The sequence below is a fragment of the Pseudoalteromonas simplex genome (assembly GCF_015278155.1).
Lineage (GTDB): Bacteria > Pseudomonadota > Gammaproteobacteria > Enterobacterales > Alteromonadaceae > Pseudoalteromonas > Pseudoalteromonas simplex.
This window is the reverse complement of sequence record NZ_JADILN010000007.1, coordinates 57,672-115,342: the sequence shown is the minus strand read 5'-3', so window position 1 is coordinate 115,342 and position 57,671 is coordinate 57,672. Positions and strand designations below refer to the sequence as shown.

Sequence of the window (57,671 nt, the reverse complement as noted above, 5' to 3'; positions counted from 1 at the left end):
ATCGCGCTGCCACGAAAACTGTGCAGCTGTTAGTGGCCATGGGGTTTTATAGAAATCACTCATTGCTTTAAGCAGTGCTGTCGTGCGCTGGTTAAAGCCAGATGCTAAAAAGCTCAACACTTGCTGGTGAACTCTCGCTTGAAAATCGAATCGGCAGGTTTGCTCGCCATTTAAATTATCAACCGATACATTAAAATCGAAACCTGCTGCAGTACTGAGCGCCCATTCAATAGCTTGGGGCTTTACTTCAACTGCTTCAAATTCAGCTTGCTGGTGCTTATCACGACCATCTGGGCAATACCAATAGCCATAATCTTCTTTTAACCGACGTGCCTCTCCAGCCACTAGCCAATGGGCAATTTCGTGTAAGGCGCTGGCATAAAAACCGTGGGCAAACACAATTTGGTGACAAGGCGTTTGCTCATCAGCAGGCAGGTAAATAGGTTCATCATCACCCTTTATCAAACGCGTGTTATGGCTTTGATAAAAGGTGCTTTCAAAAATAGCGATTAAGTCAGCAATCTGATGCATACGGCTTGAATTCATCTCGTTAAAAGCGTCACTAAAAACGAGGCGAATTGTACGGACTTTTCACTCCAAAGTAAAAGCAACCGCCCTCAGTTACAGGTATTTTGCGATATCAACATCATCGATTTGCTCTGGGTTTAAATAGCGTTTTGCATACTTTAGGTAAATACCAGAAGTTAAAAATAGCTCAAATACATCATGGTCAATGTGATCGTCAGCAACCATTTTCGCTAAAATATCAATGGCAACACTGAGTGGTTTGGCTTTTTTGTAAGGTCTATCTGCCGCGGTTAATGCTTCGAAGATATCAGCAAGTACTAACACACGTTCGGGTATTGATAACTGCTCAGCGGTTAATTTTCGCGGATAGCCTGTCCCTTTTAAAGTTTCGTGATGAGTAGAAGCATAGCGCGGAACTTTCGCTAATTCTTTCGGGAATGGCACACTACCTAGCATACGAATTGTGCTGATCACATGCTCATTGATCTTAAATCGGTCTTCCGCTGTTAACGTGCCTCGTGCCACAGATAAGTTATACACTTCACCAAGGTTATATTTATACTCAGGAATTGCCATGTTAATGCCTAAACTTTCTGGGTACTCAACGGCTTTTTCGTGTGGAATTAAATCACTTGGCTTATCGCTCAGGAGTGACTCTTCAACAGGTAAATGCTGATTTTTCAAATCAGCCATACGCATTTCTTCAAGGGGCGATAGACCTAAACTTGCGTCAAAATGACGCTGCCACTTGATACTAGCAACCTCATGTAAACGAGACAACTGCGCTTCATCCATAAACTCACCACCAACATTACAAGCGGCAATGAAGCTAAAGTCTGCGTGTAACTTCTCTGTTTGTTGCTCAAGCTTTTGTTTAAGCACAGATTGCTGCTCTGGATGCGCTAATAGTTGCTCATAGTAGGTAATTTTTGCATCACGTAGTAGCACTTCAAATCGGGTGCGTACCTCATGAATACGGTTATAAATGGTTTCGAGCTTAGTGCCTTTATCAACAATATGCTCTGGTGTAGTGATTTTGCCGCAGTCATGTAGCCACGCCGCTAAGCGGAATTCTCGTCGCTCATCCGGGGTTTTAAAACTGAACTCAGAAAACGCCTCATCTGTTGAACCTGATGCTGCATCAGCAAGCCAAATACCCAACTCAGGCACACGCTCACAATGCCCTGCCGTATATGGCGATTTATCATCAATGGCTTGCGCTATAAGCTCTACAAACGACTCCATCAACGCTTTTTGTGAGTTTTCATGTTGCTCAATCGAGCGACTCATATCAACCATTGAACTAGCTAAATAATGAATTTCTAAAATATGACTCGAAAGCGTTGAAACCTCATTGTAGTCACGCTGTTGAATTTTTTTATTCTCACCCACTAGTTTAAGTATTGGGTTAACGATTGAAGAGGCAAAAAACCAAGAGACGGGCAGAAGCAAGAGCAAACATAACCCTGTAACTAATATTGAGATCTGAATCTTTTCTTTAATAATTGCTAGTACATCGTTTTTAGCCACGAGAACCGCAAAATAATCAATTTCATCAGATTGCATTTCACTACTGAGTGGCAGTTGCAATACAAACATATATTTCTCAACACCATCCTCACTCACACTTAGCATTTTGCCAAGTTGATGTTGTCCGTTAGCGAGCCCTGTAGTTTGCTCATTTGTTTTGATTATCTTGGATAAGTCATCAAACGAGTGAAGATGACCTTGTGTTTTACTTTTAGCGATTATTTCTCCATCTCCACGATAAACGTACATTTCGGAAGAAACTAGAAATTGCATTTTTTGCTGTTGTTTAATTAAAAACGCACTCAAGCTAGAACTTGCAACATCAATAGCAAGCACTCCCCCCGTTTGTTCAGATTTTATTGTGTACGTATAACCAGGTATCTTTAGTAGATTAAAAATATACTGTTGAGTTTTGGTTACTGTGCCAACTTTTGCATCGTTAAACCATAACCGCTTTCGAGGGTCGTAATCTGGAGTTTGTTTGTATTTCCTATTTAATGATAGGTTTTCATCTAAATAATATGTAGTTTGATGACGAGACTCACCCTGCCCTAACACCTTAAAAATAAGCCATCTATCTTCTGCTCTAAGATCGTTAGGTTTTGGTAGTTGAGCATGCCCACGTAAATTCACAACCTCAATGAAGTCACCATTAGCATAACCTAACAACAATGAATGAAAGTCTGGGTGTTTGTTTAATACTTCTATAAGAATATTTCGCAAAGAATCATTTTCATCAAAGTTCCCTGAAAACAGTCTGTTATCGTGGATCATAACACTTAATGTATTATCTACCCGCTGATTAATTCGAGTGATGTGGTCAGCTATTTGTTGGCTGGTTGATTTGAATTGTTCGGTTTTGGTTTGAAGGACTAATTTTTCACTGAAATAATAGTGCAGACTGATCGCCACGATTCCAGTTAGCAAGCTCGCTAGTGCAAATATTAATAACACACTTACGCGTATTGAAATTTTAAATCTTCTTTCATTCTGTGAAAACAATGTGCGACTCCCTGCTAGCTCTAAATAATTATCCAGATATAAATAAATCTAATACATTTTGCTAAACTTACACATAAACCAAATAATCTAGACTCGTTAAATTTTTACTACTAACTGATTTCTACCACTACCTTTTGCTTCGTAGAGTGCAGCATCAGCTCTAGCTATCACTGATTTTTGCTGCTCCTCTCGCATTACTGTTAAACCAAAGCTAGCTCTAATTAATAATGAAAGCTCTCCAACTTCAAATGGTTCAGTATTAAGCTTGGTGATCATATTCTCGATTATTTTTGCAGCATCAGACACCGAACAAAGCGGTAAAACAATAACAAATTCTTCACCACCAAAACGATAAACATCATCGGAAGTGCGTAATGACTGAGTTAAGAAAGTAGAAAAAAGCTCAAGTATGCCATCGCCAACTTCATGACCATGGTTATCATTGACCTGTTTAAAATAATCTATATCAGCCAAAATAACGCACACTTGCTTCATTTTTTGCTGCTGTTGCTTAGTTATCCGTTGATAGTCTTCATAACTATTATCAAAGGCTCTTCTATTCGGTAATTGAGTCAGTGCATCTTTAAATGCTTGGCTCTGCATTTCTTGCGCTAATTGACCTAGTTGCGTATTTCGAACAAAAAGTTCGCGGCGCATTAGGTGCTGATGGGCTGACATAATCATACCCGTTAAGTTCGCTGCAACATGTGCCAAAATAACCATATACGAGGTATGGCTATTAATTTCTTTTGTAAAAAAGATCACAGATAAAGCTATTAAGCTGTAAGCCCACCCAAAAAATGCCGACAATTTGAAAGGCAGTAACGCCGAAAAGTAAAACGTAATAAGAATAATGACGTCAAAAAACAGATGTAAAACATAGGCGCGGTCAAAAGTATAAGCCATTGATTGCATGCTGATTGATAAAAAAACCATAAACAAAGAAATTGCAAGCTTAAACTGCCTTAGAGTTTGAATGTAAGCAAGAACAACAGCACTAAAGATACAAACTGAGACAATAATGCTACGACCAGTCAAAGCAATATTTGGCCAAAAAAATGATTGGATGATCATTTTATCAAAAAAGGTTATAAAAATAGTGAGAAGCGCGATGGTGCAACACAAGAATTGGGCAATTTTTTTATCCTGTTTAAATTTGCTTTGTAAAAATATTTGCTCGACCTGCAATGAATTAAACTGGCAAGCAAAGCGCTTTATTGTCAGATCTTTGTTTAATAACTTTGCAGCAAATGCGCCCATAAATACGTGCCTAATGAAATGAGTAACAGAGGAATGTTCAAATAAAGAGCTATTCCCCTATTATAGAATGATAGTTCATTAATTAAACTAGTCATTTTGTATAGAAATACCTCAAATTAGCCATTAAAAAGCAGGAATTGGTTACAAAGTATTAATAAAATACTCTTTATTTTTTTTACCAAGCATTCTCGCCGGCCTCATCAGACTTGACTATATCGGTTTCTTTTAACGCTTCTCGAATCCAGGTTTGCATGACTGGACACGCAAATACATGCTGACAATAAGCTTGTGCAGCACGCGAAAGCGTAACCTGATACGTTTTAAAGCGCAGTACCACAGGTGCAAACATCGCATCAACAATAGAGAACTCACCAAATAACCACGCATTAGGATACCTTTGCTGCTGAGTAGAAAATATCTCATCGATACGGGCAATATCTTTTTTAGCTTGTTCTGATAATTCAACATGCCTTTTAGCGCGAATATTCATTGGCATTTCATTACGAAGTGCAGCAAAACCAGAGTGCATCTCGGCAGCTAAACTGCGTGCTTTTGCTCTTTGGGCTATTTCACTAGGCCAAGCAGCACCATTTAGATAAGCATCATTGATGTATTCACAAATAGCGAGTGAATCCCACACGATTAACTCAGCATCAATAAGGGCCGGCACTTTTTGCACGGGAAACTTACTTTTTAATGCTTCATAAAACTCAGGCGTATCTAGAACTAATTGTTGTTCTGTAAAAGAAACATTGAATTTACTCAGTAAATACCACGCTCGTAATGACCAAGTTGAGTAGTTTTTATTGCCAATAAATAATTGCATTGTACTTCCTTTAACGTTTAGATTGGACTCACTATAAAACAGCAATTGGGCAATTACTCGCCAATTGTTTTTATGTTAACTATAAGAAATGCTGATACATTATGGATATTGATGCCCTTAGGACTTTTTGCGCCTTTGTTGATACAGGCAGTTTCACCCGCGCTGCAGCACAAATTTGCAGAACCCAATCTGCAGTAAGTATGCAAATGAAAAAGCTGGAACAAGACCTCGCAAGTCCGCTATTTGAAAAGCAAGGCCGTCAACTGGTGCTAACCCATCAAGGCCACCAGCTAGCAAGCTATGCAAAGCAATTGATAGCGCTTCATGATGAAGCCTTTAAGCAATTAAAAGCAGGCACTGGCAATTTACGTGTGCGCATTGGTTGTCCTGATGACTATGCCCACTCTTTACTACCAGAGCTTGTTGATGCTTTACACCAACAGTTTAATGCACTGGATTTACAAATAAGCTGCGCCCCAAGTACTGAGCTTAGAGCCAAACTAGACCAAGGTATGCTCGATTTGGTGATTGCCACTCGCTCGCCAGACAGTGAAGAAGGCTACTTATTGCAATCAAGCCAAGGCGTGTGGGTGAAAAGCCCTGCTTTTGAGATTAACGATTCAACCCCACTTCCTATCGCCTTGTTTCAACGAGACTGTAAGTTTCACCAAGCCAGTATTGAGGGTCTATTAAAAGCCGAGCGTCGTTTTAATATTATTGCCTGTTGTGGCTCAGCGGGAGCGTTACATGGCTTGATTAAACAAGGACTGGCAATTGGCAGTATGGCGCGAATAAGCATGCAATCGGGTCTGGAAGAGATCAGCGATAACTCACTTCCGGTATTGCCTGTCATTGATATCGCCCTGCTATACGGTAATCATGCCCACAACCCTCTCAGTCATGAACAGCTTAAGCAGCTTGTTGAAATAATTAAGGCATAAAAAAGCGCGATGATAATCATCGCGCTCATTAACTGCGTTTACTTTATTTAAGACTGCGCTTAAATTGAACCTTTTATTGGTCCATGTTCGTGGCTTACATGTGGGTTTTGACCACGTTGGCGCAATAAGTGATCCATTAAAGTAATCGCCATCATCGCCTCAGCAATAGGAATTGCACGAATACCTACACATGGATCATGACGTCCTTTAGTGATCATCTCTACCGCTTCGTTGCTGGTATTAATGCTGTTACCCGGTATGGTAATGCTTGAGGTTGGCTTAAGTGCGATAGAGGCAATGATGTCTTGCCCTGTCGAGATACCTGCAAGTACACCACCCGCATGATTTGATGTAAAACCATCAGGAGTTAACTCATCACGGTGTTCAGAGCCCTTTTGCTCTACCACATCAAAGCCATCACCAATCTCAACGCCTTTTACTGCATTAATGCTCATTAATGAGTGTGCAAGCTCTGCATCTAGGCGATCAAATACTGGCTCACCAAGACCAACAGGTACATTTTTAGCAACCACTTTAACTTTAGCGCCTACCGAATCACCTTGTTTTTTTAGGTCGCGCATGTACTCATCAAGCGCTTCTAGCTTGCTGGTGTCTGGAAAGAAAAATGCATTGTTTTCCACTTCATCCCAGTTGTAATCTTCAGCTTTAATTGGCCCAAGCTGGCTCAAACAAGCACGCACTTCAATATCGTGAAATTGTTTTAGGTATTTTTTTGCAATTGCACCCGCCGCTACACGAATCGCCGTTTCACGGGCAGAAGAGCGACCACCACCTCGGTAATCACGGATACCGTACTTATGCCAATAGGTATAATCACCATGACCTGGGCGAAATACATCGGCAATTTTGCCGTAATCTTTTGAACGTTGATCGGTGTTTTCAATCAGTAAACCAATGCTAGTACCAGTGGTTTTACCTTCGAACACACCTGAAAGAATTTTTACTTCGTCACTTTCGCGGCGCTGTGTTGTATATCGACTTTGCCCCGGCTTGCGACGGTCTAAATCAATTTGTAAATCGGCCTCGCTAATTTCAAGACCTGCTGGTGTGCCATCAACAACGCCGCCTAATGCAACGCCGTGGCTCTCACCAAAGGTGGACACTTTAAATAGTTGCCCGATGCTATTACCTGCCATTAATTTTCCTCATTCCTAATGACTACTGAGACCGAGCCCTCAGGCTCGGCTTTTAAAATCTGCTGTTAATCTGCGAAATAGTTAACAAGTTGCTGTTTGCTGATCACAAACACGCCAAGACCACCTTGTTCAAATTCAACCCACTCAAATGGTGCGCCCGGGTACAGCTCTTCCATATGTACCATAGAGTTACCAACTTCGACAAATAACAAACCGTTATCAGTTAGATGCTCTGCAGCTTCAGCTAGGATGGTACGAGTAACATCAAGACCATCATGACCCGATGCTAAACCAAGCTCAGGCTCGTGATGGAATTCACGTGGTAAATCAGCCATATCTTCAGCATCAACATACGGTGGATTAGCTACGATCAGGTCATATTTTTGACCCGGGACACCGCTAAACACGTCTGACTGAATTGGCAGTACACGGTCATTTAGCATGTAATCGCTAATATTAATATCAGCAACTTCGAGCGCTTCATATGAAATATCAACCGCATCAACCTGTGCATCTTCAAATGCTTGCGCAAGTGCAATAGCAATACATGCAGAGCCGGTGCATAAATCAAGAATGCGCGTTACTGAGCTTGGCTCTTCTAACCAAGGTGCAAAGCGATTGTTAATTAGCTCAGCAAATGGCGAACGTGGAATTAACACGCGCTCATCAACATAAAACGGCATACCTGCAAACCACGCAGTGTTGGTCAGGTACGGTACTGGCGTACAATCATTAATACGCTCTGCAATTAGTTCAGCTAAGCGGTTTTTCTCGGTGCTGGTTAAACGCGCATGCATAAGCTCTTTTGGCGCATCGATTGGCAAGCTTAGTGCTGGTAATAGTAAGCTAACTGCTTCATCCCACGCATTATCTGTGCCGTGCCCAAAGAAAATACCACTGCTGGCAAATTGACTGGTTGTCCAACGTAACCAATCATGCAACGTTGAAAGTTCTGCAATTGCCTCGTCTAAAATTGCGTCTTCTATCTGGAAATGGTTCATGTATGTTCCTTAACTTTCAAAGTCTGTTCTGACGCGTATTGTACCGTCTTTTCAGTTGGTTTTTACTCGATTTTTAGCGTTTTTTTGTTTAGACTGCCGCCATGAAAAAAGATCCCCACGCCAACAACCACATTAGCACTGACGATATTGACTTATTTCGTCAGAGTATCAGTGGTGCCAAAGCATTTAAACAAGACACTATTCGATTCACCAATAAGCCTAAAGTGTCACAAGCGAAGCAATTTTCCCAGCAAAAAAAGCAACATCAGGCAGAATTTTTCTTTTCTGATGAATATGTACCAGACATCGACACTCATGGCACCGTAAGTTATGTCAAACCAGGTCACGATAGCTTTTTAGCAAAGCAACTTCGCCGTGGAGATTACCCACCTGAGTTAACCCTTGATTTACATGGCTTAAATAAAGAATTAGCCAAAGATGAGTTGGCGGGTTTAATTCATGAGTGTAAAAAACAGCATTACTATTGCGCTTGTGTTGTGCATGGCATTGGTGAGCGCATACTTAAACACAAGGTACCGCAATATTTAGTTCAACACCCTGATGTGATTGCTATGCACCAAGCGCCTCTTGAATTTGGTGGTAAAGGTGCTGTACTTATTTTAATTAATCTTCCACAAAGTGATGAGTTCAGACGCTAACGTCTTCTTGTCATAAGGCCTAAAGTGCATATTTTTTCGATTATCTTTCCACTGATTTTTATCGTGTTAAGTGGTTACATCAGCTCGCGAAGCACGTTTTTATCGAAAGAGCATATTGCAGGGTTAAGTAAGTTTACTTTTTACATTAGCGTGCCTGCTTTTCTATTTTTAAATATGGCCCAAGCCGATTTACAAAATAGTGTATCTATTGCAGGCTTTTTGAGTTTTTACATCCCGGTATTGGCCATTTACGCTCTCGGCTATGTGATTGACCGCTACCTCATTAGCAAGCAATCTGCGCCGTCACGTCATGCTGTATTTGCCCTTGGCAGTAGTTACTCAAATACGGTACTGGTAGGTTTGCCTATTATTATTGCAGCACTTGGGCAACAGATGGTCGGTATTGTATTTATGATCATCACTTTTCATAGCGCACTTTTGTTTACCCTCACCTTTTTGCTCAGCGCTAAATCGCAGCAAACATTCTCTTGGCGAGCATTTGCTAAAAACATGCTGCTCAATCCAGTCGTGTTAAGCATCAGTAGCGGCTTGGCTGTTAACCTGCTTGGCTTTACACTTTTTGATGATTTTGCAAATGGCCTGAGTCTACTTGCGAAACCTGCCATTGCCTGTGCGTTATTTGTATTAGGGGCAAACCTTGCATTTTATAAAGTGGCCGACAACTTACAAGCATCACTCATTGCAACCATCATCAAGCTTTTAGTGTTACCGTGCGGAGTCTACTTTTTTGCAGGCAGCGTATTCAACCTAGAGCAATCATTACTGAACGTGTTAGTACTTTTAAGCGCCTCTCCTTTAGGGATCAACGCTTATCTAATCGCCAATCAAATTAAGCAACACCAAGCGACACTGGCAAGTAGCGTCGTGCTTTCAACAGTATTGAGTGTAGTGAGCTTTAGTGCTTGGTTAAACGTATTACTCTAGCTAGAAGTCATTACTAAAAATATTGAAAAAGCAGTATTTAATATATTCGCTATAATGAACTTGACTTATAATTGCACAACATCGTCTTTTAACTAATCACAAATTTATAAGCACCACTTTAGAAAGGCTTTCAGTGAAAACGATTTTACGGCATCAACGAAACTTATATAGCATTTTAATTTGCATCATTTTCGTCATTGGTTACGCATCTTATCTCACTATAAGTAATATAGTGGCTGAACAAAGTCGCTTACAACAACAGTCTATTGCCCCTGTTTTTTCATTGGTTGTCGAAGAACTCTACAAGCCTGTTCATACTGCTCAAGCCTTAGCGAGCACAGGAAGCTTAAGTAACTTACTTACTGATAGTGAACTAGACCAAGCCGCCATTCTAAACCACTTAGAACAGCTTCAGGAAAATTTAAATATGCTCGTTTTTGTAGCAAGTGAGCAACAGCAAATGCAATTTAATTCTGATGGCACAACGATTGATTTACAAAAAGAGAATATCGAGTGGTATCCAAAAGTAAAAGCAATGCAAGGCGATACCGTTGCTATCTTAGGAAACCGCGAGAACGTACATTTATACGTAGATATCAAAGTTTATTCTGAGCAAGGCGACTTTTTAGGCTTTATAGGTGTAGGTAAAAGTCTTCAGTCATTTTGGGAAGCTTTTCAACAATATAAAGCTACACATGGCTACGACTTACTTTTTGTCAATAACGTTGACGAGGTGGTGCTTTCTTCTCATCGAGACTTTCAAGCACAGTTTACTGATATTGTTAACTTAAATGAACTTAGTTGGTTCAAAAATGCGGCACAAGAGCTGGCCAACATGGAGAATTTGAGCAGTATCATTATCCAAATAGAACAGGATGATCATGTTGTTACGCAATTCAACTTGCCCCAGCTAGATTGGCGAGTTTTTTTAATATCGCCTATGGCTAAAAGGCAAGCAGAAATTAACTATGCATTTTTCAGTCACAGCGCTCAATTGGCTGCAATTTTGTTTTTCTTATTATTGTTTATTTATGCTGCATTTGCTTATCAACGTAAAAGTATTGAGGCAAGAATAAACATAGATCCACTCACAAAACTAGCGAATAGAGACAAAATAAACCACTGGTTTGAAGAACATACCGAAAAAGAGAATAGCCTCGCTTTAATCATGGTTGATATTGATCATTTTAAGAACATTAATGATCTGTATGGCCATAATACCGGAGATAAGGTTATTAAAGAGGTAGCAAAAATACTCAGAAGCAACTTAGGAGAGCAAGATGTTGCTAGCCGTTGGGGAGGTGAAGAATTTATTATTTTCATGCCTAACACAAGTCTATCGGTTGCGAGCCAGTTAGCTGAAAAAATTAGAAAAGACATTGAGTTAAATTTATTTACCGTAAATAGTCAATCATTAAAGGTGACGGCAAGTTTCGGAGTTACTCAAGCACAAAGAGCTGAAAAACTTGAGAGCATTGTAGCTGATGCTGATAGAGCGTTGTATGAAGCAAAGCAGCAAGGCCGCAATCGTGTGCGTAAAGCTTTTTAACTTAAAGCCCACCCGATACATCGATAAAACTGCCTGTTGTGAATGAGGCTTGCTCACTTGCCAAAAAGTAAATCGCTGAGGCGACCTCTTCTGCTTCACCACCACGCCCTAGCGGCAACTTAGATTTTAACCTATCAACTCGGTTTGCTTCACCGCCATCGCGGTGCATATCGGTATAAATAAGGCCTGGCCTTACCCCATTAACCCGAATACCTTTACTCGCGACTTCTTTAGCAAGGCCTATCGTGAAGGTATCAAGCGCTCCTTTTGATGCGGCATAATCTAAATATTCATTTGGTGAACCTGTGCGTGAAGCACCCGATGAAACATTCACAATACTGCCTTTGTCCATACGCTTTATTGCTTCGCGCGCACACAGAAAGGCGCCAGTAACATTACAACTTAAAATAGCGTTGATACGCTTAGCATCCATCTCTAATAACGGCATTTGCGGCATCATCATCGCTGCGTTATTAACTAACACATCTAACCGCGAAACCTGAACATCTAATTTAGCGAACATAGCGAGAACTTGTTGCTCATCGGCGATATCGGCTTGCAACAAATAGGCATTCACGCCAAGCGCTTTTATCTCATCAGCGACCTGCGCTGCACTTGCGTGATCTGACTTATAGTTAATACACACATCATAGCCATGTCTCGCAAACAGTTTTGCTGTCGCTGCCCCTATACCGCGGCCGCCTCCGGTAATAAGAACCACTGGATTCGTATTCATTCTGACTCCTTGAAAACTAACCTAAACTGCTCACACACCAATGGCATCTCAGGGTGACATTGATAGCCTGTACCTGCGAGCTCTCGCTGGTAATAATCCCAATGTACCTGCTGCCAGTACTCAAGGCTTTTGTCGCCCTCGCCTTCTAATGCGGCGTAATCGGCGCTTATTTGATTAAATGCGGTAATGGTAACTGAGACGGTTTCAATAATGCCGAGGGGCTGTCCCTGCCAATTGGTAAAAATAGCTAAACCACCAACTTCAGGAAGGGTTTCATTATTGGCTTTAAACCAATAAAGTGAAGGAGTTGTGGCTTGTTTTACGCCATTTAAAACCAGTAATGCGCAGTCATTAGCATCTTGCTCATTGTCACAAAAATGCCAACTTGGTAGTTCAGTCACTGCGCGGCCTGATTGCTCATTAAAGCGAGCAATCAGCTGCGCGATACGCTGCTCGTTACTTAACTGCTGCAACGACAGAAATCTCTACAAGTAGTGCGTCACGCGCCATTTTTGCCTCAACACAAGCGCGAGCAGGCGCATGGCCTTGTGGTACCCAAGCATCCCAAACTGCATTCATCTGTGCAAAGTATTCCATGCTTTTCAAGTAGATTGTGGCGTTTAGCATGTGCTCTTTGCTACTACCTGCTTCAATAAGTAGCGCTTCGACCTTATCCAGCATGGTTTGAGTTTGTTCGGTGATATCTTTTTCGGCATCGGCACAAACTTGGCCGCATAAGTAAACTGTGCCGTTATGCTTAACGATGCGGCTCATTCGGGCACCGGTTTGTAAACGTTCGATTGTCATAGTAAGAACTTAAAAAATTAACAGTGGCGCTAATTTAGCAAATCCACTATTAGATTTCGACGTTATTTGGCGAGTGAATACTAAGGTAGTGACTGCGCTGTTTGTGTTCATCATATTCGATAACAGCAATCGCCCCGGTATTGAAAATAGGCATATGACCTGGACTTAACTGATCAACTAAATAGCTAACAATAGGCATATGAGCAACGACCAACCAGGTATTGCAGTCTGGATGCATAGCAATCAAGGTTTCGAGGTAATCAGCGGCAACTTGCGGCACACCATCAGGGGTAATGTCGTTACAGGTTTCATTAAATTGTAACGAAATATGTTGCGTAGCATCGGCAGCTGTTTGTTGAGCACGAATGTAAGGACTTACCAACAGAGCATCCGGTGTATGATGTGTTGCTAACCATTGCCCCATTCGACTAGCTTCTTGGTGACCGGTCTCGGTCAGTTGTCTTGCTGCATCATCTGCTTGCATTGGCGTAGCTTCGCCATGGCGCATGATTAAGATTGTTTTCATAAAAAATCAACCGATTAAAGAATATAAAACAGTAGCCAGTTTGCTTGATTGTTCGCTATATTAGAATATCATCACTAGATACATTAAACATCCGCTTATGATATTCAGGTAGATTTTCGTAGCTCTGTCTTTTTTAGCTTTCCTGAAAATATCATCTGTTGTTAGGACATTAACGCACTCTTTCAGGAGCATCTTTTGAATATCAGCCGCAATGATAACAGAACATATCAACCCCTAACACTGGACAATGGTCTAAAAGTACTTTTAGTGCAAGACTTAGAGTCAACAAAATCAGCGGCTTCTATGGCGATTAACGCAGGCCATTTCGACGATCCTCTTGACAGACAAGGCCTAGCGCACTTTTTAGAGCACATGCTTTTTTTAGGCACTGACTTGTACCCAGAATCGGGCGGTTTTTCTAATTTTGTATCACAATCTGGTGGTAACACCAACGCCTGGACTGGCACTGAGCACACTTGCTACTTCTTTGATATAAACAGCCAGCAGTTTGCTGAAGCACTAGCACAGTTCAGTCGTTTTTTTATCGCACCACTACTAAATCCTAAAGAGACAACAAAAGAACGCAATGCCATAGACGCAGAATTCAAACTAAAAATAAAAGATGATGGCCGACGAATTTATCAGGCTCACAAAGAAACGGTGAACCCAGCACACCCTTTTGCAAAGTTTTCGGTTGGTAACCAGCAAACCCTCGCGGATCGTGAGGGCTGCATCAGTGATGAGCTACGTGCTTTCTTCGATAGTCATTATCAGGCTCAGTGGATGACACTGGTGGTCTGCAGCAATGAAGATATTGCGACCATGACCACTTGGGTAAAACAGTTATTTAGCGAAATAAAAGGTCAGCCAAAAAGTAAAGAGATTATAGAGCAGCCACTTTACCGTAAACAAGACTTAGGTAAGGTGTTACACATTGAGCCACATAAACATATGCAAAAGCTCATTATTAGCTTTGCGATGCCAAATATAGATGACTTTTATCGTCACAAAACCGTTAGTTTTATCGCTCACTTACTTGGCTACGAAGGCAAAGGATCGCTGTACTCTATTCTAAAAGAGCAAGGCTGGATCAATGCCCTCTCAGCAGGTGGTGGCATTAATGGCAGTAACTTCAAAGATTTTAATATCAGTATGGCGTTGACTGATGAAGGTATTGAATACTATGAAGATATCGTCGAAATGGTGTTTGAGTATATCTGCTTAATTAACCAAAACTGCGATAAATTGCCGCGTCTTTATCAAGACAAAAAGAACCTCTTGCAAATTGCCTTTGATAACCAAGAAAAAGCACGTTTAATTGATTGGGTGAGTAACTTAAGCATTAATATGCAGCATTACGATGAAGCCAATTATGTGCAAGGCGATTATTTAATGGAAGGCTTTAACCGCTGCGCTCATGAAATTGCCATGCAATGGCTAACACCTGATAACATGCGCTTGGTACTCATTCATCCAGGTGTTGAGCCTGAGCACACTACAGCTTGGTACAACACCCCTTATAAAGTAGAGGACATTTCAACAAGTTGGTTAGAAGCGCTAAGCGAAATAAACACGCCATTACCACAGATGTGCTTACCAAGTGCTAACCCATACCTCACCAAAGAGGTTGAGTTATTGCCTTTAGAAAAGCCAACTAAATCACCAGAGCTTTTAGTCAAAAGAGAGGGCTTTGATTTTTGGTTTAAACAGGATGCGACTTTCAGAGTGGCAAAAGGGCATTTTTACTTAGCGATGGACTCAACCTTTGCGATTAAAGATGTTAAGCACATGGCCCTTACCCGCTTATTTGCAGACTTGTTTATGGACAGTGTGGCTGAGCAGTTTTATCCGGCTGAGCTTGCTGGCCTTAGTTATCACTTAACCTCTCACCAAGGCGGGTTAACTCTACACACTGCCGGTCTTTCATCGAGTCAGTTGGAGCTAGTTAATGAGTTACTTGAAGCACTCTTTAATGTTGAGATCTGCGCAAAACGTTTTGCTGAGTACAAAAAGCAGCTAGTTAGACATTGGCGAAACAGCAATCAAAACAAACCTGTTAGCGAGCTATTTAGTATTTTGGGTGCGCAAATTATGCCATGGAACCCAGAGCCGAATGCCTTAGCGCAGGCTTTAAAGGATACGAGTTTCCATCAGTTTAATTGCTTTAGAAATGAGTTTTTTAAAGCCTTGCACGTTGAGTCTTTTTTACATGGTAACTGGCAACGCTCTGATGCGCTTAAGTTCCAAAAACAAGTGACTGAGCACTTAGCTGGCAGCACCACAATTATTGATTTAACGCGACCACTAAACGATATAACCGAAGTAGGTCAACAGCGCTTCATGTTAAATTGCAGCGATCATGCAATGGTACTGTACTATCAAGCACAAACGGATGACACCAGCGAAAAAGTGCAAATGATGGTACTTAACCATTTAATAAATCAAGATTACTTTAATGAGCTAAGAACAAAGCAACAACTCGGCTATTTAGTTGGTGCAGGCTATGCTCCGTTTAATACCCGGGCGGGTATCGCATTTTATGTGCAGTCACCTAAGCACAGTGCTGATGAGATACTTCAGCGTCACCAGCAATTTATTAATAATTATGTATCACAAGTAAACAGCATTTCTGAGCAGCAATGGTTAGATACCAAAGCGGGTCTTGTCACACATATTGCTGAAAAAGATAAAAATTTACGCTTACGCTCGCAACGTTTATGGTTGGCAATCGGTAATCGCGATACTGAATTTAATATGCAACGGCAGCTTTTAGAGGCACTTGATAAGTTAAGCCTTGCTCAAATGCAGCAGTATATTACCGAAACCTTTAGTGAAAACAGGCCAAGAATAGAACTTTTAAGTGAGCCAAAGGCCAAAAAACAGTCAAAAACAACCCTTTCTTCGCATTCTCTTTGACTCGAACGCGAGCTTAGATTAGATTGATTGTTGCGAATTAAAGTAATGCATTAATGACAAAAATAATAAAAATGATTTCTGCTTTTTTAACAATAAGTATGGCTGGGGTTTTTTCTGCATCCGCCAGCCCCATAGAGCTTGAACAGAGCACATTGTTGCTTATTCCAAGTGCTATCATGATGCTGTTATTGCCATACTTATTATTCATAATTTTTAAACTAAAACGCTCTCGACAGCAACTTCGTATCTCAGAACATCGTTTAAAAAGTACCGTAGAAGGTAGTGGTGACACCCTCTGGGACTGGAATATTAAAACCGGCGAGGTGCTACGAATTAATGATAAATACACTTCAGATACAAATAGTAGCAGCGGCTTTCCCCCTAATCGCGAATTAATTCACCCACACGACTTACAACACGTCGAAACAGCTCTTAAAAAACACTTCGCCGAGCATACCGCTTTTTTTGAAGCGAGTTACCGCATTAAAGACAGCTTTGGTCGTTGGCACTGGGTACTAGATCGCGGCAAGATCATCGAAAAAGACGCAAACCTCAACCCTTTGCGTATGACTGGCACTGTAAGAGATATTTCTCAGCTGAAATCAACAGAAGCACGTTTAAACCTATTCGCTAAATGCGTTGAGTCGCTAACTGACGCCATCGCTATTTACGATAAAAACTTCAAATTGGTTGACTTAAACCCAAGTTTTTTAACACTATTTGGTGGTACACGAGAGCAATACTTAAAGAAAGATTTTACCTTAAATGGCTATGACCAAAGCTATGTAGATGAAATTAAAGCCACTGTAAAAGCGACAGAACACTGGCAGCAAGAGGTAAAACTTCGCAATGCGAAAAGACAGCTGTTACCAATTGAAATTTCAATTGATGAAATCAAAAATGAGCACAACCAAATATGTAACTACGTCGTTGTTTTTTCAGATGAAACTGAGCGTAAAAAAGCAGAGTCACAATTACATAACTTATCAAACCGTGACCGTACAACGGGCTTACCTAACCGAAACTTGTTTTTCACCAACCTGAAAAAGCTCGCTAAGCAAGATAATCATCACGCTTTGTTAGTGTTTGACCTAGATAACTTTAAGAAGATTAACGACTCTCTGGGTCACCAACTTGGTGATAGCTTATTGTCTAAGCTTGCGATGCGCTTGAATAAGTTAACCCGCGAAAAAGATGTGTTTTATCGTCTTGGCGGGGATGAGTTTGCGCTCGTAATGTCGGGCACCAACGATATTCATACTATCACTCGCATGGCTAAACTCTTTTTAGCCGCAATTGCTACACCTTTTAATATGGCAGGCCATGAACTGGTGATCACCTCAAGTGTCGGTATTGTGCTGTTTCCTGAAGATGGTAATACCCCCGAGTTATTACTTAAAAATGCGGATACAGCCATGTATCACGCTAAGAAAAAAGGTAATAGCTATCTGTTTTTCAACGACACAATGAACCGTGAAGCGGTTAAACGCTTACAAATCGAAAATTTAATGCGTTACGGTCTAAAAGAAGACCACTTTGAAGTGTACTACCAGCCAAAAATGAATATTCGTACAGGTAAACTAGATGGTATGGAAGCCTTGGTACGCTTCATTACCCCGAAAAAAGGTGTAATTAGTCCAGGTGTGTTTATTCCTATTGCTGAAGAAACTGGGCAAATTATCGAAATTGGTGAAGTTGTTTTAAACAAAGCATGCCGCGATGTAAAGGCGTGGATTGACCAAGGGTTATTCAACGGTCGTGTTGCAGTGAACTTATCCGCTAAACAGTTCAGCTTGCCCGATTTAACCACCCGTATTGATGTGATTTTGCAAAAGAATGAACTGCCCTCTTACTTCCTTGAACTTGAGATCACCGAAGGTACGGTTATGGACGACCCAAACGAAGCTATTTCTGTCATGCGCTCACTCAGTGCCCGAGGTATTCACCTTGCAATGGATGACTTTGGTACGGGCTACTCATCGTTAGCTTATCTAAAACAGTTCCCGCTTAATACTTTGAAAGTTGATAAAGCCTTTATTGACGACATGCAAACAGAACGTGGCCGGAATATGGTCGACTCGATTGTAACCATTGCTCATAACCTTGATTTACATGTGGTTGCAGAAGGCGTTGAACAAGCCGAACAAGTCATGATGTTAGAGCAGTTAAAATGTCAGACGGTACAAGGTTACTATTACTCAAAGCCACTATCACAGCCAGAATTTACCGCCTTCTTACAAAAGCAACTCGATAAATCTGCGCCGAGCCTACTAAAAACAGCAAAAGCTTAAGGTCGCCAGCCACACGATTGATGACCAACGTGACGCACAAATGCGCGGCGGTAGTGCATGTTAAATAAACACCAAGCAACAGGCCCAAGCACACCGCCTAACAGCATCCAGCGCTTTACCGGCATTCCTTTAGACAAAGACTCTAAATACATCACCAAAATAAATACACAACTCAAAAAGATAAATAACACACAGCACCTCATAAAAATCAGCGGCAGTGTACATAATTTCAGCAAGCTTTAAAACTTCACTCATGCTATAACCTCTATAAGGCTTATTTATACTGGCCTTTATGTTACAAAGCTTTACTTTCTAGGCTGTTGAAATGATGTACAAAAAGCAACCTCACTGTTATTATCGATGCGTGCTATCAGCACAAAGGAATATAAAAAATAATTATGAGGAATCGTTATGTCTGAAGAATCAGCTAACATCTATGAAGCACCAGAAGCTGAGCTTACTCAGCAAAACAACGGTGGTAATAAACCTATTTTAAACTTTGACCGCTTCTCTGCTTGGGGCGTGTTCTTTTTATGCCTTTTCACATTTGGTATCTATAGTGTTTATTGGTTAGTGAGCCGAACTAATAAAGCTAATGCATTAGCAGATAACCAGATAAGCCAAGGCTTAGTTTATGGCTATGTTGCTTTGTACATTGTGAATATTGTGTTGTCTTTTGCAGGAGTTTCACCTGAAATTGGTGGTATTGTGTCACTGATTTCGTTTGTTGTTGCCATTGTATTAATTTTCTCTCTTCGTACATCGATTAAAGAGTTAATTAATGAAGGTAGCAATGAACCAGTTCATTTAGGTGGTATTTTAACGTTTTTCTTTAACGTTATTTATTTCCAATACAAAATTAACGAAGCTATTGATAATCAAAAATAATCGTTTCGTTATTTAATAAAAAAGGCATTGAATTCAATGCCTTTTTATTGCCAGTTGCTATTAGGGTTTTACAATGCCCCGGAGTGCTTCACATTTAAATAGGTGTTAAGCACATGCGGTAGTAGCTGCTCAGGGTTACAGTCTATGGCTATTACACCTTGTTTTTTCAGCTTCGCCATATTGGCTTTATGTGAATTTAGTAGTGCTAATGCTGCACAGTAACTGGTTGCATCTTCGTACTTTTCAATAGGCTCATCGAGCACTTCATTTACAGCACGGTTATTAATATTAATAAGTGCCACTAAGTGGTGTTTTTGTAATAGCTTAATTGCAGGCATTAACTCATCAATGCTTTGCTCATCAAGGGTGGTAACTAATAACACTAAAGAACGTTTACTGCGTTTAGCAATTAATTGGTTCACAGCCACTAAATAGTCACTGCTGCTCTTATCTGGGTATAGATCATAAAAGTGATTCATTACCCGTGATACATTCTGTGCGCCTTTAACATCGGGTAACCAGCGCAGGCTTTGGTTAAAGCTTTGCATGCTAAACCAGTCACCTTGCTTTAAAACTGTATGCGACAGCAGTAACAATGCATTTAAAGCATGATCAAAGTGGCTGCCTTCATTAGCTTCAATGGCCATTTTTTTAGAAGCGTCTAGCATCACTATGACATGTTGATTTTGCTCTTCTTGATACTCACGAGAAATGAGTTTTCGGCGCTTACTGGTCGCTTGCCAGTCTATCTGCCTAACACTATCACCTTGGCGATATTCGCGTAATTGCTGAAATTCGATACCATCACCGCGCTTTTTAGTGAGCTTTAAGCCTGAAATAGGCTTATTCACTACGCCATTTAAATGCTGCTTTGAAGTCACACGGCTAAAATCGGGATACACTTTTAGTTGAATCGCTTGCGCAGCTAGCCAGTTTGTTTGCCAAAGGCCAAATGGCGACCCAACTCTAAGTTCAATGGCACTGATCTGCGCATCGCCTCGCTTGTGAGCGCGTAATGTAAAGCTCTGCTTTGCTTGTTGCATTGCATCAATAAACACCGTTTGCTGTGGCTTTTGCAGCTCAATTGCATTGCTCAAATGAACACTGACATCTAGCATGGTCGCATGCTTCGCTTTGTTTTTAATCACTATCTGCAAGGGTTGGCGTCGATACAAAGCCATGTTGAGGTTCGTTTGTGCGCTTACTTCAAGTAAAGGCTCTGACTTTGCCGCCATATAATCGAAAAATGCGACCAATAAAGGCACTAGGAGCAAGGCCGTTAACACTAAGCTGTCAACCGATGCAATGGCACAGACAAACAACAATAACAGCAACAAAGCTGTTAATTGTACTAAGCGTTTTGCAGGTCTATGCTTGATGCGATTCATGAGCGCGGCGCTTCAACACTGGCTAAAATGGCATTGATCACTTCATCAAATGACACCCCTTCCAGCTCCAAATCAGCCGATAAAATTAATCGGTGCCTTAAAATATTCACTGACACTGACTTCACGTCATCTGGGGTTACAAAGTCACGACCATTCATTAATGCCATTACTTTTGCGGCTTTAATAATATTAATTGAGGCACGTAACCCTGCACCGTGCAACACGCCCTGCCAAGTTCGTGAACTACGCACGATATCAACGGCATAATTAAGTATTTGTTCGTCGACTAAGATATCTGCACAAAGCTGTTTAATTTCCGCAATACGCTTAGCATCTAATACTGCTGGCAGCTGCTCTACTTTGGTTTCATTAGACACAATTTGTGTATTCAGTTTTAAAAGCTCAACTTCCGATTCATGAGAAGGAAAACCAAGCTCAACTTTCATCATAAAGCGGTCTAATTCAGCCTCTGGCAGTGGATACGTCCCCTCTTGATCTAATGGGTTTTGAGTCGCTAATACCATAAACGGTGAATCAATAGATAATGACTCCCCATCAATGGTGATTTGTTGCTCTTGCATCACCTCAAGAAGGGCTGATTGCGTTTTTGCGGGTGCACGGTTGATTTCATCAGCCAGTAAAATATTAGTAAATGCTGGGCCTTTTTTGATATTAAATTCACCTGATTTCATATCATACAAACTATGGCCAACAACATCTGAAGGCATTAAATCCGGTGTAAACTGCACTCGCGAAAAATCTACATTTAAGCTTTTTGCTAATGCTCTAACCAGTAGCGTTTTGCCAAGCCCTGGAACCCCTTCAAGTAACACATGACCACCCGCAAAGAGTACCGTAAGCACATCTTCAACAATGGCATCTTGACCGACTAACACACGCGAAATGTTATGCTTTACTTGTTTTACTGCATCAGCTGCCTCAACTAAGCTCATGCGATTAGTGTCTAATTCCGTGCTCATAAGGCATTCCTTAATTGTTTAAATCGTTTTATATATTCTGTTCGTTGTTCTTTTGACTCAGGCAACTTGCTCGCAAGCAACTCTGCCACCTGTTGTTTTTCAAAATGAGTTAAATTAGCGATGATCTGCGCCTGCTTTTCAGCACTAAGCATCTTAAAGTTAGGCACTCGCGACTCTACTTTGGCGTAAAAATCTTTTTCTAGAGCAGTAAATAACACGGCTTCGTGACCATGCTCAGAATAAAAGTTTGCTACTGCTCGAATATGCTGATTAAAGCTGGTTTTTACATCGAAGTCAGGAGCATAAGAGCGGCCGATGCGACTACTGATATGCCATACTGCAAGCACAATTAATAACAGCAACGTCACCACACATTGCCAGCTCCAGTGCCATAATTTGGCAAACCAATTTGGGTAAGTCAGGTAAGGGACATAGGTTACTTTTTTAGCCCCTTTACTTAACCAAAGTAATAAGCTGCCATGATCAAGGTGGCGAAGTCGGTAATTAGTAAAAGGTAACAGCGATGGCATCACAATGACCCGACCTTGACCAAACGCAAAGTCACACATCAAGGTGTCGCCGTTATCATTATTGGTATTCACACCGGGGCAGTTTTCAATAAAAAAGGCACGGCTTAGCTCAAGGTCAAGCTCAGTGTTTTCATCAATTGAGAGCGTACTATTTTTATGCCCCTCTTTGAGCATTGCAAAATCATATTCAAACACATCTTCTTGGCTTTCTACATTAATACTAAGCTGACTAAAAAATACGGTGCTATCAATTGCCAGCTCATCACGTTGCCTGTTTAATACATAAATCAAGCGTCCGCCTTCAGCGACCCAATCAGCCAGCTGTACATCTAACAGGTAAGAATCAGCAAGCACTGCCTCATCTAAAATTAAGATACTTTGTGGGTCTATGTTTAACTCATCACTTTGAGCTTGCTCTGCCAAGCGCTTGTTTTTATTCCAATCGATACCATTGGCTTTAAGTAGCCGTTGAGCCATCGTAAAGTTATCTTTTGCGACATCACTATGAAAGCCAATCTCTATTTCTTTTTTCTGCCAATCTAAAGAGGCAATACCCGCAATAACAAATAAGCTAAACAATACGAGCGCCGCAATAAGCACAACCTTAAGCTTCATGGGCTTGCTCCTTAGTCTCTGCTGTCATAGCTGTAATTTGCTCAATCAGCTCGATAAAGTCGATATCAGGGGTTTTATGGCCCCAAGCGACCGTGACCCACGCAGAAAATAAGCGAGCAAAAATTGCTTGCCCTTGATTTGGCACCCTAGCATCAATTGCACGTTTACATTCGCGCTCAGTCATCGAGCGGTGTAAGCGCACTTCATGTCGTTGCTGTGCCCAACTCAGCGCATGATGAAGCAAATACGCCAGCGCCAAGCGGTGCTGCCCTTGCTCAAAACACTGCTTTGCAGCAGCAATTAAATCAGTAGGTAAATCCTTACTTTTAATTTCTGCAAATAAGGTTGGGATCACTGGCTGTTCATTCACTTTACTGCGCTCAGGCAAGCTTAAGTTGGCAAAAAAGCCACGTTTTTGCATCAGGTAATACACTAGCCAAATAACTAATAAGCCGACCAATACCCAAACTAACACGCCAAACACTTCACCAATGGCAGTAAATACATCGATAAGCCAAGACCAATCACTATCTGATGAACTCGCTTTGGCTTCGATATTTGGCACCCACGTAGTCTCAGTTTCGATGACATTAGGCTCATTATAAAGAGCAGTAACTTGCTCTTTTACAGCTTGCTTATCGATTTGCTCTGCATAGCTTGTTGATGGTTGCAGCGTAAATGTTGTCAGCAGAAGAAGTGCTACAGCACTGACTACGCCTGCAAGACGGGTGCGAATATTTTTAAATGCCAGCTCGATATCCCAGCCCTCTAGTTCAACTCGGCGGTGTAAATAAGCAAGGAAACCGCCAGTAACAAAAAGCGGCGCCACTAATGAAATACTGAAGATATAAATAAAGTTAAACGCTATCTCAACCCAGATTGGCGCTTCAAAAATTTGGTACATGGCTTCTTGTGCAGAGAATGAATGGGGCACAAGTGCAATTGTCAGTGCCGATATTCCCATCAATAAGATAAACTCAAAATGTACACAAAACAGCACCCACAATGTCTGCTTAGGCTTAGTTGAAGCAAACAACACCTGCTTACGTTTGGTTTTGCGTTCACCTGATAGTCGTTCAAGTTGCTCTACGGGGGCTAAAAATGCTCTATTAGGGCTGAGCCTAAAAACGGTTAAATGCGCAAGCATATCAGTCATTTTTAACTGCTTGAGTAACTTTAAGCTACTCATTATGCTGGCTGGCTGATTGAAAACCGCTTTTGACATGTAATCAAGTAATGGTCGCTCAAATACAGGTTTAAGCCACCAAACAACAAAGCCGCCTATGCCCCAGTTTACTAGAAAGCCAACAATTAAAAATACGGGCACGGCCATCATCAAATACAAAGAGACCAATGCGACAGCATGCTGCTTAACTAGCAACACTGTTAAATCAAAGGTTTCGTAAGCACTGCGCTTGCGAGGATTGAAGCTAAGACGATTAAGCTCCATAGCGCATTCCCCTGTACAAGCGAAAAATGACATAAGCCCAACAACCGCTGCCAACTAAATATTTAATTTCGTTAGCAATATCACGGGGTGACCAAAATGCTTCGATAAAAGCGGCAATGACTAACATTAAAAATGCGCCAACAATCAGTGGAAGTGCTTTTTGTGCAGCCTGTTTCATCGCATATGCGCGAGTATACTGCCCAGGATTTAACAAGCCGTAACCTATTTGACACCCGGCCGCTGAGGCAATGATGATAGCGGTTAACTCAAATGAGCCATGGGTTATTACAAATGAAAAAAACGGCCCTTCAAACCCAACATTCACAATGTGAGCTGCAACGGCACCAAAATAAAAACTATTGAACAACAGGAAAAAAGCTGCGCCAACGCAGAACAGTACGCCACCTGCAAACATCTGAAATGCAATGCCAATGTTATTGTAGATATAGACCCCGAACATCATCAGATCTTGTGATGCACCACGCTCAGCCGATTGAACGCTACCACTAGGGTTATACATTTGTTCGATATTAAGCACTGTCCCTTGCCCTAAAAATGTATAAGCGGCATCAGGGTCAATTGTCACCCAAATAAAAGCAACTAAGGCCAATCCCCAAAATGCCAATAAATTAATGCCAAGCATTAAACGATTTTCATACAGTGCACGTGGAAATGCCGTGCGGGCCACATGCCATATTTCAGAAAATTGATTGCTTCGAGATAAATAAAGGCGCTTTTGTCCTAATTGCACCAGCCTGTTTATTTGCTCAATCAACACTGGGCTGTATTGACGACTTTGCGCAATGGCTAAATCATTACAGACTTTGCGATACAAGTTAGGGAAATTAACAGGTAAAGACTTTGCACTATTTTGCTCGCAAAGCGCTTCAAACTCATCCCAACTGACACTATTTGATTTTACAAATTGAGTTTGCTTCATTGCTTACCCTCCTGCTGCGGGTAATCGTTATCGTGTTGAACTTGACCTGCAAAGTGGCGTGCGTAACTAACAAGCTGCGCCTCAATCTCATTCTCTGCGGCAGAAAAAGGAGTAGCTAAAATAGCTGCCAACTCACGGCGCCTTGCATCAGATAGTTCATCATGACGCTCTGCAAAAGCAAGCACCGCTAATTGCTCTTCGGTGGTTAAGCTAATGGTAGGAATATGCACTTCTCCTTGTGATAATTCAGGTCGCGTTGCTAACTCATCATCATAAATGACCATAGTGCCTGCAGCCCAATCACCAATGCGTTTAAAACGGTTGTTAAACAACATAACCACAAGGCCTAAGAAATAGCCTATAGGTAGCATATCGGCTGGACGTAGTAAGTTACGCACTACAATTTGCGAAAAGCTCGCTGGTAAGCCATTGTCTTGCACAACACGGATTTTAAGGCGTTTTTTACCCGGCGTTTGGCCATTTTCCATTTCAAACAGGATGTTATATCCCCATGAAATTAAAAAGTAAGCAATTAAGATAAGCCCCTGCCCTGCATCACCAAAGAAGGCCAATACAGTACCAACAGCAAGTAGAACCAAACTACGGATAATAAAATCGATAATGTAGGCATAGCTTCTGGCAACAACGCCAGCGGGAGTAATGGCGATATCAACGCCTTCAGGGAGTTTGATGTATTCTCTGTTTTCCAATCCGTGGTTCAACATTAATCTACTACTGATAATTATTATTGTTTTCGTAAGCCAATAATAATGCGCGTTTTTCGTTCCTTTTTCAATGAATTTTGTAATGAGCGAGTTACTAATAAAGCAAAAAACCGGCAAAAAGCCGGTTCTCTAATGGACCACAGAGTTATTTTTCTGCGCGTCCCATAAATTTTTGTTCAACGGTGTTGATACGAATACGGTCACCTGTTGAAATATGCTCAGGAACTTGAATCGTTAAACCCGTTGTTAAACGTGCTGGCTTTGAACGTGCACTTGCTGAAGCGCCTTTGATTGAAGGGTCTGTTTCTTCAACAACAAGCTCAACACTTGATGGTAAATCTAAGCCAACTGGTGAGCCATCAATCACAATCACGTGAAGGCCTTGAGTTTCTTCATTAACGAATAAAATCTCTTCGCTGATCGCTTCTTTATTAAGGTTATATGGCGTGTAGTCTTCATTATCCATGAAAACATACTCTTCACCATCAATGTAAGAGAACATTGCTTCGCGACGAATGAGATCAGCAAGCTTTAACATATCGCTGTCTTTAAATGTTTCATCAACTTTACCGCCTGTTACCACATCGTATAAACGCATGCGGTATAAACTGCCACCAGCACGACCTTGTGGTACAGAACGTTGAATATCTTTAACTACTAAAACACGGCCGTTATGCTCGATAGCGGCGCCTTTTTTAACTTCACTTGCCTTAGGCATGGGTGTATTCCTATCGTTTTTTGATGACAGAAATTTACCACGTAATAGCTTTTGTTCAATAAAAATTTACAGTTTAATCTCAGAGCCTTTATTTATATTATTTTTCAGCAAATTATAACGATAGTTGTCTCCAAACTACGAAAAAGCTGCTATGTTTATAACTACGAAAAATGACTTCAAGGATTGGATCATGAATCAACACACAGTACACGAGTATTTAATGAAAAAGCCATTGGTGATGATCACCCAACCATTTGGCCAAGATGTCGACGTTTACAAGGTGAATCATAAAATGTTTGCTACCCTTGCCGAGGGCAAAGAAGGTCAAACTGACGATGAGGGAAACCTTGTATGGTGGCTAAATCTGAAATGCGATCCAGATGAAGCCCAAGCACTGCGTGATATTTTCCCGTCGGTGATCCCGGGTTATCACATGAACAAACGTTTATGGAATACGGTTATTTTAGATGGCACCGTACCACAGGGAGAGATTGAACGAATGATTGATAATTCGTTTGATTTAGTGGTTGCGAATATGCCAGAAAAAGACAGAAAAGCAATTGAGCTTCATCTGTAAAATTGCGCACTGATCACGCTCTGTGATCAGTGCAACTTAAATGAAAATGATGATCGGTATACAAAACACCGCCAATAGCATACGCATCTAGTTGCTTATCGACTAACTGAAAACCACATTTCTCAAGTACTTTTTCTGAACCGATATTACCCTCGGTGACAACCGCTTTAAATTCACGCACAGCATGCTCTGATTTGGCGTAATCAAGCACCGCTTGCAAAGACTCTGTGGCATAGCCACGACCATGAAAGTTAGGCAGTAGCAAATAACCAACTTCTTGACTATCTGGCACTGTTGATGAAGTAAACCCCGTCACACCCACCTCTTTACCCGTACTGGTTTCAACAATAACTAAACAAAGTGGTGAATTCGAATTTGGCTGCCAAGGCTTTAAACGCTCATTAAACTTTGCTCGTAGTTGCGCCTCTGAGGGCTTATCGAAGCACTTCTCTATCACTTGAGCATCATTATGCAAAGTATAAAACAGCGGCCAGTCATCGGCATTTAACAGCCTTAATGTTAATCGCGCAGTGGTGAGAGTCATGGTGATTAATCGCTTTGTAAATAAACCTAGTTATAACAAACTGATTTCGTGAGTTAAATACCACTTATGGCCAATATAGAAGAAAAGCCCACATTTTTTAGACTTAACTTAGTTATACTTCAAAGCCAAAATGACTCCCGTCCGGGAGCTCAACATCAAGTCTTAAGGTACCCCCAGCAGCTTCAACATAGCGCTTTAATGATGATAATCTAACGTCACGACCTGGTTTCTCCATGTCAGATATCGTTGGCTGCTTGACGCCAAGCTCTTTCGCCATCTCACCTTGTGTTAGTTTCATATGTTCACGAAGCTCTGCTAAATGAATATTAAGAAGCATATCTGACGCCGCTTTCTTAGCTTTGGCTACCACTTCTGGTTTTTCATTCGCCAATAACTTTTCCAGTGTTCTAGCCATTATATTTACCTCTTTTCTAACTTATCTAGGTGAGCCGAATATTCACTATCAGCTATCGGGATCATTTGCTCATAAAACCTTTTTTCATTTGAGTTTTTATTACCCGCACAGAGAACAATCGCTTTTCGGTTTGGATCAAAAGCAAAAAAAGCACGTATCGGAATCCCTTTACTTTGAATCCTTAACTCCTTCATATTACTAAAACAAGAACCATACACTGTATCTGCATAAGGTCTTGCTAGCATAGGACCTCGCTCCTGAAGAACCAATAAACACGCAAGTACATTAGTTCGGTCTGTGTCATCTAAGGCGTCAAACCAATTATCGAATCTGTCGGTTGTTTCAACTAACCACATATGAGTCCTCCTTGACCATAGATTTAAATCTATATAGATAATAACCTATAGTCAAGATTTAATCCGCTCAACTTCTAACCAAGTTCGAACCAATAAAAAAGCCCCGCTCAATGAGCAGGGCTTTTAAAATTAACTAATTTAAAGAATTAGCTTTTAGTCGTTTCTTTATCAGCTTCTTCTGACGCTTGCTCGTCTTCAACCACTTCTTTGGTTACTTCAACCGGATCGACAGGCTTAGCTTCAGCTACAGCCGGCTCTTCGCTTTCTGCTTGGTAAAAACGACCACCCTTTTCAGCCATTGCTTTTAACGTATCGCAAGGTGTGAAAATTGGGTTGTAGTTAGCAAAAGTCGCCATTTCTGAGCTCACTTGTGCTGCACCCAGTTTATCCATATAGCTAAATGGACCGCCTAAGAATGGTGGGAAACCAATACCAAAAATAGCACCAATATCACCATCACGCGGGCTTGCAATAATGCCATCATCTAAACAGCGCACCGCTTCGTTAAGCATTTGCGCAACACAACGTTTAGCAATTTCGCTCTTGTTTAAACGAGGTGATGGCGTAACACCAAGTAGCTCGTAAACTGACTCATCCACTTTTTTATCTTTCTTGTCGTAAAGATAAAAACCACGGCCAGTCTTACGACCTAAACGCTTAGAATCGATTAAGCGATTAAAGGCGTCAGGTGCTTTAAAGCGCTCGCCCAATTCTTTTTCAAGGATTGGCGCAATTTTAGAACCGATATCAATCCCTACTTCATCAAGAAGCGCTAAAGGCCCTACCGGGAATCCAAACTCAACCAATGCTTGGTCAATCTTTTCAATTGGCTCACCTGCAAGCAGTAAATTAGCCGCTTCATTTACATAAGGCGCTAAGATACGGTTTACATAGAAACCAGCCATATCTTTAACCACAATCGGTGTTTTACCTTGCTTACGGGCAAAGTTAACAACGCGTGCGATAGTCTCTTCAGACGTACCTTCATGTGGAATGATCTCAACAAGTGGCATCTTCTCAACAGGTGAGAAGTAATGCAGACCAATTACATTTTCTGGGCGTGCTGCATCAGCAGCAATTTGTGCAATCGGTAATGACGAGGTATTACTTGCAAAAATCGTGTTGTCTTGGCACTCACGTTCTACATCAGCCACCATACCTTGCTTTAAAGCAAGATCTTCAAACACTGCTTCGATAACGATATCAATGTGTTTAAAGCCGCTGTAATCGGTGGTACCTGTAATGCGGTTCATGGTTTGTTGTAGATCAGCTTTAGATAAAATACGACGCTTTTGCTTTTTATCTAAAATCTTGTAGCTGTAGTTCATTGCATTGCTGATGCCCTTTTCAGCCACATCTTTAATGCGCACTGGAACACCCGCTTTTACAGCACTAACATGAGCAATACCCGCGCCCATGAGGCCGCCACCTAATACAGCCGCTTTAGCGATTGCTGGGGCATCATCATTACGCCACTCTTTTTTCATTTCAGTGGTTGCAAAGAAAATACCACGTAATGCTTTTGACTCATCACTCATTACCAGCGTGGCAAAGCCTTCAGCTTCAGTTTTGTATGCTTTTAACTGATCAAGTTCAACACTTGCACGAACCGCTTTAATAATGGCTAAAGGTGCTGGGTAGTGACCGCCTGTTTTCTTCAGCACGTTTTCTTGTGCTTTTTTGAAAATAATATTGCGACCAAATGGGTTTGACTCAAGTAATTGGCTTAAGCGGTCTAGCTTAGGTTTAGTAACTTTAGCCTTACCTTTAAGAGCAAACTCTTTAGCAACGTCAAGTAATACACTGTGTGGTACACAGTCATTTACTAAGCCTGTTTTCTTCGCTTGCTTAGCACGCACTTGCTTACCTGTAAGCATCCACTCAAGTGCTTTTTGCAAGCCAACTAATTTAGGTAAACGTTGAGTACCGCCACCACCAGGTAATAAGCCTAACTGTACTTCTGGCAAACCAAGCTTAGTGATATCGCTGTCTGAACACACGCGATAATCACAAGCTAAAGCAAACTCTAAACCGCCGCCCAATGCAGCACCATGAATAGCACTTACTGTTGGGAAAGGCAGCTTTTTCATATCGAAAAATGCTTGCTGACACATTTCGCTTAACGCTAATGCATCTTCACGGCTATTGGCGCTATCAAGCATTTTAATATCAGCACCGGCGATAAAGTTATCGCTTTTACCACTGATAAATACCATGCCTTTTACTGCTTGCGCTTGTGCGTCTTTGAGTAAGGTTTTTAAATCTTCTGCAAAACTGCTGCGCAGGGTGTTCATTTTCTCACCCGGCACATCAATGGTTACAACGGCTACGCCGTCATCAGCCACTGATAAACTAAATACTGAATCTGTCATTACGCACTCTCCAATACAAAGGCTGCGCCTAAGCCACCCGCTGCACACGCAGTCGTAAGCGCTAAGCCGCCACCGCGACGATTAAGTTCATGTAAGCTTTGCGTGATCAGGCGCGCACCTGTTGCCGCAAATGGGTGACCGTATGCAAGTGAGCCACCTAATACATTGAACTTGTCCATGTTTATTTCGCCGATCGCTTTGCTGCGACCTAGCTTTTCTTGTGCAAATTTATCTGACGCAAACATCTTCATATTAGCCAGTGTTTGCGCTGCAAATGCTTCATGCATTTCGATTAAATCTAAATCAGCTAATGTGATACCAGCTCTATCTAGGGCAATTGGCGTTGAGTGCGCCGGGCCCATTAGCATATCTTCATGTACACCAATTGCTGAGAAAGCAAAGCTACGTACATAACCTAGAATGTCGTAACCCAATGCTTTAGCTTTACTCTCACTCATCATTAATACCGCAGCCGCCCCATCAGTTAATGGCGTTGCGTTAGCTGCAGTCACTGATCCGTGCTGACGGTCAAATACTGGTTTTAATTTCGCGTAGCCTTCAACGGTTGAGTTATGACGAATGTTATTGTCTTGCTCAATAAAGCTCTTATAAGGTGCAACATGGGCAGTCATTACTTCATCTTTAAGTTTACCATCAGCCCACGCCTGACTTGCAAGGGTGTGCGAACGATGTGCTAAGGCATCTTGATCTTCACGGCTGATGCTATGTGTTTTCGCCATTTGCTCTGCTGTTTGACCCATAGATAAACCAGTAGAGTACTCAGCGACCGCAGGCGGAACAGGAAGTAAATCTTTTAAACGTAATTTAGAGAAAATCTTTAATCGCTGACCAAGCGTACGTGCTTTGTTTAAATCAACAAGGCTGCCCGCTAATTTTTTACTAACACCAATAGGTAATACAGACGATGAGTCAGCACCACCAGCGATACCTACTTGCACTGAGCCTGCCATAATTGACTCGGCTACGTTAGCAATGGCTTGGAAACTTGTTGCACACGCACGCGAAACAGAATAAGCATCAACAGAAACAGGCATACCCGTACCTAATACAATTTCACGGGCAATATTTGGCGCTTCTGGCATTTGCACTACTTGTCCAAATACAAGTTGGTCAATTTCAGATTTATCAAAGTTAAGTCGCTCAAGCATTTCGTTGACAACTAACTTACCCATATCAAGGGCTGGTACGTGATGGAATGCTGTGGCTTGCTTTGCGAATGGCGTTCGCAGGCCGCTAACGATAGCGATACGATCGCCTTTTGCTGTTTTAAGTATATTTTGCTCAGACATTTATGCTCTCCCGCTGACAGGTCTGACCTGTTTGTTTTTCCTGATTCTAAAACAACCCGTGTACGAATGCCAATAGTAAGTTTTCAACCATAGGCTTTTTTCAGCCTATTTACAAAAAAACACCGTATTTATATGGTAGGCTAAAAATCCTTAAAAAATAACGAACTATTTGAGGATTTTGTGTCTAACACTTGTGTTATAACTTTTGAATCCTTATAACTTGTTAATGGCGCCCCATCACGGTACCGCGAAAAGAATTTATCGGCACTGAATGTAACGTATCGGCGCATAACAAAAACAATTTTTGACTCACGCTTTTAGGACAGTCTTTTTATTATGGCAGTTAACGCATTTTCACAATTAAAATCATACCTAGACACGCAAATTATCGGCCAACCACAATTAACTCAAGCACTGTTAATCGCGATTTTGGCAGACGGCCATTTATTAGTAGAAGGCCCTCCGGGTCTTGCTAAGACACGTGCAGTGAATGCTTTAGCAAAAGGCGTTGAAGGCAGTTTCCAACGTGTACAATTTACCCCAGACTTATTACCTGCAGATGTAACTGGTACCGATATTTATCGCCAGCAAACCAGTGAGTTCGCATTTGAAAAAGGCCCATTATTTCATAACCTAATTTTGGCAGATGAAATAAACCGTGCTCCTGCTAAAGTGCAATCAGCCCTACTAGAAGCCATGGCTGAACGCCAAGTAACGGTCGGTAAAAACACCTATCCACTGTCTGATCTATTTATGGTTATGGCAACCCAAAACCCGCTAGAACAAGAAGGCACTTACCCACTCCCAGAAGCTCAGCTTGACCGCTTCTTATTGCATTTGAGCATTGATTACCCGGGTGCTGAACACGAATTAGATATCCTACGCCTAACCCGTGGCGAGGCTATTTCTGACAAGCAAGCAACGACACAACAAATTAGTCAAAGTGAGTTATTTGCTGCCCGTAAAGCCATATTAGGTTTGTATTTAGCCGAGCCGCTTGAGAAATACCTAGTACAGTTAATTGTTGCCACTCGTGAAGCAGCTGAGCTTGATGAGCAACTTGGTCGCTGGATTGAATATGGCGCAAGCCCGCGTGCAACCATTGCCCTTGATAAGTGTGCCCGCGCGCATGCTTGGCTAGAAGGTCGTGACTTTGTTGCCCCAGATGATATTCAAGCTGTGCTGCATAATGTATTGCGTCACCGTATTATCTTAAGTTACGAAGCACAGGCCGATGGCATCAGTAAAGATGATGTGATCAGCCGCATTTTAGAATTGGTGGCAGTGCCATAAGCTATGTCGAGCCAATTTGATACAGCGGCGTGGTTAGCAGCGAGTCATAGTCAAGGCGTCAATTTATCACTCAAAGAATTGATGTATTACAAAGCCAAAGCTCGTTTGCTAGAACTTGCGCCCAAAGTAAAAATCAAAAACAGCTTAGCTGGGCAATACCTTGCGCCCCATAAAGGCCGCGGTATGGAGTTTGCCGAGGTGCGCCATTACCAAGCCGGTGATGACATACGCTCTATCGACTGGCGTGTTACTGCACGGACTGGCGAAACCCACACTAAGCTGTTTCAAGAAGAAAAAGAACGCCCTGTTTTCGTATTTACCGACTTTTCTAACTCGATGCTGTTTGGCTCAAAGTTACTGTTGAAGTCAGTGCAAGCAGCGCACATCAGCGCACTGGTTGCTTGGTCGGCGTGTCAACGAGGTGATCGCATTGGTGGCTTGGTGTTTAATCAGCAAGGTCATCACGAATTAAAACCGACCTCACGTGAAAAAGCCGTGTTAAAGCTTTGTCACAACTTATGTGATATTCACAGCCAAGCTCTGACTAATATCGATCAAACAGCCACCAGCTTATTTAGCGAAAACCTTAAACGCCTTAATCATTTAGCAAAACCAGGGAGCTTGGTTTATATCGTCTCTGATTTTAGTGCCCTTGATGAAGCAAGTTTCAAACAACTTGAAATGCTGAGCAGGCACTGTGAATTGATTGGCTGCCATATTAGCGATCCGTTCGAGCACCAGCTACCTGCTTTTAAACAAACGGTGACTGTATCAGCAAATGGCCAAGAGCTTGCTTTACCTCTAATGGATAAGCAATTTCGCGAGCGCTTTGCTAAGTCTGCCGAAGAGTCGTTTTCTAACAGATTAAAACGCTTACAAAAATCTGGGCTTAGTTTAATTTCATTCAGTGCAGCCACGCCTCTTGAGCTGCAATTAGTGAGAAAGTAACAATGCAAAAAAATCCGCTAGATGGCTTACATGATGTCATTGCACCGACCGAGGTTGCATGGTGGCCACTTGCTCCAATTTGGTGGCTAATCATCGCCTTAGTTGGTTCGTTATTAATTATCGGCTTAGTGCTTTTATATAAAAACCAGCAATTTAAAAAAGCCAAAAAACAAGCCATTAAGATAAGTAAAACCCTTAGTGATGATGACGCGCAAGAGCTACACATTATTTTAAAACGCTTAACTCGTCATTATTACAGCAATCAGCTTGCTTCTCAGCCTTTGGCTAAGTGGTCAGAAAGTTTATCGAAACTGAGTGGCGATAAATTTAGTTACGACGAATTGATGCCGCTTTATCAACAACAAAGTAATAATGCTGAACTTGCAGCTAAATTACGCAATGCTATTAGCAACTTTAAACTCAAGGAGCCAATTAATGTTTGAGTTTAGTTGGCCATGGTGTTTTGTGCTTTTACCTCTGCCTTGGTTATTAAGCCGCTTTATGCCGTTAAAGCAGCAAGGGCAGTTACGTTTACGTATTCCTGGCTTTGCTAAGCTTGGCTTAAATAATCAAGCAGTACAGCAACACAGCCGCAAAGTTTCATTGCTTGAATGGGCTGTTTGGATCTCTTTAGTTGTCGCTATTGCAAACCCAACTTGGCTTGATGAACCTATTACACTGCCTAATGAAGGCCGCGATATTATGCTGGCGGTGGACTTATCTGGCTCTATGACAGAGCAAGATATGGAGTATCGAAATAATCAATATGTAGATAGGCTCACTATGGTAAAAGCTGTACTCAGTGATTTTATCGAGCAGCGTCAAGGTGACCGCCTTGGTCTTATCTTATTTGGGGATACCGCATTTTTACAAACCCCCCTTACCCGTGATGTTAAAACGGTGAGCCAAATGCTCAGCGAAGCGCAAATTGGCCTAGTAGGTAGAGCAACAGCCATCGGTGATGCGTTAGGTTTATCCGTAAAACGTTTTGCTAATAAAGATGAAAGTAACCGTATCGTAGTGCTATTAACCGATGGTCAAAACACTGCCGGTAACCTTGATCCTGAAGATGCGCTACTGTTAGCCCGCGAAGAAGGCATTAAAGTGTATACCATAGGTGTTGGCTCAGATAGTAAACGTAGCTTTAGCCTGTTTAATATGGGTGGTATGAGTGGTGGTAACTTGGATGAAACTTTACTAAAACGCATTGCTGAGCAAACTGGCGGCTTATACTTTAGAGCAAAAGATGTGGCTGGTTTACAGCAAATTTACCAAGAGCTCGATAAACTTGAGCCTATCAGTAACGATGAGCAAACGTTCCGCCCACAAATTTCATTGTTTTATATTCCACTGCTTGTGGCGCTGGGCTTAATAAGCATAGCAATGCTCGTCAGTTTTATTCGCCAATTTAAGCAGGAGAGCTAGTATGGATTTTGAATTTATTCGCCCTGCCCTACTTTGGTTATTAATTCCCGCGCTGATTATTTTTAGTGTGCTGTTGGTACGCAACAAAAAAAGCGCCCCTGCTGATTTAATTGCGCCCCATTTGGCGCAGTTTGTAATGAGCGACAATCATAAAAAACAAAGCCAACCGCTTTGGCTAGTTGCTGTATTTACTCTTTTAGCCATCGTTTTTGCAGCAGGCCCAAGCTTTGAAAAGAAACAAGTCCCGGTGTTTCAAGCAAAGAATGCGCGGGTCATTGTGATGGATATGTCGTACTCCATGTTCAGTACCGACATCGCACCAAGCCGATTAGTGCAGGCTAGATTTAAAGCACTTGATATGATTGAGCTTTTCAAAGAAGGTGATACGGCATTAGTGGCTTATGCAGGCTCTGCATTTACTATTTCACCGCTAACTAATGACGCTAGCACGTTGGCTAACCTTATCCCAAGCCTAAGCCCTGATATCATGCCTAGCAAAGGTTCGAATGTTATTGAAGGCCTAGAAAAAGCAGACGATTTACTTAAACAAGCTGGCTATTTAGATGGTGATATTATTTTAGTCACCGATGGGGTTGATAGCCTAGATCAAGAAGATATTAGCCGCTTTACCGCTCAGTCTAATTATCGTTTAAATGTCTACGGAGTTGGCACAGAGCAAGGTGCGCCGATTAAGTTACCAGAAGGTGGTTTTTTAAAAGATATGCAAGGACAGATTGTGATTCCGACGCTTAATGTTAGCCGTTTAAGCTCGCTTGCGCGCAACAGCGGTGGCAAATTTGCACTGTATCAAACCAGTAATCAAGATATCCAAACATTTGCCCCCACCGCCAATGCAGAAATACTCAAAGATGAGAAACAAAGCCAAGCATTATGGCGAGTTGATGCAGGTATTTACGGCCTGATTATTTTATTGCCGTTAGCGCTCTTTTTAATTCGCCGTAGCAGCTTAGTGTTTGGCTTTTTGTTTGTTATGCTTCTACCTCAGCAACAGGTTTACGCTGCTGAGTTACCAGATGTATTTAAAAACCAAGACCAACGTGCTCTTGATGCCTATCAGCAAAATCAATTTGAACAAGCCGCCCAAGCACAAAACACACAACTTAAAGGCGCAGCTCTTTATCAGCAAGGTAATTACCAGGCGGCCATGGATGTGTTTAGTGAAGATAAATCTGCGACGGGTTTTTACAACTACGGAAATGCCCTTGCTAAGGCGGGAGAGCTAGAACAAGCCATAGAAGCTTATAAGCAAGCCCAACAGCTTAAAAATGACTTCACTGAGGCAAAAGAAAACCAAGCCCTCGTAGAACAGTTATTGCAGCAGCAAGAGCAACAACAGCAGCAACAAGATCAACAGCAAAACAATGATCAACAAAACTCTGATGGCCAGCAAGATAACCAGCAAAAGCAACAGGGTGAAAATTCACAGCAAGGTGAAAACTCTGAGCAGAGTGAGCAGCAAGATGGCCAACAACCTTCAGAGCAAGGTGAGCAATCAGATCAAAAAGGTGAGCAAAGCGAGTCTAATAGTGACCAGCAAAACAAACCTGAAATGGAATCACAAGCAGACAAGTCGTCACAATCTGGAGAACAACAGCCAGAGCAAGCTCCTGAGCAACAAGAGGCCCAGCCACAGCCATCGCAAAGCGATGAACAAGCTAAACAGCAAGCAGAGCAACAGGCTATGCAAGCACAAGCTGCTGAACTGACCAATGAAGAGAAAGAAAAAGCCCAGCAACTTAACCAGCTGCTGCGTAAAGTTCCCGATGATCCAGCGATCTTATTAAGAAATAAAATGCAATTAGAAGCACAAAAACGAAACTACCAACGTCGTCCACGAGGAGCCGAAAAATCATGGTAATGCGATTATTATGTTGTTTATTGCTAATCGCGGCAGCGCCGCTTTGGGCTGCCACCCAGCTACAGGCAAGTGTTGATAAAAACCCTGTCCTTGCTGGTGAGTTTTTTGTTTTAACCATCTCAGCAGACGACTCTATTAACAGCGAACAACCAGACACTTCGGTGCTATTAAAAGACTTTGTTGTTGGGCCAACCAGTGTTAGCTCGCGCACTAATATTATTAATGGTGAAATCAGTAAGCAAACTAACTGGTCTGTAAAGCTGATGACCCGCAAAGAAGGCACTTATACCATCCCTGCCTTTACTGTTGCCGGTGTCAGTTCAAAACCGATTGAGCTAACGGTAGCTAAGCGCAGTCAAACCTCAGAACAAAATAAAGAAGCCTTCATTAAAACAAGCATCAAGCCAACTAGCTTATACGTGCAAGAAGCCGGTGTTTATACGGTTAAATTGTATTTAGACAACAACAAAGAATTGCTGGATGGCAACTTAACTACGCCAGAAATGGAAAACGCTGAGCTAACCCCAATTAACAAACAATCTGAAGACTATGAGTTAATTGATGGCAAACGCTATTTAGTGATCACCCGTGAGTACTTAGTGCAGCCACAAAAAAGTGGCGTAAATACTATTACGGCACCTGTGTTCAATGGCCGTATTCGTCAAAACTATCGCCAAATGGCTGTCTCAGCGATGGGCGAAGATGTTGATGTTGAAATCAAGCCAATCCCAGATAACTACACAGGTGCATGGCTACCAAGCGAACTGGTTAACCTTGATGAGCAATGGCAACCAAAAGACGACACCGTTGAAGTTGGCACCCCTATCACTCGCACCATTACTTTAACTGCATTGGGGGTTACTAAAGAGCAACTTCCTGATATCGATATGCCACAGGTGCAAGGCTTTAGAAGCTACCCTGATGAAAAAGAGAGTAACCATCTGGTACGTGATGGCCGTGTTATTTCTCAGCAAACAGCTTCTTATGCTTTATTACCGCAAACACCGGGCACTTACACATTGCCTGAAATAAAGCTGCCTTGGTTTAATACTAAAATCAATCGTATTAGCTATGCGACCATACCTGCTCGTACATTAACAGTTGTGCCAAGTACAAACCCACTCACACCAACAGCTCCTGCTATCGCAGAGCCGCAAACCGCAAGCTCTAATGAGCTGGGTGATACGCCAACTAATATGCAAACGGTCACAAAAGTAACGACCCCTATGTGGCTTATTATCGTGGCAGTGGTCGGCTATGGACTTTGGCTAATCACCTTAGTGCTTTACTTTAAAAAGCGTCCTCAGCAACCGACAGCTGAGCCATTACCTACCAGTGGTTCATCAGCATCGTTAAATGAGCTTAAGCAGTTTGCAAAACAAAACAATAACTCTGGGTTTTATAACGCATTAAACCACTACGCAAAACAACAGACTGGTAAAAATGCTGCGGCCATCGAATGTTTACTAGCATCACTCAAAAACACACAACTTAATGATGAAATTGCTAAATTACGCACTAAACTTTATAGTTCAGCAGATGAACAGGTTGATTTAAGTTTAATCGTCAGCTTGCTAAGCCAAGCCGCAAAGCAAACTAAATCAACATGTAATGACACTGAATTAAAGAATCTTTATGATTAACTATTAACATAAATAGTTGAAAATAAACGGCTAATCTTGAGTTAGCCGTTTTTTTAAGAAAAAAATAATAATCTCAGAAAGTTTTTTTCTGATAGGCAGGTCTTAGTTACTATGACAGAAAAACAAAAGCGATATGAAGCGCTGGTTCATGTCTACCACAGTGAGCTTTTTCGCTTTGCGTATTGGTTGTGTCGTGATCAGAACATTGCTGAAGACTTAGTGCAGGAAACCTTCCTGAGGGCTTGGCGTGCCTTGGATTCACTGCAAGACCAACAAGCAGTTAAACCTTGGCTGTTGACTATTTTGCGCCGCGAGAATGCACGCCGTTTTGAACGTAAACAATTTGATTACGCCGATGTTGAAAACGACACCCTTGTAGATGAACAAAGTTCAACCCTTGATGCTGAAATGGAACAAACAGTGATTCAACGACAAATAGGAAAGTTATCACAAGAATATCGAGAACCATTGCTGCTGCAAGTGGTAATGGGTTGCTCTGGCGATGAAATCGCCGAGATCCTCGATTTAAATAAAAATACTGTCATGACACGACTTTTTCGTGCCAGAAACCAGCTTAAAGAGGCTTTAAGCAGTGATGATGACCAACTTAGAGGAGCATCAAATTAATGGATGAACTCGAGTTTCGCCGCCGCATCCTCGCCGAGCCAAGCACTATTGATAAGGAACTTGAAGCGTTTGCCGAGCAGGACACAGATAAACAGGCGTTTATTGATGATGTACGTGCCTTTGACGATGAACTAAGCAAAGCACTTAACATCCCCGTGCCTGAAAATTTAGCACAGCGAATTATTGATAATACATATAGTTCTGAAGCAGAAAGCGCTGAGCAACCGCTAGACACCATTGTTGAGGCTAAGTCACGCTTTGCCTTTAATCGACTGTATTTAGCCGCTGCAGCGTCATTTTTAGTGGCAATTAGTGTGTTCTTTGTCAGTAACAAACAACATACGTTATACAGTGTGGGTGAGCATGCCTTTGCGCATCTTTACCATGAAATTGGCTCGCTAGATAAACATGAAACAATAGATCTTGCTTCGGTAAACGAAAAGTTTGCCACCATTGGCGGTCACTTAGATGAGCTACCAGGTAAAGTAACCTATTTAATGTTTTGTGATTTTCAGGGTAAAAAAGGCCTACACTTGGTATTTGAGTCAGATTTTGGCCCAATGACGGTATTCATTGTGCCTTCTGACGAGCAACCATTTGGCACCGGCTCTGATGATTTCAATGATGAGCGTTTCGCAGGCCACATCAACCGAGGCGATCGGGCTGATACCATCTTAATCGCGAGTATTGGTGCGCCACTTGATAGCTACAATAACATGATCAATGACGCCATTCGCTGGCTGCACTAATACCTACTCGTAGTAACACATATTACAGGCATAAAAAAACCGCAGTCACTGCGGTTTTTTTTTTTCGCTATAAAGCAAGTTACTTACAAACGTCTGCTACTGCATTTGCAAAGTAATCAATGTTTGCATCACTGATACCAGCAACGTTTACACGGCTAGAACCAACAATGTAGATTGAGTACTCTTTTTGTAAGCGCTCGATTTGCTCTTTATTAATACCTAGAAATGAGAACATACCATTTTGACGGTCAATAAATGAGAAGTCTTGCTCAATGCCTTTCGCAGCTAAGCTTTCTTTGATTAATGTACGCAAACCATTAATGCGATTACGCATTTCATCAAGCTCGTCATGCCACATTTGCGTCAGCTCAGTGCTACCTAAAATCGTGCTAACAATATCAGCACCATGCGCAGGCGGCATTGAATAGATGCTACGTACAACACTTAATAATACAGAGTTAGAGATATCAGCAGTCGCTGCATCTTTAGCAATAATTGAACATGCACCGATACGCTCGCGGTATAAACCGAAGTTTTTCGAACAAGAAGAACAGATGATTAGCTCATCTACCGCTGCTGCTAATTTACGAAGACCCGCTGCGTCTTCTTCAAGGCTTGAACCAAAACCTTGGTAAGCAATATCAACCAGTGGCGTGAAACCAACTTCAACAGCAAGATCAGCAACTGTGCTCCATTGCTCAGCATTTAAATCCATACCGCTTGGGTTGTGACAACATGCGTGGAATAACACCACATCACCTTTAGGCACTTGCTTAAGGGTATTAATCATGTCATCAAATAAAAGGTCTTTATTTTCGTAATCGTAGTAAGGGTATTCTTTTACTGTTAAGCCCGCCGCTTCAAATAAGCTGATGTGGTTTGCCCACGTTGGCGTAGTTACCCATACTGTCGCATCTTTGTTGCAACGTTTGATAAATTCTGCTGCAACACGTAATGCACCTGTACCACCTGGTGCTTGTGCCGTGCGAACACGATTAGCTAAAAGTGCTGGATGCTCACCCAGTAATAAGTTTTCCATTTTTTGGCAGTAATCTAGGTTACCTGCCAAGCCAATGTACGATTTACTGGTTTCGTTTTCTAAACGAAACGCTTCCGCTTTTTTAACCGCTTTTAATACCGGCGTATTGCCTTGCTCATCCTTATAAACACCTACACCCAAATCGATTTTCTTTGGGTTTGTATCTTGTTTAAAGGCCGCCATTAGGCCAAGAATAGGATCTGTTGGTAATGGTTTTAATTCTGAGAACATTGACTATCTCTTTTTATAGGGGTTAGCGTTGCCACTAGCTTAACATAAAAACCCAGCCTGATTACTAGTTAAATTAGACCAAGAGTTGAGGAATTTTAATACAACAAGCCACAAGTAATGCAAGGGTTTGCTGATCAAAGAAATCATTATTAAATGCTTCCGCATCTATAATACCTAAGCATTCATTTTTGTCTGATAACAGCGGTAGACAGGTCTCTGCTTTCACTTTAGGGTCGCAAGTATAATACTCTCCACCTTGGGCAAGATAATCAGCAACGTTATTGATCACACGACCTTGCTTAGAAAGTGCCACTTGAACATTATTACTACCTTTAGCAAATGCTTCAGTAAGTGGGAATAATGGACGACTCGGTGCTCCGTGATATACCAATTTTAATAACTGAGAGCCTTCGTCAGTATTGGTTGCTTGGTAAATACCAAACCAATCAACGTGAGTCTGGGCAACGACAAAATCGATGATTTGCTGAAGCTTGGCCAGCTTTTCAGTATTGGTAGCATCCTCTGCAACATAGTCGTTTAATTTGAATGGTTCATCTTGTAAGTAACCAAATAAACTACACGCACCACCCTCGCCTAGCTCAGGAATTTGGTATTCCCAGCGCACTGCAGGTAAAGCTGACTGTGCAAGGTAATGTTCAAGGTTTGATAATTGATCAACAACCAAGCTTTCTGGTAAATCAAGTTGAGCAGTCGATAAGTAGTTAGAAATCATTTAGCCATCCAAACATCTATAATGCCGAGATGATAACATGCGATTTTACTGTGAGCTAGTACTGCTTGCTGTTAATTGATAATAAATTTCGACCTGATTGCCTGCACTATTGAATGTGACGCCAGTCGCAATTTCGCTCAGCAAACATAAACCTCTGCCATGCTCTCGCACTAAGTTTTGTTGCTCAGAATCTTGTTTGTTAAATCCATGTCCCGAGTCACAAATTGTAAAATACAAAGCATACTCTTCAGGGCTATAGCGGATATCAATGATAATTAATGCATCGGTTAAATTAGCTAATGCTTTTTCTCGTTGTTGATAATAAATTAAAAAACCATCGTCATGATTTTTCACATCAGAGTCGAGTCCTAAAACACCATGATCAAGCGCATTATTATAAGCCTCAGATAAGATAAGAAAAATATTGGCTCGGTGAGCGTTTAAACCTGGTACCCGACTGATTACATTAACAACCTCTAAAACAGGATCAGTGCTTTTAATCTGCTTTGAATTTAAGCTTAAAGAGAAGTTAAATGGCAATTCAGAATAAGGTTCTACCATTTGTTCAGGTTCAGGCACCGGCAAACAATTTAACAACACTAAACTTAAATCGTCTTGCTGCTCGTTACCTTGTGCAAAACGCTTAACTCTTTCGAGCACTTGATGACAGGAAATGTTATCTCTAGAGGCAAGCACATCTTTAAACCGTTTTTCTCCAAAATAAACTTCTCTTGGATTAATCGTTTCAATAATTCCGTCAGTCGCCATAACGATTCGTGATGTAGTTTCAACCTCTGTATGGATCAAAGCGCGTTCAAATTCATCATCCTCTAAAATTCCCAACGCCATATGTTGAGATTCTAATGTACGAATTATATTTCCCTGCTGATCGATGATATAGGTGTCTGGCAGGCCACCTAACCATGCAGAAACACTTTTACCTGTATTGCTAAGCTCTAGAATAGTTGCCGCACAAAACATATGCCCAGGTAATAACTTCGCCAATACTGAGTTAATCTCAGCTGCAATGTCACTTACCGACATGCCCTTACTTACCATCGTATAAAAGACTCTAGATGCCGGTAATGCACCAACAGCAGCAGCTAAGCCATGACCAGTAAAGTCTCCTAGCATACAATACAAGCTGCCAATTGGACTTTGCCCAACCAAAAACATGTCGCCATTAAACATAGCGGCAGGCGATAAATGAAAATCTAAATGGGTAGGGAATGACTGTTGGTTTTCAAGCGCGTTATTAAAAATGTGCTCGACAATTTCATGCTCACGTTCAACTTGATTTTGATGGTACTCAAGTTGTAAATTCTGCTCTCTTGCTTTTTGACTTAGGTTGCGAATGCGGCTGTGTGCTTTAATTTTCGCATTTAAGATTACCTCTTGGAATGGCTTGTGTAAAAAGTCATCCCCACCGACCGCTAAGCAGCGTTCAAAACTTGCTTCGTCTTCTAAAGAGGTTATAAAAATAATAGGTAAGTAAACTTGGCTGTAGCGCTCTTTTATAATTGCAGCTGTTTCAAAGCCGTCCATTACTGGCATAATGACATCAAGCAGTACGATGTCTATCTTTTGTTCGTCAAGAAGACTTAAAGCAACAAGTCCATTTTCGGCAGTGAAAACTCGGTAGCCTTGTTGCTCTAACATCACAGTTAATAAACGACGATTTAGCTCTAAATCATCGACTACCAATATATTAAGCATCAATCGATATCAAATTTTTTATCAAAACGAGATATTTGTAAGATTTTCTTTAATTGAGGCTGACAGTTACTTATTTGTATTGTATCAACTTTGCCCGTTAGGTTTTTTTTCATATTGAGCAACATACCTAATGCTGAACTGTCCATATAATCAGTTTCTCTAAGGTCAATAACGACTTTATTGATATTGCTGTTTAAGTCGGCGTATGCCTGACGAAAAGATTGCACCAAATTAAAATCAAACTTTCCTTTTATCTGTACGGTTAAAATAGCGCCATCAGCAGATGTACTGCGCGTCAAACTCATAATAAACTCCTATTTAACAAATCTTTCCGAAGACTTATCTAAATATAACTGCTTAGAACAAATAAGCCAAAAAATAAAACACTTAGGATTAAATTTGTTATCATTTATCTAAGCTTCTACAACGAGATCCACTATGAGCGAAAATAATCTAGTTTACTCAACTTCTACAGGGCGCATTGAACAACCCAAAGAAAGTAAACCTGCACAAAGTAAAATGTTTAAAGATGGTTTTTTACGAATCGAACGCCAAACAAAAGGACGCAAAGGTAAAGGTGTGATGTTAGTGGTTGGTATTGATAGCCAACAACATGACTTAAAAAAATTAGCCAAAACCATTAAAAGTAAGATGGGTCAAGGCGGTGCAGTAAAAGAGGGTATCATCGAAGTTCAAGGTGATGACAGAGATAAGCTAAAAGCGATTCTCGAAGCGCTGAAATTCAAAGTAAAAATAGCAGGGGGTTAACTTCCCCCCTACTTTATTAATCATTCTTGATTAAATCTAGTGACTGTAAATGCTCATATAACTTAGGTAATTCAGCCTCACTCACAGGCGGACTGAAGTAATACCCTTGCACAACAAAGCAGTTATTATTTTGTAAAAACTCAATTTGCTCTTTAGTTTCGACCCCTTCAGCAACAACGTTAAGCTTAAGTTTTTGTGCCATTGCGATAATCGCAGCAGTGATCTCCATATCATTACTGTCTTCAGGGATATCTTTCACAAAAGAGCGGTCAACTTTTAAAATATCGACTGGGAAGCGTTTCAAATAACTCAGTGACGAGTATCCGGTACCAAAATCATCAATTGAAATTGAAACGCCAAGTGCTTTTAGTTGATGCAGTTGTAAGATCGCCGCCTCAACATGTCCCATTAACATACTTTCAGTCAATTCTAAGTGAATGCGTTTTGGTTCAACACCTGTTTGCTTGATGATTTTATCAAGCGTCGACACCAAATTAGCATCTTTAAATTGACGTGCTGATAAGTTGATTGAAATATTATTTTTTAAGTCTTGGCTTGCTAAACGTGCAGCAAACTCACACGCTTCTTGCAATATCCACGCTCCAAGCTCAACAATCAAACCTGTAGCTTCAGCAATAGGAATGAATTTAGTTGGCGGTATCATGCCTTCATTTGGATGGAACCACCGTATGAGTGCTTCATAGCCAACAACTTGATTCTTGCGACAATCTACTTGTGGCTGATAGTAAACCTGGAACTGCCCCTCACGAATACCTGTACGTAACTCATTTTCAATAAACAAGCGTTCATTGGCAGCAGCATTAAGCTCTTGGCTATAAAAGTGGTAAGTATTACGCCCTTTCGCTTTTGCTTCATACATAGCAAGGTCAGCATGCTTCAGTAGCTGATCTTCCTCTTGGCTATCAAATGGTGCCATCGTGATACCAATACTGGCACTAATTATCACTTCATTGTTACCTAGTTTGATAGGCTCATTAAGAGTACGTTGAATGGTATTCGCCACTTCCATGGCGTGAGTTTGATGCTCAATACCACTTAACAGGACTGCGAACTCATCACCACCTAAACGTGCAATGGTATCTTCGGTGCGTAAACGCTTTTTCAAACGATTAGCAACTTCAACCAATAACTGATCGCCCGCATCGTGACCTAGCGTATCGTTGATACGTTTAAATTCATCTAAGTCAAAGTAAAATAAAGCAAATGCATAATGACCACGTTCAGCAAGTGCCATAGACTTGCGTAGCTGCATTCTAAAGAAAGTACGGTTTGCAAGCCCTGTTAATGTATCAAAATAGGCAAGCTGTTCCATTTTTCGCTGACTTTCTTTCACAAACGAAATATCTTGAGCTGAAGCCACGTAACTGGTGATTTCCCCCCCTTCTTCGCGGATTGGAGAAATACTCAATGAAACCCATACAGATTGACGCTCATTACCCTGTAATAAAGTATCTCCTCGCCAATAGTTACGGCTACGTAGGTCGATATCAATATCGTCAACTAAAATCGCCATTTCTTGAGAGATAATATTCATCAATGGTGAGCCAATAAAGTGGCGTTCCTCGAAACCCGTCATCTCAACCATTTTCGGGTTCACGTATTTGATTTCAAAGTCTTGATTAGTGATCACAACGCCAGTGCCTGAGAAGGCAACCGCTTTGGATAATCGGTTCGCTGCTTTTTCAGCTATTTCTTTTTCGCTGATGCGCTGATTTAAACCATCGATTAATTTACGAATTTCTATTGCCATGTCTCTAAAAGAGCCATTAAGCGTGCCTATTTCGTCTTTGTTCACTTTAGGAAATTCAGTTTGAAATTGCCCTTTGCCAAAACTAACAACCGCATTTACCAAAGAGTGAATACGACGCAGTACTAATTGATAAAGTGCTTGATGCAATAACAAGGCAACTAAAATAGCGTACAGGATAAACAAGCCAAAGAACTTTACTTTTAGCTCTTCAAGCGCAGAAAGTGCCGACGAGCGCTTTTTATAAATACCAATATACCAATTAAGGTTCTCGACTTTGCGGATATTGATAATATGGGTTTCACCATCTTGTACAAATGAATTTGCAGACTCTGGTAATTTTAAGCGAATGGTTTCAGACACTAATTTTTGTAGATCAGGATTAACAAAATCTTCAGTCAGTAACTTTTTACCTTCACGGCCATATTGCTCAAGCGTTGTTTTATCTAAATCAGGATGAGCTAAAAGCTGACCTTTCGCATCAAACACTAATAAATGTTGCTCACGATCGCCAATAGGCAGCTGTGCCAATAAGGTTTCAAGAGCAATATCACTACCAGTGACACCAAAAAATTCGTTATCAAGATAGATTGGCACAAGCACGCTTACTACCCACTTATGCCAAATAGTATCGTAATACACCTTTGACCATACAGCTTCTCGGCTCGGGTTTGTTGCAGCTTGTGCGTAATTAAATGTCTCGCCTTTGGTAAAGTCAAAATCGCCCGGTACATTGAGCGCCCAATTAGGTGGAGCAATACGTATAAAGTTATCTTTAGTGATTAAATAAAAATTAAAAAAGTCTTGGATAAGCGTTGGTGAGACAATTTTCCATAGCGATTCAGAATCGTTAATCAGCTGCTTATAAAAATTAGAGTACTGGTCTTGTGGAATAAATGAAGCTGATAAACCATCCTCAGAAGTGCTGCGAATACTGCCATCAACTGCAAACTTTATATCTGCGCTGCGGTTATTTTGTAGATGTGACTCATTATGCAGTAGCTGACTACTAACGACATTGTTAGCTTGCTCTGCAATATTTATTTTGGTGTTAATTAAGCGATTGAATTGACGACTCAAGCGTTCACTCGAATGCTTTAAAAGTTCGTGCTCTTCAAAAACAAGCTGTTTTTCTTCTGATTTAAGCATTAAAGCTGCAGCGCAAATACCTGCAATTAAACAAATAGCAGAGATTAACAGCGACAATTTCATACTTAATGAATTCACCCCAAACCGGGATGGCGGTCGTCGATACACCACAGGACTACCTTATTAATAATTGTTATTATTTATTATGCAAAAACAAATATACCAGATTCATTTTTAGATTTATAAATTTTTTATGAAGATTAATGAAATTTCTGAGGAATCTTTCGCTTTGTCCAAAATAGCATGTTTATGCAGTTGACTTTACATAGAAGTATTTTTACATTAGTCCAATGAAACAAATTATCTCTCGCACTTATTTTTCTTTTTTTAGCTTCTTTAGATAGAGGAGGCTTAACTGTTTGCGAGATAATTTCACCGAATAGCTAAAGCCTCCCTCTTGGGAGGCTTTTTTGTTTGTGCACTGTTTTGGAATGAGGAAACCAACATGAGCATTGATACATTAAATGCGTTACGACACGATATAAATGAAATCGACTCCGACTTACTTGTGTTACTGGCTAAAAGACGCCGTATAAGCCACAGCGTAGTCGAATATAAAATTGCCAATAACAAACCAATTCGTGATGAAGCTCGCGAACAAGCACTTCTGGAAAAACTAATCAGTTATGGTAAGTCATTAGGTCTTGACGCTTACTACATTAATAATGTGTTTCAAACTATTCTTGAAGATTCTGTTTTAAACCAGCAAGCCATGCTGCAAAAGAACCTCAACCCAGAAGCTATGAGCGAAAGCCATCGTGTTGCGTATTTGGGTGGGCAAGGCTCATATAGCCAACTAGCCTGCCATAAATATTTTAGCCGCCGCCCTGGCAAAGTGATTGAAATGGGTTGCTCTAGCTTTGAACAGATCACTGGTAAAGTTGAAAGTGGACAGGCTGATTTTGGCTTACTGCCAATTGAAAACACCAGCTCAGGAAGTATCAATGAAGTATTCGACTTATTACAACACGCACAAGTATCAATTGTAGGTGAAGTAACCCATAGCGTTGAGCACTGTTTATTAGCAATGCCAGGTACTGAGCTATCTCATATCAATAAAATTTTTGCTCATCCACAACCTTTTGCTCAATGTAGCCGTTTCATTCAAGGGCTAGGTGACATTCAACATGAAACCTGTGATTCAACCTTCCACGCATTGCAATCTGCGGTTGAAACAGCAAATAGCGCCGCTATCGGCTCAGCTCAAGCTGGCAAAAATGTTGGTTTAGAAGTAATTAAGTCAGGCCTTGCAAACCAAAGCGAAAACCACAGCCGCTTTATTGTTGTCGCCCGTAAGCCGCTACAAGTATCGAAACAAATTCCGACCAAAACCAGTTTAATCATGGCGACTAAACAACAAGCAGGTTCATTGGCTGATGCTTTAATGATTTTTAAACATCACCAAATTAACCTAGTAAAACTAGAATCTCGCCCCGTACCAGGAAATCCGTGGGAAGAAGTGTTTTATGTTGACCTCGAAGCAAACCTTGATGACTTACATGTTAAGCAAGCGCTTGAAGAGCTGAAAGAACACACTCAGTACACACGTGTATTAGGCTGTTACCAAAGTGAGTCTTTGCAGGCTGTTAGTGTGTAATAGCCTGCCTAGATATGACTAATGAAAAGGAGTCTGTCGACTCCTTTTTCGTATAATTTCATCTTAGATACTTGCACCCATAGCCCTGTCTAAGCATAATCTTGAAAACAATTTGAAATTGGATCTTTCATGAATTGGTTAGCAGAATTAGCAACTAAAAGAACACCTTGGTTATTACTAGCGTTTATTTCACTCGCATTTGAAGTCACAGCATTGTTTTTTCAATACAACATGGGACTTGAGCCATGCATCATGTGTATTTATCAGCGCACCGCTGTTTTAGGCTTACTTGCAGCAGGTGTGATTGGTGCGATTAACCCAAAAAGTATGGTTGTTCGCTTAGTCGCATTTGCCACTTGGGGTATCTCAGCAATTTGGGGTTACTTTATTGCTAAAGAACACATTGCAATGCAAAACAATACCGACCCGTTTGCATTTAGCTGTGCATTTGAACCTAACTTCCCAAGTTTTATGCCTTTGCATGAATGGATCCCTAGCTTCTTTGCTGCCACAGGTGATTGTGGCAATATCGATTGGCAGTTTGCTTCAATGAGCATGCCGGCATGGATGGAAGTGATTTTTGCAGCATTTTCAGTGGTATTTGTGGCTGTTTTAGTTAGCCGATTAGTGAGCAAAAAGTCGCTATAATGATTTATTTTTTTACTAGCCAAATCCCTACTTTAAAAAACTTTAAAGTAAGGCAACGCCAGCAGATTATTGCTCTTGCTTTAGCTCATTTAAGCCCGAGCAAAAAGATCATTTTATCGGTATGTAAGCTTGCCTTTTTAGCGCCATTATTTTTAGGTTTAGCTTACTTTGAAGGGTGGATGCTTATTCCTTGGTTGTTGTTAGCAGGTTTAAGTTACCCTCTTATCACAACACCTATCGAAAACATGTTCGCGTTAGCGCATTTAGACAAGGCTATCAATGAATTTAAACAGGGCGAATAACGCCCTGTATAGGTGATAACCTGCTATTTATAGAGTAATTTTCCCCTCAAGTTTAGCGAATAGCTTATCACCAATTCCTTTTACTTCTTTTAATTGTTCTAGCGACTTAAACGAGCCTTGCTTGGTGCGATGCTCGACAATCGCTTTCGCTTTTGATTCACCAATACCCGGTAATTGAGTTAACTGCTCAATGCTGGCTTTATTAATACTCAGCTTTTGCATTTTAACTTGTGTTGCTTTGGTTGGTGTTTCGGCTGATACCTGTGTAGCAGGTAGTAATGCAAGAGTAGCGGCAAGTAAAATACTTGATAGTAATTTCATAATTTCCTCCATGACGCCCTTGTTTGGACTGATAGTTAGCGATTACCCAACACTCACTCCATCGCTTGTGTTTAACTTTGGGTAACATTTTAAATAAAGCTAATACACAAAGTATTGTCAAATTTACTAAATAAAAATTTTCTCAAGTTACTTGCAAAATAAGGCTCGAAGCATTACTGTATATAAAAACAGTAATCTTAGCAGCGATTTTACGCTGCAATGCCAGGCTTAAATGCAGGAGAAATCATGGCTGTTGTTGTTAAATATGTTGTAGAAAGAAACGGAGTCGAGCGCATGACGTTTACTACTAAGAAAGAAGCTGATGCGTATGACAAAATGCTCGACATTGCTGAGTCATTAGAACTTATGCTTGAAAAAGTTGATGTACCATTAAGCGAGCAACAAATTGAGTCACTGGCGCTTGAAATGGCAAAAGAAAAAGACCAATTTATGGCGGTACTTAAAGGTGCAAAAGACGCGCCAGCTAAACCTAAAAAAGCAAAGTCAGACGATAACGTTGCTGATATAAAAGAAAAAGCGGCAAGCTAAACGCAAATTTAGATCATAAAAAAAGGGCAACATCCGTTGCCCTTTTTTGTGTTTAATCAAAAACTACAATGACGATTCAACTTCATCAAATAAGTCTGTAATTTCTTTTTTCGGCTCAGCCGTCATAAGGCTAACAACAACTATGGCTATTGTTGATAAAATAAAGCCAGGGACAATCTCATAAATGATTGCACTTAGTGCTTGGCCATCAATAGTAATTGGCGCGTATATCCAAAACAGCACTGTTGCTGCACCAACAACCATGCCACTAATAGCCCCTTGTAAGTTCATGCGTTTCCAGTAAAGGCTCAGTAGCACCAGTGGACCAAATGCTGCACCGAAACCAGCCCATGCATTACTTACTAAGTCTAAAATAGAGCTATTACGGTCATAAGCTAGGTAAATAGCAAATAAGGCAACTAAGATAACACTAATACGACCAACTAAAACCAGCTCTTTTTGAGATGCACTACGGTTTAAGTAAATTTTGTAGAAATCTTCAGTTAGAGAGCTTGAACACACTAACAACTGTGAAGAGATAGTACTCATAATTGCCGCTAAAATTGCTGCCAATAAGAAACCGGCAATTAAAGGATGGAAGATAAGCTCAGACAACACTAAGAAAATAGTTTCTTTATCATCAATAGGCATTTGGTTTTCAAGCATATAAGCAGCACCAAATAGACCAGTTAGCACAGCACCAATTGCTGATAGCGTCATCCACGACATACCCACACGACGCATGGTTGGCATATCTTTCACTGAACGTACAGACATAAAACGCACAATAATATGTGGCTGACCAAAATAACCAAGGCCCCATGCCATTGCTGAAATAATCGCTATAGTCGAACCACCTGCAAACCAATCCATCATATTAAGTGCATGAATTTCTGATTCTTTTGGTGAGCTTAATAATAAGTCATAGCGTGCATTGGCAAGTGTATCCATAACTGGCTGATCAAGCATGGTAAACGTCGCAATTGGCACAGCCAGCAGTGAGATAAACATGATACAACCTTGTACAAAGTCAGTCAGGCTCACGGCTAAGAAGCCACCAAACAAGGTATATAACACGACGACACCTGTTGTGATATATAGACCCATTTCGTAGCTCATATTAAATGAGTTTTCGAACAACTTACCACCTGCAACAACACCTGATGAGGTATATAAAGTAAAGAAAACAATGATTACAATCGCAGAAATAACACGCAGAATATTCTTATTATCATCAAATCGGTTTGCGAAGTAATCAGGAATGGTGATTGAGTCATTCGCCTTTTCTGTGTAAACACGCAAGCGAGGCGCGACTAAGAAGTAGTTAGCCCAAGCACCGAGTACTAGACCAATGGCAATCCAAACCTTACTTAAACCAAACAAGTACATTGCACCTGGTAGGCCCATTAGCAGCCAACCACTCATGTCAGATGCGCCAGCTGAAAGCGCAGCAACACTTGGTGATAAATTACGACCACCTAGCATATAGCCTGATACATCGTCGGTAGATTGCTTATAAGCATATAGCCCAATCCCCAACATGACGATGAAGTACAATGCTAACGAAATTATCATTCCTGTTTCCAAATTAGCCTCCAAAAGTTGTTTAATGTTGGCTTTTAATCCGAATAATGACTCGCAAGTTATTTAATTTAAAGACATTATTGGGGTAAAAACCTATATCATCCACGACTATATCATGCTTACCCCCCTTAACTCCAATCAAGCAGATAAATGACAAAGCTCAATTTTTCAACTTTTATCTAACATTTTTCTTATATTTAATCGCAAGTTATAGAATTTATCTGCAAATTATCCTAGTCTTTAATTCTTAATAAAATAATAACTTTTCCTCGCAAATGAACATTTAGCTAATGCTATTTCAGGCACAATGCAATATATTGCGAGAAGTAAATGAATTAACAGATGTGGACATGTTTGGACTATGTATTTTTACGCTGCACGCCAACCTATTTTAGACAGGGATAAAAAACTAATTGGCTACGAGCTTTTATTTCGAGATGGCGTAGACAACGTTTTTCCTGATATTGATGGCGATGAAGCAACGTCACGACTTATTGAAGGCAGCCAATTTAATTTTGGTTTAGAGGATTTAACGGATAACAAACCTGCTTATATCAACTTTACTCTAGAAACCTTGCAAAAGGGTTATCCACTTTTACTTGGTAAAGAGCAGGTGGTAGTAGAGATATTAGAAACAATCCAACCAGGTAAACGCCTACTGGCATTAGTTAAAGATCTAAAAGAAAAAGGCTATATACTTGCACTTGATGATTACATTCACCAACCTGTATGGCGACACTTTTATCCTTACATCGATATTATTAAGATTGACTTTCTAACTTGTGATGTAGACTCAATAAAAGCGATCATCGAGGCTATTAAGCCGTATCCACACATAAAGTTGCTTGCTGAGAAAGTTGAAACATACGAAAAGTATCAGCTTGCCCTAGAAATGGGCTTTAGCTACTTCCAAGGGTTTTTCTTTTCAAAACCTGAGATGGTACAAAGCAAAACTTTGCCGCCATCAGAGATGGCTCTTGCCGAGCTTCTATACGAAACATCGAGTATTGATCTAAACCTCAGAAAAATCACTGAAGTGTTTGAACGTGACGTTAACTTATCTTATAAGTTGCTACGCTACTCAAACTCAGCGGCCTTTAAACGTCGCGCTGAAATCAGCACAATTAAACAAGCGCTTATTGTATTAGGAAGTGAAGAAATTAAACGTTTCTTATCACTTTTATTTGCAGCGCAAGTCGCAGCAGATAAGCCAGCCGAACTAATTCGCCTTTCATTGACCCGTGCTCGGTTTGCTGAATTATTGGCAATCAGCCACGGCAAAATGCGAGATACTGGTATGGCATTTTTAACGGGTATGATGTCGTTAATGGATGCAATCCTCGACGAAGATATGCCAAGTGTAATGAACAAGTTACCGCTGACTATTGAAATTAAAGATGCGCTACTCAAAGATGAAGGCTTATTAGCAACGTATTTAAAGCTGGTAAAATTTTATGAGCAAGCAAATTGGGAAAAAGCGAAAGAAATCCAACAACAACTTGGACTTAAACCTGAAGAAGTACCGGACGCTTACCATGATGCATTAAGTTGGTCTAATGACCAAATGAGTGTGTTTGGGGACTGATGAATACCCATCCCTTAACGATATAAAAATGCCAGCAATTGCTGGCATTTTTATTTAACACTTTTAAAGATTCTCTAAGAAGTCTTCGTCAAAGTCATCTGGTTCTTTTTCTAGTGGCGGATTACCATCATGTAGCTCATATAATTGACGCTGGAAGTAGATATCCTTCATGAAGATATAAGGGTCTAGCGACTCATTTAATAGGCTCTCTTGTGGCATTAATGAAGCACGGGCTTCAACCGCTTTAAGTGCAAACACTAATATTGTTTGAGGTGTTGTTAGTGTTATTTCAGGTAATACGAAATTATCAACAACATCACCAGTTAGGTTTCGTGCGGTACTTGGTCCCATACCAGGGATCATCAAGTAAGCACCATCACCCACTCCCCATACACCAAGAGTTTGGCCAAAATCTTCATCGACAATTTCTAAGCCCAGCGATGAAGCAACATCAAAAAAACCGAGTAGACCTACTGTAGAGTTCACTAAAAAGCGCGCTAAGCTAATACCCATATTACCAGGCTTACCCTGCAGACCAGCATTGACCATATCCGTTGGTGCGGTGATGTTATCGGTAAAATTAACAATGCTACGTCTTACCGGTGTTGGCGTTACTGTAACGTAGCCAACAGCTGCTGGTCGAAGAATATAGGCGTCAAGCACGTCCATATTAAAATCATACATAGGACGGTTAAACGACTGTAACGGATCTCGCTCATCCGCTTTTTCTTCGGGTATTTGTGCGCATCCTGCAAGCACTACAAAAAAGATAAAAAATATACTGTGCCTAAACATCGGCTATCCTTACGGTATTAACTCATTAATTAGCAACGCGTACTCTTTAACGTTCGCACGTTCTAAAATACCCGACTTGCCTTCCAACTCGCCGCTAGAAGTTACCACAGTTGCATCTTTTGATAAACGCGCAGTTAAAATAATTTTATCGACACTTGATAAATTCAGACCTTCAACCATTGCATTCGAATCACTCAATGTCACTGTTAGCGGAAAGCTGTATTCCGTCATTTTTACCACAGCTAATGGCATCTGTGGGCCACTGGCTGCTTTTGCAAAAACAAACAAGGTGCCGTTTTGTGGCTGCGAATCTGCTAGAGCTGAGTCTAAATCAACTGTGATGCGAATTTCACTGTGTGAAGCCTCTGCAATTTCTGTATTTGTAACTTGCTGCTGATTATTTAAGTGAGCATCAATTTCAGCAATACGCTCTGCAATCATGCTATAACGCGGATCATTTTGCTGCATACTTGCAAGCAGTACTTCAAACGCAGTTTTAGCTTGCAGCCAATCCTTGCGCTCATAAGCAATCAGAGCTAACAATGAGATTGCATCAATATTAGTCGGCTCTGCTTTTAACACTCTCGATAACATCGTTGCTGCACGTGACATATTCGCATCACTGCCTTCCATTAGCAGAACTTGCGAGTAGCTGATCAGCACTTGCTTGTTATCCGGGTTCATTTTTAGCACTTTATCAAATGACTGCATCGCCATATCAAATTCATTTAATGACATCGCAACACGACCTAGCAGCATCCACGCCACTTCATCATCACCACTTTGATCAAGCTTGGTACGCAATGCTAAAGCAAATGCTTGCAACTCATTCGGTGTCAATGGCTCACCATCTTGCATTACGGCACGTTCACCATACGACTTAAGGTTTGCCATAGCGTCATGCCAGCCTTTTATTTGCTGCTGACTACCCGTGTAACCGTAAAAGATAGCCGTTAAAACAATTAAAAAGCCAGCGCCAGTAAGGGCAAAAATACGGTTGTTACCTTTACTATTTAGCGCTTTTTCTGGAGACAGCTCATTGAGCAAACGACGTTTTTGTTCGATAACTGATTCGTCGTGCATTTGTGCATCAATACGTTGGTTATCTAAGTCTGTTTTAAGCTCATCTAAACGTTGATGATAAATTCGGATTAACTCCGAGTTTGCATTGTGATCAAGGCGTTGAATACGTTCGCGTTTAAAAAAAGGAACGACAACAAATAGCAATGCAACCAGCGTGAGTAAAACAAAAGAAGCCCACATTAATGCCATCTAGCTTTGCTCCTGACGTTGATTTTGTTCAATTAACTTTGCAAGTAGTGCCTCGTCTTGCTCTGTCCATGTTTGTTTTACCGATGCCTTACGTTGGCGTAAAACAATAAACCCAAAGCCAAGTACCACAATCAATACTGGCAATACCCATAATACTAAGGTTGCGGGTGTTACGGGTGGATCGTAATGTACGAAGTAGCCATAACGGTCAATCATATATTCGATGACTTCATCTTTAGTTTTGCCATCTTTTACCAGCGCTAACACTTTGTCGCGCAAGTCTTTGGCTACAACCGCGTCTGAGTCGGCAATGTTTTGGTTTTGACATTTAGGGCAACGCAGCTCTTTGGTAAGCTCACTGAAGCGTACAGCTTGCTCTTTGTCATCAAATTGATATTTGTCTTGCTCTGCAAATGCACTAAACGTGATAAGCAAACTTGCTAAAAAAATCACGAGTCTCATTACTGTAACTCCTGCATTAACGGTGCGAATTTGGCTCGCCACACACGCGGATTAATATCGCCGGTATGGTGCAGCAAAATGGTGCCTTGCTTATCAACTAAGAAGG

At 41.1% G+C, this 57,671-nt stretch carries 54 protein-coding genes and 2 pseudogenes (2 of these 56 cut by a window edge); 22 read left to right on the top strand and 34 right to left on the bottom strand.

Annotated features, from left to right (window positions below; all coding sequences use genetic code 11):
* From IRQ78_RS14435 to IRQ78_RS14420, 4 genes and pseudogenes are all read right to left on the bottom strand, one after another.
* Window positions 1-531, bottom strand: the 5' portion of a protein-coding gene (locus tag IRQ78_RS14435) for an elongation factor P hydroxylase (RefSeq protein ID WP_323741608.1). It extends 39 nt beyond the left edge of the window; the window shows 531 of its 570 coding nt (coding positions 1-531); it begins with the start codon at window positions 529-531; the stop codon falls past the left edge of the window.
* Window positions 532-621: 90 nt separating this feature from the next.
* Window positions 622-2,229: pseudogene (locus IRQ78_RS14430) on the bottom strand (HD-GYP domain-containing protein); the annotation flags it as partial.
* 927 nt (window positions 2,230-3,156) lie between these two features.
* Window positions 3,157-4,320: a GGDEF domain-containing protein gene (locus tag IRQ78_RS14425; RefSeq protein WP_138598997.1), complete on the bottom strand. Its 1,164-nt coding sequence runs from the start codon at window positions 4,318-4,320 to the stop codon at window positions 3,157-3,159.
* A 175-nt stretch (window positions 4,321-4,495) separates the two neighbouring features.
* Entirely contained in the window at window positions 4,496-5,146 is a 651-nt protein-coding gene (locus tag IRQ78_RS14420) for a glutathione S-transferase family protein (protein WP_194442565.1), read from the bottom strand.
* Window positions 5,147-5,247: 101 nt separating this feature from the next.
* On the opposite strand from IRQ78_RS14420, the gene IRQ78_RS14415 reads away from it, so the two are divergent.
* Window positions 5,248-6,087 carry a LysR family transcriptional regulator gene (locus IRQ78_RS14415; protein ID WP_194442564.1) on the top strand — a complete coding sequence of 280 codons (840 nt, stop codon included), beginning with the start codon at window positions 5,248-5,250 and terminating at the stop codon, window positions 6,085-6,087.
* A gap of 59 nt (window positions 6,088-6,146) precedes the next feature.
* Here IRQ78_RS14415 and aroC read toward each other — a convergent pair whose 3' ends face one another.
* Both aroC and prmB read right to left on the bottom strand, forming a co-directional pair.
* Window positions 6,147-7,244: a chorismate synthase gene (gene aroC, locus IRQ78_RS14410; RefSeq protein WP_063528838.1), complete on the bottom strand. Its 1,098-nt coding sequence runs from the start codon at window positions 7,242-7,244 to the stop codon at window positions 6,147-6,149.
* A 65-nt stretch (window positions 7,245-7,309) separates the two neighbouring features.
* Window positions 7,310-8,245 carry a 50S ribosomal protein L3 N(5)-glutamine methyltransferase gene (prmB, locus tag IRQ78_RS14405; RefSeq protein WP_054553196.1) on the bottom strand — a complete coding sequence of 312 codons (936 nt, stop codon included), beginning with the start codon at window positions 8,243-8,245 and terminating at the stop codon, window positions 7,310-7,312.
* 101 nt (window positions 8,246-8,346) lie between these two features.
* Here prmB and smrB point away from each other — a divergent pair, with 101 nt between their 5' ends.
* From smrB to IRQ78_RS20815, 3 genes are all read left to right on the top strand, one after another.
* The gene (smrB, locus tag IRQ78_RS14400; RefSeq protein WP_054553197.1) at window positions 8,347-8,904 is read left to right on the top strand and encodes an endonuclease SmrB; all 558 of its coding nucleotides are present in this window, start codon (window positions 8,347-8,349) and stop codon (window positions 8,902-8,904) included.
* Window positions 8,905-8,928: 24 nt separating this feature from the next.
* Window positions 8,929-9,849, top strand: coding sequence for an AEC family transporter (locus IRQ78_RS14395; RefSeq protein ID WP_194442563.1), 921 nt, complete (start codon window positions 8,929-8,931; stop codon window positions 9,847-9,849).
* Window positions 9,850-10,081: 232 nt separating this feature from the next.
* The gene (locus tag IRQ78_RS20815; RefSeq protein WP_187490213.1) at window positions 10,082-11,398 is read left to right on the top strand and encodes a sensor domain-containing diguanylate cyclase; all 1,317 of its coding nucleotides are present in this window, start codon (window positions 10,082-10,084) and stop codon (window positions 11,396-11,398) included.
* Window position 11,399: 1 nt separating this feature from the next.
* On the opposite strand, the gene IRQ78_RS14385 is transcribed toward IRQ78_RS20815, so the two are convergent.
* From IRQ78_RS14385 to sixA, 4 genes are read right to left on the bottom strand one after another with little or no spacing between them, the layout of a single operon-like run.
* Entirely contained in the window at window positions 11,400-12,134 is a 735-nt protein-coding gene (locus tag IRQ78_RS14385) for an SDR family oxidoreductase (RefSeq protein WP_194442562.1), read from the bottom strand.
* A complete protein-coding gene (locus IRQ78_RS14380; RefSeq protein ID WP_194442561.1) occupies window positions 12,131-12,607 on the bottom strand; it encodes an ASCH domain-containing protein in 477 nt (158 codons plus the stop codon). Before IRQ78_RS14380 ends, IRQ78_RS14385 begins: the two co-directional genes overlap by 4 nt.
* Window positions 12,591-12,941 (bottom strand): RidA family protein, encoded by a 351-nt coding sequence (locus IRQ78_RS14375; RefSeq protein WP_187490210.1) that lies wholly within the window; start codon window positions 12,939-12,941, stop codon window positions 12,591-12,593. The genes IRQ78_RS14380 and IRQ78_RS14375 overlap by 17 nt, the downstream gene beginning before the upstream one ends.
* A 49-nt stretch (window positions 12,942-12,990) precedes the next feature.
* A complete protein-coding gene (sixA, locus tag IRQ78_RS14370) occupies window positions 12,991-13,467 on the bottom strand; it encodes a phosphohistidine phosphatase SixA (protein WP_187490209.1) in 477 nt (158 codons plus the stop codon).
* Window positions 13,468-13,662: 195 nt separating this feature from the next.
* Here sixA and IRQ78_RS14365 point away from each other — a divergent pair, with 195 nt between their 5' ends.
* Complete coding sequence (locus IRQ78_RS14365; RefSeq protein WP_194442560.1) at window positions 13,663-16,383, top strand: insulinase family protein; 2,721 nt, start codon at window positions 13,663-13,665, stop codon at window positions 16,381-16,383.
* Window positions 16,384-16,559: 176 nt separating this feature from the next.
* Window positions 16,560-18,674, top strand: a complete 2,115-nt coding sequence (locus tag IRQ78_RS14360) for a sensor domain-containing protein (protein WP_371352126.1) — start codon at window positions 16,560-16,562, stop codon at window positions 18,672-18,674.
* Here the strand turns inward: IRQ78_RS14360 and IRQ78_RS14355 are convergent.
* Window positions 18,671-18,877 (bottom strand): hypothetical protein, encoded by a 207-nt coding sequence (locus tag IRQ78_RS14355; RefSeq protein ID WP_228482643.1) that lies wholly within the window; start codon window positions 18,875-18,877, stop codon window positions 18,671-18,673. The genes IRQ78_RS14360 and IRQ78_RS14355 overlap by 4 nt on opposite strands.
* Before the next feature lie 208 nt (window positions 18,878-19,085).
* Between IRQ78_RS14355 and IRQ78_RS14350 the strand changes: the two genes are divergently transcribed.
* Entirely contained in the window at window positions 19,086-19,562 is a 477-nt protein-coding gene (locus IRQ78_RS14350; RefSeq protein ID WP_194442559.1) for a DUF4234 domain-containing protein, read from the top strand.
* Between the two features lie 68 nt (window positions 19,563-19,630).
* Here IRQ78_RS14350 and IRQ78_RS14345 read toward each other — a convergent pair whose 3' ends face one another.
* The 7 genes from IRQ78_RS14345 to efpL form a co-directional block, all read right to left on the bottom strand.
* The gene (locus tag IRQ78_RS14345) at window positions 19,631-20,950 is read right to left on the bottom strand and encodes a DUF58 domain-containing protein (RefSeq protein ID WP_194442558.1); all 1,320 of its coding nucleotides are present in this window, start codon (window positions 20,948-20,950) and stop codon (window positions 19,631-19,633) included.
* On the bottom strand, window positions 20,947-21,930 hold the full coding sequence (locus tag IRQ78_RS14340; RefSeq protein WP_054553208.1) for an AAA family ATPase: 984 nt from the start codon (window positions 21,928-21,930) through the stop codon (window positions 20,947-20,949). Before IRQ78_RS14340 ends, IRQ78_RS14345 begins: the two co-directional genes overlap by 4 nt.
* Window positions 21,927-23,075: a DUF4350 domain-containing protein gene (locus IRQ78_RS14335; RefSeq protein ID WP_138618571.1), complete on the bottom strand. Its 1,149-nt coding sequence runs from the start codon at window positions 23,073-23,075 to the stop codon at window positions 21,927-21,929. The genes IRQ78_RS14340 and IRQ78_RS14335 overlap by 4 nt, the downstream gene beginning before the upstream one ends.
* Window positions 23,065-24,525: a hypothetical protein gene (locus IRQ78_RS14330; protein ID WP_194442557.1), complete on the bottom strand. Its 1,461-nt coding sequence runs from the start codon at window positions 24,523-24,525 to the stop codon at window positions 23,065-23,067. Before IRQ78_RS14330 ends, IRQ78_RS14335 begins: the two co-directional genes overlap by 11 nt.
* The gene (locus IRQ78_RS14325; RefSeq protein WP_187490205.1) at window positions 24,515-25,465 is read right to left on the bottom strand and encodes a stage II sporulation protein M; all 951 of its coding nucleotides are present in this window, start codon (window positions 25,463-25,465) and stop codon (window positions 24,515-24,517) included. Before IRQ78_RS14325 ends, IRQ78_RS14330 begins: the two co-directional genes overlap by 11 nt.
* Window positions 25,462-26,190: an RDD family protein gene (locus tag IRQ78_RS14320; protein WP_194442556.1), complete on the bottom strand. Its 729-nt coding sequence runs from the start codon at window positions 26,188-26,190 to the stop codon at window positions 25,462-25,464. Before IRQ78_RS14320 ends, IRQ78_RS14325 begins: the two co-directional genes overlap by 4 nt.
* Before the next feature lie 145 nt (window positions 26,191-26,335).
* Window positions 26,336-26,908, bottom strand: coding sequence for an elongation factor P-like protein EfpL (gene efpL / locus IRQ78_RS14315; RefSeq protein WP_054553213.1), 573 nt, complete (start codon window positions 26,906-26,908; stop codon window positions 26,336-26,338).
* A gap of 190 nt (window positions 26,909-27,098) precedes the next feature.
* Between efpL and IRQ78_RS14310 the strand changes: the two genes are divergently transcribed.
* A complete protein-coding gene (locus tag IRQ78_RS14310; protein WP_054553214.1) occupies window positions 27,099-27,485 on the top strand; it encodes an MmcQ/YjbR family DNA-binding protein in 387 nt (128 codons plus the stop codon).
* 13 nt (window positions 27,486-27,498) lie between these two features.
* Here the strand turns inward: IRQ78_RS14310 and IRQ78_RS14305 are convergent, their stop codons facing one another.
* From IRQ78_RS14305 to fadI, 5 genes are all read right to left on the bottom strand, one after another.
* Complete coding sequence (locus IRQ78_RS14305; protein WP_054553215.1) at window positions 27,499-28,029, bottom strand: GNAT family N-acetyltransferase; 531 nt, start codon at window positions 28,027-28,029, stop codon at window positions 27,499-27,501.
* A gap of 112 nt (window positions 28,030-28,141) precedes the next feature.
* On the bottom strand, window positions 28,142-28,444 hold the full coding sequence (locus IRQ78_RS14300; protein WP_054553216.1) for a helix-turn-helix domain-containing protein: 303 nt from the start codon (window positions 28,442-28,444) through the stop codon (window positions 28,142-28,144).
* Window positions 28,445-28,449: 5 nt separating this feature from the next.
* Window positions 28,450-28,800 carry a type II toxin-antitoxin system RelE/ParE family toxin gene (locus IRQ78_RS14295; protein WP_058586352.1) on the bottom strand — a complete coding sequence of 117 codons (351 nt, stop codon included), beginning with the start codon at window positions 28,798-28,800 and terminating at the stop codon, window positions 28,450-28,452.
* Window positions 28,801-28,946: 146 nt separating this feature from the next.
* Window positions 28,947-31,172, bottom strand: coding sequence for a fatty acid oxidation complex subunit alpha FadJ (gene fadJ / locus IRQ78_RS14290; RefSeq protein WP_194442555.1), 2,226 nt, complete (start codon window positions 31,170-31,172; stop codon window positions 28,947-28,949).
* Complete coding sequence (fadI, locus tag IRQ78_RS14285) at window positions 31,172-32,482, bottom strand: acetyl-CoA C-acyltransferase FadI (RefSeq protein ID WP_054553218.1); 1,311 nt, start codon at window positions 32,480-32,482, stop codon at window positions 31,172-31,174. The genes fadJ and fadI overlap by 1 nt, the downstream gene beginning before the upstream one ends.
* 336 nt (window positions 32,483-32,818) lie before the next feature.
* Between fadI and IRQ78_RS14280 the strand changes: the two genes are divergently transcribed.
* The 8 genes and pseudogenes from IRQ78_RS14280 to IRQ78_RS14245 all read left to right on the top strand — a co-directional run bounded on the left by IRQ78_RS14280 (window position 32,819) and on the right by IRQ78_RS14245 (window position 41,046).
* Window positions 32,819-33,775, top strand: coding sequence for an AAA family ATPase (locus IRQ78_RS14280; protein WP_194442554.1), 957 nt, complete (start codon window positions 32,819-32,821; stop codon window positions 33,773-33,775).
* 3 nt (window positions 33,776-33,778) lie between these two features.
* On the top strand, window positions 33,779-34,723 hold the full coding sequence (locus IRQ78_RS14275; protein WP_055020719.1) for a DUF58 domain-containing protein: 945 nt from the start codon (window positions 33,779-33,781) through the stop codon (window positions 34,721-34,723).
* A 2-nt stretch (window positions 34,724-34,725) separates the two neighbouring features.
* On the top strand, window positions 34,726-35,166 hold the full coding sequence (locus tag IRQ78_RS14270) for a DUF4381 domain-containing protein (RefSeq protein WP_054553221.1): 441 nt from the start codon (window positions 34,726-34,728) through the stop codon (window positions 35,164-35,166).
* Entirely contained in the window at window positions 35,159-36,148 is a 990-nt protein-coding gene (locus IRQ78_RS14265) for a vWA domain-containing protein (protein WP_194442553.1), read from the top strand. The genes IRQ78_RS14270 and IRQ78_RS14265 overlap by 8 nt, the downstream gene beginning before the upstream one ends.
* Window position 36,149: 1 nt before the next feature.
* A complete protein-coding gene (locus IRQ78_RS14260; protein ID WP_194442552.1) occupies window positions 36,150-38,027 on the top strand; it encodes a vWA domain-containing protein in 1,878 nt (625 codons plus the stop codon).
* A complete protein-coding gene (locus IRQ78_RS14255) occupies window positions 38,021-39,670 on the top strand; it encodes a BatD family protein (protein WP_194442551.1) in 1,650 nt (549 codons plus the stop codon). The genes IRQ78_RS14260 and IRQ78_RS14255 overlap by 7 nt, the downstream gene beginning before the upstream one ends.
* 78 nt (window positions 39,671-39,748) lie before the next feature.
* A pseudogene (locus tag IRQ78_RS14250) lies at window positions 39,749-40,297 on the top strand (sigma-70 family RNA polymerase sigma factor); the annotation flags it as partial.
* Window positions 40,297-41,046, top strand: a complete 750-nt coding sequence (locus tag IRQ78_RS14245; RefSeq protein ID WP_194442550.1) for a DUF3379 family protein — start codon at window positions 40,297-40,299, stop codon at window positions 41,044-41,046. The pseudogene IRQ78_RS14250 and the gene IRQ78_RS14245, both read left to right, overlap by 1 nt.
* Before the next feature lie 79 nt (window positions 41,047-41,125).
* Here IRQ78_RS14245 and IRQ78_RS14240 read toward each other — a convergent pair whose 3' ends face one another.
* The 4 genes from IRQ78_RS14240 to IRQ78_RS14225 form a co-directional block, all read right to left on the bottom strand.
* The gene (locus IRQ78_RS14240) at window positions 41,126-42,316 is read right to left on the bottom strand and encodes an amino acid aminotransferase (protein ID WP_054553227.1); all 1,191 of its coding nucleotides are present in this window, start codon (window positions 42,314-42,316) and stop codon (window positions 41,126-41,128) included.
* Window positions 42,317-42,389: 73 nt separating this feature from the next.
* Window positions 42,390-43,049, bottom strand: coding sequence for a GAF domain-containing protein (locus IRQ78_RS14235; RefSeq protein ID WP_194442549.1), 660 nt, complete (start codon window positions 43,047-43,049; stop codon window positions 42,390-42,392).
* Between the two features lie 45 nt (window positions 43,050-43,094).
* Window positions 43,095-44,765, bottom strand: a complete 1,671-nt coding sequence (locus IRQ78_RS14230; protein ID WP_054553229.1) for an ATP-binding SpoIIE family protein phosphatase — start codon at window positions 44,763-44,765, stop codon at window positions 43,095-43,097.
* Window positions 44,765-45,070: an STAS domain-containing protein gene (locus IRQ78_RS14225; protein ID WP_054553230.1), complete on the bottom strand. Its 306-nt coding sequence runs from the start codon at window positions 45,068-45,070 to the stop codon at window positions 44,765-44,767. Before IRQ78_RS14225 ends, IRQ78_RS14230 begins: the two co-directional genes overlap by 1 nt.
* 133 nt (window positions 45,071-45,203) lie before the next feature.
* Between IRQ78_RS14225 and IRQ78_RS14220 the strand changes: the two genes are divergently transcribed.
* Window positions 45,204-45,533, top strand: coding sequence for an SUI1 family translation initiation factor (locus IRQ78_RS14220; protein ID WP_054553231.1), 330 nt, complete (start codon window positions 45,204-45,206; stop codon window positions 45,531-45,533).
* Between the two features lie 16 nt (window positions 45,534-45,549).
* Here IRQ78_RS14220 and IRQ78_RS14215 read toward each other — a convergent pair whose 3' ends face one another.
* Complete coding sequence (locus tag IRQ78_RS14215) at window positions 45,550-48,513, bottom strand: bifunctional diguanylate cyclase/phosphodiesterase (RefSeq protein ID WP_082389262.1); 2,964 nt, start codon at window positions 48,511-48,513, stop codon at window positions 45,550-45,552.
* A 382-nt stretch (window positions 48,514-48,895) separates the two neighbouring features.
* Between IRQ78_RS14215 and IRQ78_RS14210 the strand changes: the two genes are divergently transcribed.
* The 3 genes from IRQ78_RS14210 (at window position 48,896) to IRQ78_RS14200 (ending at window position 50,997) form a co-directional block, all read left to right on the top strand.
* Window positions 48,896-50,047 (top strand): chorismate mutase, encoded by a 1,152-nt coding sequence (locus IRQ78_RS14210; RefSeq protein WP_054553232.1) that lies wholly within the window; start codon window positions 48,896-48,898, stop codon window positions 50,045-50,047.
* 129 nt (window positions 50,048-50,176) lie between these two features.
* Entirely contained in the window at window positions 50,177-50,695 is a 519-nt protein-coding gene (gene dsbB / locus IRQ78_RS14205; protein ID WP_138618583.1) for a disulfide bond formation protein DsbB, read from the top strand.
* On the top strand, window positions 50,695-50,997 hold the full coding sequence (locus IRQ78_RS14200; protein ID WP_054553234.1) for a DUF6170 family protein: 303 nt from the start codon (window positions 50,695-50,697) through the stop codon (window positions 50,995-50,997). Before dsbB ends, IRQ78_RS14200 begins: the two co-directional genes overlap by 1 nt.
* 27 nt (window positions 50,998-51,024) lie before the next feature.
* Here the strand turns inward: IRQ78_RS14200 and IRQ78_RS14195 are convergent, their stop codons facing one another.
* Window positions 51,025-51,318 carry a ComEA family DNA-binding protein gene (locus IRQ78_RS14195; RefSeq protein ID WP_054553235.1) on the bottom strand — a complete coding sequence of 98 codons (294 nt, stop codon included), beginning with the start codon at window positions 51,316-51,318 and terminating at the stop codon, window positions 51,025-51,027.
* A gap of 246 nt (window positions 51,319-51,564) precedes the next feature.
* Here IRQ78_RS14195 and IRQ78_RS14190 point away from each other — a divergent pair, with 246 nt between their 5' ends.
* Window positions 51,565-51,867, top strand: a complete 303-nt coding sequence (locus IRQ78_RS14190) for a YebG family protein (RefSeq protein ID WP_054553324.1) — start codon at window positions 51,565-51,567, stop codon at window positions 51,865-51,867.
* Window positions 51,868-51,930: 63 nt separating this feature from the next.
* On the opposite strand, the gene putP is transcribed toward IRQ78_RS14190, so the two are convergent.
* Complete coding sequence (putP, locus tag IRQ78_RS14185; protein ID WP_054553236.1) at window positions 51,931-53,442, bottom strand: sodium/proline symporter PutP; 1,512 nt, start codon at window positions 53,440-53,442, stop codon at window positions 51,931-51,933.
* A gap of 370 nt (window positions 53,443-53,812) precedes the next feature.
* On the opposite strand from putP, the gene IRQ78_RS14180 reads away from it, so the two are divergent.
* Window positions 53,813-55,036, top strand: a complete 1,224-nt coding sequence (locus IRQ78_RS14180; protein ID WP_054553237.1) for an EAL and HDOD domain-containing protein — start codon at window positions 53,813-53,815, stop codon at window positions 55,034-55,036.
* Window positions 55,037-55,099: 63 nt separating this feature from the next.
* On the opposite strand, the gene IRQ78_RS14175 is transcribed toward IRQ78_RS14180, so the two are convergent.
* The 4 genes in view from IRQ78_RS14175 to IRQ78_RS14160 are tightly spaced (at most 9 nt apart) and all read right to left on the bottom strand, a layout consistent with a single transcriptional unit that may run on beyond the window.
* Complete coding sequence (locus IRQ78_RS14175; protein ID WP_138599025.1) at window positions 55,100-55,831, bottom strand: MlaA family lipoprotein; 732 nt, start codon at window positions 55,829-55,831, stop codon at window positions 55,100-55,102.
* 9 nt (window positions 55,832-55,840) lie between these two features.
* A complete protein-coding gene (gene ccmI / locus IRQ78_RS14170) occupies window positions 55,841-57,103 on the bottom strand; it encodes a c-type cytochrome biogenesis protein CcmI (protein WP_054553239.1) in 1,263 nt (420 codons plus the stop codon).
* Entirely contained in the window at window positions 57,104-57,565 is a 462-nt protein-coding gene (locus tag IRQ78_RS14165; RefSeq protein WP_054553240.1) for a cytochrome c-type biogenesis protein, read from the bottom strand. It abuts the gene before it with no gap.
* Window positions 57,565-57,671: the end of a DsbE family thiol:disulfide interchange protein gene (locus IRQ78_RS14160; RefSeq protein ID WP_138599028.1), read on the bottom strand. It continues 463 nt past the right edge of the window; 107 of the gene's 570 nt are visible here — the last part of the coding sequence; its start codon lies beyond the right edge, outside the window — the gene reads right to left on this strand; the stop codon is at window positions 57,565-57,567. The genes IRQ78_RS14165 and IRQ78_RS14160 overlap by 1 nt, the downstream gene beginning before the upstream one ends.

What these genes read in the sequence shown, in the direction of transcription:
- IRQ78_RS14425 (WP_138598997.1), bottom strand. Translation starts at nt 4,320, where the DNA reads ATGGGCGCATTTGCTGCAAAGTTATTAAACAAAGATCTGACAATAAAG.
- IRQ78_RS14420 (WP_194442565.1), bottom strand. Translation starts at nt 5,146, where the DNA reads ATGCAATTATTTATTGGCAATAAAAACTACTCAACTTGGTCATTACGA.
- IRQ78_RS14415 (WP_194442564.1), top strand. Translation starts at nt 5,248, where the DNA reads ATGGATATTGATGCCCTTAGGACTTTTTGCGCCTTTGTTGATACAGGC.
- aroC (WP_063528838.1), bottom strand. Translation starts at nt 7,244, where the DNA reads ATGGCAGGTAATAGCATCGGGCAACTATTTAAAGTGTCCACCTTTGGT.
- prmB (WP_054553196.1), bottom strand. Translation starts at nt 8,245, where the DNA reads ATGAACCATTTCCAGATAGAAGACGCAATTTTAGACGAGGCAATTGCA.
- smrB (WP_054553197.1), top strand. Translation starts at nt 8,347, where the DNA reads ATGAAAAAAGATCCCCACGCCAACAACCACATTAGCACTGACGATATT.
- IRQ78_RS14385 (WP_194442562.1), bottom strand. Translation starts at nt 12,134, where the DNA reads ATGAATACGAATCCAGTGGTTCTTATTACCGGAGGCGGCCGCGGTATA.
- IRQ78_RS14375 (WP_187490210.1), bottom strand. Translation starts at nt 12,941, where the DNA reads ATGACAATCGAACGTTTACAAACCGGTGCCCGAATGAGCCGCATCGTT.
- sixA (WP_187490209.1), bottom strand. Translation starts at nt 13,467, where the DNA reads ATGAAAACAATCTTAATCATGCGCCATGGCGAAGCTACGCCAATGCAA.
- IRQ78_RS14360 (WP_371352126.1), top strand. Translation starts at nt 16,560, where the DNA reads ATGATGCTGTTATTGCCATACTTATTATTCATAATTTTTAAACTAAAA.
- IRQ78_RS14355 (WP_228482643.1), bottom strand. Translation starts at nt 18,877, where the DNA reads ATGAGGTGCTGTGTGTTATTTATCTTTTTGAGTTGTGTATTTATTTTG.
- IRQ78_RS14350 (WP_194442559.1), top strand. Translation starts at nt 19,086, where the DNA reads ATGTCTGAAGAATCAGCTAACATCTATGAAGCACCAGAAGCTGAGCTT.
- IRQ78_RS14345 (WP_194442558.1), bottom strand. Translation starts at nt 20,950, where the DNA reads ATGAATCGCATCAAGCATAGACCTGCAAAACGCTTAGTACAATTAACA.
- IRQ78_RS14340 (WP_054553208.1), bottom strand. Translation starts at nt 21,930, where the DNA reads ATGAGCACGGAATTAGACACTAATCGCATGAGCTTAGTTGAGGCAGCT.
- IRQ78_RS14335 (WP_138618571.1), bottom strand. Translation starts at nt 23,075, where the DNA reads ATGAAGCTTAAGGTTGTGCTTATTGCGGCGCTCGTATTGTTTAGCTTA.
- IRQ78_RS14330 (WP_194442557.1), bottom strand. Translation starts at nt 24,525, where the DNA reads ATGGAGCTTAATCGTCTTAGCTTCAATCCTCGCAAGCGCAGTGCTTAC.
- IRQ78_RS14325 (WP_187490205.1), bottom strand. Translation starts at nt 25,465, where the DNA reads ATGAAGCAAACTCAATTTGTAAAATCAAATAGTGTCAGTTGGGATGAG.
- IRQ78_RS14320 (WP_194442556.1), bottom strand. Translation starts at nt 26,190, where the DNA reads ATGTTGAACCACGGATTGGAAAACAGAGAATACATCAAACTCCCTGAA.
- efpL (WP_054553213.1), bottom strand. Translation starts at nt 26,908, where the DNA reads ATGCCTAAGGCAAGTGAAGTTAAAAAAGGCGCCGCTATCGAGCATAAC.
- IRQ78_RS14310 (WP_054553214.1), top strand. Translation starts at nt 27,099, where the DNA reads ATGAATCAACACACAGTACACGAGTATTTAATGAAAAAGCCATTGGTG.
- IRQ78_RS14305 (WP_054553215.1), bottom strand. Translation starts at nt 28,029, where the DNA reads ATGACTCTCACCACTGCGCGATTAACATTAAGGCTGTTAAATGCCGAT.
- IRQ78_RS14300 (WP_054553216.1), bottom strand. Translation starts at nt 28,444, where the DNA reads ATGGCTAGAACACTGGAAAAGTTATTGGCGAATGAAAAACCAGAAGTG.
- IRQ78_RS14295 (WP_058586352.1), bottom strand. Translation starts at nt 28,800, where the DNA reads ATGTGGTTAGTTGAAACAACCGACAGATTCGATAATTGGTTTGACGCC.
- fadJ (WP_194442555.1), bottom strand. Translation starts at nt 31,172, where the DNA reads ATGACAGATTCAGTATTTAGTTTATCAGTGGCTGATGACGGCGTAGCC.
- fadI (WP_054553218.1), bottom strand. Translation starts at nt 32,482, where the DNA reads ATGTCTGAGCAAAATATACTTAAAACAGCAAAAGGCGATCGTATCGCT.
- IRQ78_RS14280 (WP_194442554.1), top strand. Translation starts at nt 32,819, where the DNA reads ATGGCAGTTAACGCATTTTCACAATTAAAATCATACCTAGACACGCAA.
- IRQ78_RS14275 (WP_055020719.1), top strand. Translation starts at nt 33,779, where the DNA reads ATGTCGAGCCAATTTGATACAGCGGCGTGGTTAGCAGCGAGTCATAGT.
- IRQ78_RS14270 (WP_054553221.1), top strand. Translation starts at nt 34,726, where the DNA reads ATGCAAAAAAATCCGCTAGATGGCTTACATGATGTCATTGCACCGACC.
- IRQ78_RS14265 (WP_194442553.1), top strand. Translation starts at nt 35,159, where the DNA reads ATGTTTGAGTTTAGTTGGCCATGGTGTTTTGTGCTTTTACCTCTGCCT.
- IRQ78_RS14260 (WP_194442552.1), top strand. Translation starts at nt 36,150, where the DNA reads ATGGATTTTGAATTTATTCGCCCTGCCCTACTTTGGTTATTAATTCCC.
- IRQ78_RS14255 (WP_194442551.1), top strand. Translation starts at nt 38,021, where the DNA reads ATGGTAATGCGATTATTATGTTGTTTATTGCTAATCGCGGCAGCGCCG.
- IRQ78_RS14245 (WP_194442550.1), top strand. Translation starts at nt 40,297, where the DNA reads ATGGATGAACTCGAGTTTCGCCGCCGCATCCTCGCCGAGCCAAGCACT.
- IRQ78_RS14240 (WP_054553227.1), bottom strand. Translation starts at nt 42,316, where the DNA reads ATGTTCTCAGAATTAAAACCATTACCAACAGATCCTATTCTTGGCCTA.
- IRQ78_RS14235 (WP_194442549.1), bottom strand. Translation starts at nt 43,049, where the DNA reads ATGATTTCTAACTACTTATCGACTGCTCAACTTGATTTACCAGAAAGC.
- IRQ78_RS14230 (WP_054553229.1), bottom strand. Translation starts at nt 44,765, where the DNA reads ATGCTTAATATATTGGTAGTCGATGATTTAGAGCTAAATCGTCGTTTA.
- IRQ78_RS14225 (WP_054553230.1), bottom strand. Translation starts at nt 45,070, where the DNA reads ATGAGTTTGACGCGCAGTACATCTGCTGATGGCGCTATTTTAACCGTA.
- IRQ78_RS14220 (WP_054553231.1), top strand. Translation starts at nt 45,204, where the DNA reads ATGAGCGAAAATAATCTAGTTTACTCAACTTCTACAGGGCGCATTGAA.
- IRQ78_RS14215 (WP_082389262.1), bottom strand. Translation starts at nt 48,513, where the DNA reads ATGAAATTGTCGCTGTTAATCTCTGCTATTTGTTTAATTGCAGGTATT.
- IRQ78_RS14210 (WP_054553232.1), top strand. Translation starts at nt 48,896, where the DNA reads ATGAGCATTGATACATTAAATGCGTTACGACACGATATAAATGAAATC.
- dsbB (WP_138618583.1), top strand. Translation starts at nt 50,177, where the DNA reads ATGAATTGGTTAGCAGAATTAGCAACTAAAAGAACACCTTGGTTATTA.
- IRQ78_RS14200 (WP_054553234.1), top strand. Translation starts at nt 50,695, where the DNA reads ATGATTTATTTTTTTACTAGCCAAATCCCTACTTTAAAAAACTTTAAA.
- IRQ78_RS14195 (WP_054553235.1), bottom strand. Translation starts at nt 51,318, where the DNA reads ATGAAATTACTATCAAGTATTTTACTTGCCGCTACTCTTGCATTACTA.
- IRQ78_RS14190 (WP_054553324.1), top strand. Translation starts at nt 51,565, where the DNA reads ATGGCTGTTGTTGTTAAATATGTTGTAGAAAGAAACGGAGTCGAGCGC.
- putP (WP_054553236.1), bottom strand. Translation starts at nt 53,442, where the DNA reads ATGATAATTTCGTTAGCATTGTACTTCATCGTCATGTTGGGGATTGGG.
- IRQ78_RS14180 (WP_054553237.1), top strand. Translation starts at nt 53,813, where the DNA reads ATGTATTTTTACGCTGCACGCCAACCTATTTTAGACAGGGATAAAAAA.
- IRQ78_RS14175 (WP_138599025.1), bottom strand. Translation starts at nt 55,831, where the DNA reads ATGTTTAGGCACAGTATATTTTTTATCTTTTTTGTAGTGCTTGCAGGA.
- ccmI (WP_054553239.1), bottom strand. Translation starts at nt 57,103, where the DNA reads ATGGCATTAATGTGGGCTTCTTTTGTTTTACTCACGCTGGTTGCATTG.
- IRQ78_RS14165 (WP_054553240.1), bottom strand. Translation starts at nt 57,565, where the DNA reads ATGAGACTCGTGATTTTTTTAGCAAGTTTGCTTATCACGTTTAGTGCA.